The sequence below is a fragment of the Streptomyces sp. NPDC057877 genome (assembly GCF_042796855.1).
GTDB lineage: Bacteria > Actinomycetota > Actinomycetes > Streptomycetales > Streptomycetaceae > Streptomyces.
Genome location: NZ_JBHVMS010000020.1, coordinates 1 through 49,676, shown reverse-complemented (window position 1 = coordinate 49,676; position 49,676 = coordinate 1). Strand labels below are relative to the sequence as shown.

The 49,676-nt window shown below is 70.9% G+C and carries 58 protein-coding genes; 40 read left to right on the top strand and 18 right to left on the bottom strand.

Annotated elements, in window-relative coordinates:
* The 4 genes from ACFVQG_RS38175 to ACFVQG_RS38160 form a co-directional block, all read left to right on the top strand.
* Positions 1-319 (top strand): nucleic acid-binding protein (locus tag ACFVQG_RS38175; RefSeq protein ID WP_383393180.1); only part of this gene is annotated, 319 nt, incomplete at its 5' end.
* A 2-nt stretch (positions 320-321) separates the two neighbouring features.
* A complete protein-coding gene (locus ACFVQG_RS38170) occupies positions 322-846 on the top strand; it encodes a DUF6233 domain-containing protein (RefSeq protein ID WP_383393177.1) in 525 nt (174 codons plus the stop codon).
* An 89-nt stretch (positions 847-935) separates the two neighbouring features.
* The gene (locus tag ACFVQG_RS38165; RefSeq protein WP_383393174.1) at positions 936-1,448 is read left to right on the top strand and encodes a hypothetical protein; all 513 of its coding nucleotides are present in this window, start codon (positions 936-938) and stop codon (positions 1,446-1,448) included.
* A gap of 217 nt (positions 1,449-1,665) precedes the next feature.
* Positions 1,666-2,268: a hypothetical protein gene (locus tag ACFVQG_RS38160; RefSeq protein WP_383393172.1), complete on the top strand. Its 603-nt coding sequence runs from the start codon at positions 1,666-1,668 to the stop codon at positions 2,266-2,268.
* A gap of 60 nt (positions 2,269-2,328) precedes the next feature.
* On the opposite strand, the gene tpg is transcribed toward ACFVQG_RS38160, so the two are convergent.
* Both tpg and tap read right to left on the bottom strand, forming a co-directional pair.
* Positions 2,329-2,886: a telomere-protecting terminal protein Tpg gene (gene tpg, locus ACFVQG_RS38155; protein ID WP_383393169.1), complete on the bottom strand. Its 558-nt coding sequence runs from the start codon at positions 2,884-2,886 to the stop codon at positions 2,329-2,331.
* A gap of 6 nt (positions 2,887-2,892) precedes the next feature.
* Positions 2,893-5,082, bottom strand: a complete 2,190-nt coding sequence (gene tap / locus ACFVQG_RS38150; RefSeq protein WP_383393167.1) for a telomere-associated protein Tap — start codon at positions 5,080-5,082, stop codon at positions 2,893-2,895.
* Positions 5,083-5,258: 176 nt separating this feature from the next.
* Between tap and ACFVQG_RS38145 the strand changes: the two genes are divergently transcribed.
* Entirely contained in the window at positions 5,259-5,696 is a 438-nt protein-coding gene (locus ACFVQG_RS38145; RefSeq protein WP_383393164.1) for a hypothetical protein, read from the top strand.
* 21 nt (positions 5,697-5,717) lie between these two features.
* Here ACFVQG_RS38145 and ACFVQG_RS38140 read toward each other — a convergent pair whose 3' ends face one another.
* The 8 genes from ACFVQG_RS38140 to ACFVQG_RS38105 form a co-directional block, all read right to left on the bottom strand.
* Positions 5,718-6,794 carry a hypothetical protein gene (locus ACFVQG_RS38140; protein ID WP_383393160.1) on the bottom strand — a complete coding sequence of 359 codons (1,077 nt, stop codon included), beginning with the start codon at positions 6,792-6,794 and terminating at the stop codon, positions 5,718-5,720.
* A 71-nt stretch (positions 6,795-6,865) separates the two neighbouring features.
* Complete coding sequence (locus ACFVQG_RS38135; protein WP_383393156.1) at positions 6,866-7,030, bottom strand: hypothetical protein; 165 nt, start codon at positions 7,028-7,030, stop codon at positions 6,866-6,868.
* 731 nt (positions 7,031-7,761) lie between these two features.
* A complete protein-coding gene (locus tag ACFVQG_RS38130) occupies positions 7,762-8,640 on the bottom strand; it encodes a hypothetical protein (RefSeq protein ID WP_383393155.1) in 879 nt (292 codons plus the stop codon).
* A gap of 106 nt (positions 8,641-8,746) precedes the next feature.
* A complete protein-coding gene (locus ACFVQG_RS38125; RefSeq protein ID WP_383393153.1) occupies positions 8,747-9,577 on the bottom strand; it encodes a DUF721 domain-containing protein in 831 nt (276 codons plus the stop codon).
* Positions 9,574-11,811: a hypothetical protein gene (locus tag ACFVQG_RS38120; protein ID WP_383393150.1), complete on the bottom strand. Its 2,238-nt coding sequence runs from the start codon at positions 11,809-11,811 to the stop codon at positions 9,574-9,576. The genes ACFVQG_RS38125 and ACFVQG_RS38120 overlap by 4 nt, the downstream gene beginning before the upstream one ends.
* A gap of 849 nt (positions 11,812-12,660) precedes the next feature.
* Entirely contained in the window at positions 12,661-12,960 is a 300-nt protein-coding gene (locus ACFVQG_RS38115) for a helix-turn-helix transcriptional regulator (protein ID WP_037680687.1), read from the bottom strand.
* A gap of 143 nt (positions 12,961-13,103) precedes the next feature.
* Positions 13,104-13,646, bottom strand: a complete 543-nt coding sequence (locus ACFVQG_RS38110) for a GNAT family N-acetyltransferase (RefSeq protein ID WP_383393147.1) — start codon at positions 13,644-13,646, stop codon at positions 13,104-13,106.
* 8 nt (positions 13,647-13,654) lie between these two features.
* Positions 13,655-14,977 (bottom strand): transcriptional regulator, encoded by a 1,323-nt coding sequence (locus ACFVQG_RS38105; RefSeq protein ID WP_075694092.1) that lies wholly within the window; start codon positions 14,975-14,977, stop codon positions 13,655-13,657.
* A 221-nt stretch (positions 14,978-15,198) separates the two neighbouring features.
* Between ACFVQG_RS38105 and ACFVQG_RS38100 the strand changes: the two genes are divergently transcribed.
* The gene (locus ACFVQG_RS38100; RefSeq protein WP_143576803.1) at positions 15,199-15,483 is read left to right on the top strand and encodes a hypothetical protein; all 285 of its coding nucleotides are present in this window, start codon (positions 15,199-15,201) and stop codon (positions 15,481-15,483) included.
* Between the two features lie 41 nt (positions 15,484-15,524).
* Here ACFVQG_RS38100 and ACFVQG_RS38095 read toward each other — a convergent pair whose 3' ends face one another.
* Positions 15,525-16,787, bottom strand: a complete 1,263-nt coding sequence (locus tag ACFVQG_RS38095) for a helix-turn-helix domain-containing protein (protein WP_383393143.1) — start codon at positions 16,785-16,787, stop codon at positions 15,525-15,527.
* A complete protein-coding gene (locus ACFVQG_RS38090; protein ID WP_383393140.1) occupies positions 16,784-17,143 on the bottom strand; it encodes a putative quinol monooxygenase in 360 nt (119 codons plus the stop codon). Before ACFVQG_RS38090 ends, ACFVQG_RS38095 begins: the two co-directional genes overlap by 4 nt.
* A 138-nt stretch (positions 17,144-17,281) precedes the next feature.
* Here ACFVQG_RS38090 and ACFVQG_RS38085 point away from each other — a divergent pair, with 138 nt between their 5' ends.
* The 30 genes from ACFVQG_RS38085 to ACFVQG_RS37940 all read left to right on the top strand — a co-directional run bounded on the left by ACFVQG_RS38085 (position 17,282) and on the right by ACFVQG_RS37940 (position 38,736).
* A complete protein-coding gene (locus ACFVQG_RS38085; RefSeq protein WP_383393137.1) occupies positions 17,282-17,737 on the top strand; it encodes a hypothetical protein in 456 nt (151 codons plus the stop codon).
* A gap of 676 nt (positions 17,738-18,413) precedes the next feature.
* On the top strand, positions 18,414-18,617 hold the full coding sequence (locus ACFVQG_RS38080; protein WP_234312051.1) for a DUF5999 family protein: 204 nt from the start codon (positions 18,414-18,416) through the stop codon (positions 18,615-18,617).
* A gap of 147 nt (positions 18,618-18,764) precedes the next feature.
* Complete coding sequence (locus ACFVQG_RS38075; RefSeq protein ID WP_383393135.1) at positions 18,765-18,977, top strand: hypothetical protein; 213 nt, start codon at positions 18,765-18,767, stop codon at positions 18,975-18,977.
* Positions 18,978-19,085: 108 nt separating this feature from the next.
* Positions 19,086-19,553 (top strand): hypothetical protein, encoded by a 468-nt coding sequence (locus tag ACFVQG_RS38070; protein WP_383393132.1) that lies wholly within the window; start codon positions 19,086-19,088, stop codon positions 19,551-19,553.
* Positions 19,554-21,704, top strand: a complete 2,151-nt coding sequence (locus ACFVQG_RS38065) for a hypothetical protein (RefSeq protein ID WP_383393129.1) — start codon at positions 19,554-19,556, stop codon at positions 21,702-21,704. It begins immediately after the preceding gene.
* A gap of 164 nt (positions 21,705-21,868) precedes the next feature.
* The gene (locus tag ACFVQG_RS38060) at positions 21,869-23,245 is read left to right on the top strand and encodes a DUF2637 domain-containing protein (protein ID WP_383393127.1); all 1,377 of its coding nucleotides are present in this window, start codon (positions 21,869-21,871) and stop codon (positions 23,243-23,245) included.
* A gap of 9 nt (positions 23,246-23,254) precedes the next feature.
* Complete coding sequence (locus ACFVQG_RS38055) at positions 23,255-23,419, top strand: hypothetical protein (RefSeq protein WP_158973288.1); 165 nt, start codon at positions 23,255-23,257, stop codon at positions 23,417-23,419.
* A 224-nt stretch (positions 23,420-23,643) separates the two neighbouring features.
* Positions 23,644-24,150, top strand: a complete 507-nt coding sequence (locus ACFVQG_RS38050) for a hypothetical protein (protein WP_383393124.1) — start codon at positions 23,644-23,646, stop codon at positions 24,148-24,150.
* Entirely contained in the window at positions 24,134-24,628 is a 495-nt protein-coding gene (locus ACFVQG_RS38045; protein ID WP_383393121.1) for an RRQRL motif-containing zinc-binding protein, read from the top strand. Before ACFVQG_RS38050 ends, ACFVQG_RS38045 begins: the two co-directional genes overlap by 17 nt.
* A 117-nt stretch (positions 24,629-24,745) precedes the next feature.
* Positions 24,746-25,354, top strand: a complete 609-nt coding sequence (locus ACFVQG_RS38040; RefSeq protein ID WP_383393119.1) for a hypothetical protein — start codon at positions 24,746-24,748, stop codon at positions 25,352-25,354.
* Positions 25,355-25,439: 85 nt separating this feature from the next.
* Entirely contained in the window at positions 25,440-25,832 is a 393-nt protein-coding gene (locus ACFVQG_RS38035) for a hypothetical protein (RefSeq protein WP_383393116.1), read from the top strand.
* A 102-nt stretch (positions 25,833-25,934) separates the two neighbouring features.
* The gene (locus tag ACFVQG_RS38030) at positions 25,935-26,423 is read left to right on the top strand and encodes a Pycsar system effector family protein (protein WP_383393114.1); all 489 of its coding nucleotides are present in this window, start codon (positions 25,935-25,937) and stop codon (positions 26,421-26,423) included.
* A 99-nt stretch (positions 26,424-26,522) separates the two neighbouring features.
* Positions 26,523-27,104 carry a hypothetical protein gene (locus ACFVQG_RS38025; protein WP_383393112.1) on the top strand — a complete coding sequence of 194 codons (582 nt, stop codon included), beginning with the start codon at positions 26,523-26,525 and terminating at the stop codon, positions 27,102-27,104.
* A gap of 107 nt (positions 27,105-27,211) precedes the next feature.
* Positions 27,212-27,595 carry a hypothetical protein gene (locus tag ACFVQG_RS38020; RefSeq protein ID WP_383393109.1) on the top strand — a complete coding sequence of 128 codons (384 nt, stop codon included), beginning with the start codon at positions 27,212-27,214 and terminating at the stop codon, positions 27,593-27,595.
* A 100-nt stretch (positions 27,596-27,695) separates the two neighbouring features.
* The gene (locus ACFVQG_RS38015) at positions 27,696-28,403 is read left to right on the top strand and encodes a hypothetical protein (RefSeq protein ID WP_383393106.1); all 708 of its coding nucleotides are present in this window, start codon (positions 27,696-27,698) and stop codon (positions 28,401-28,403) included.
* Positions 28,404-28,492: 89 nt separating this feature from the next.
* The gene (locus ACFVQG_RS38010) at positions 28,493-29,134 is read left to right on the top strand and encodes a hypothetical protein (protein WP_383393103.1); all 642 of its coding nucleotides are present in this window, start codon (positions 28,493-28,495) and stop codon (positions 29,132-29,134) included.
* 78 nt (positions 29,135-29,212) lie between these two features.
* Positions 29,213-29,785: a hypothetical protein gene (locus ACFVQG_RS38005; RefSeq protein WP_383393101.1), complete on the top strand. Its 573-nt coding sequence runs from the start codon at positions 29,213-29,215 to the stop codon at positions 29,783-29,785.
* A gap of 44 nt (positions 29,786-29,829) precedes the next feature.
* Complete coding sequence (locus ACFVQG_RS38000) at positions 29,830-30,627, top strand: hypothetical protein (protein ID WP_383393098.1); 798 nt, start codon at positions 29,830-29,832, stop codon at positions 30,625-30,627.
* A gap of 14 nt (positions 30,628-30,641) precedes the next feature.
* Positions 30,642-31,076, top strand: a complete 435-nt coding sequence (locus tag ACFVQG_RS37995; RefSeq protein WP_383393095.1) for an NUDIX domain-containing protein — start codon at positions 30,642-30,644, stop codon at positions 31,074-31,076.
* 110 nt (positions 31,077-31,186) lie between these two features.
* Positions 31,187-31,480 carry a hypothetical protein gene (locus ACFVQG_RS37990; protein WP_037680781.1) on the top strand — a complete coding sequence of 98 codons (294 nt, stop codon included), beginning with the start codon at positions 31,187-31,189 and terminating at the stop codon, positions 31,478-31,480.
* 89 nt (positions 31,481-31,569) lie between these two features.
* Positions 31,570-32,250, top strand: coding sequence for a GGDEF domain-containing protein (locus ACFVQG_RS37985; RefSeq protein WP_383393092.1), 681 nt, complete (start codon positions 31,570-31,572; stop codon positions 32,248-32,250).
* Complete coding sequence (locus ACFVQG_RS37980) at positions 32,247-32,708, top strand: hypothetical protein (RefSeq protein ID WP_383393090.1); 462 nt, start codon at positions 32,247-32,249, stop codon at positions 32,706-32,708. The genes ACFVQG_RS37985 and ACFVQG_RS37980 overlap by 4 nt, the downstream gene beginning before the upstream one ends.
* Positions 32,705-33,238 carry a WhiB family transcriptional regulator gene (locus ACFVQG_RS37975; protein ID WP_383393088.1) on the top strand — a complete coding sequence of 178 codons (534 nt, stop codon included), beginning with the start codon at positions 32,705-32,707 and terminating at the stop codon, positions 33,236-33,238. Before ACFVQG_RS37980 ends, ACFVQG_RS37975 begins: the two co-directional genes overlap by 4 nt.
* A 9-nt stretch (positions 33,239-33,247) precedes the next feature.
* Positions 33,248-34,117, top strand: a complete 870-nt coding sequence (locus tag ACFVQG_RS37970; RefSeq protein ID WP_383393085.1) for a histone-like nucleoid-structuring protein Lsr2 — start codon at positions 33,248-33,250, stop codon at positions 34,115-34,117.
* 3 nt (positions 34,118-34,120) lie between these two features.
* The gene (locus tag ACFVQG_RS37965; protein WP_383393084.1) at positions 34,121-34,672 is read left to right on the top strand and encodes a hypothetical protein; all 552 of its coding nucleotides are present in this window, start codon (positions 34,121-34,123) and stop codon (positions 34,670-34,672) included.
* 11 nt (positions 34,673-34,683) lie between these two features.
* A complete protein-coding gene (locus ACFVQG_RS37960) occupies positions 34,684-35,157 on the top strand; it encodes a hypothetical protein (protein ID WP_383393081.1) in 474 nt (157 codons plus the stop codon).
* The gene (gene dnaN, locus ACFVQG_RS37955) at positions 35,154-36,272 is read left to right on the top strand and encodes a DNA polymerase III subunit beta (protein ID WP_383393078.1); all 1,119 of its coding nucleotides are present in this window, start codon (positions 35,154-35,156) and stop codon (positions 36,270-36,272) included. The genes ACFVQG_RS37960 and dnaN overlap by 4 nt, the downstream gene beginning before the upstream one ends.
* 323 nt (positions 36,273-36,595) lie before the next feature.
* On the top strand, positions 36,596-36,970 hold the full coding sequence (locus tag ACFVQG_RS37950; protein ID WP_383393075.1) for a hypothetical protein: 375 nt from the start codon (positions 36,596-36,598) through the stop codon (positions 36,968-36,970).
* Between the two features lie 159 nt (positions 36,971-37,129).
* Positions 37,130-37,768 (top strand): plasmid partition protein, encoded by a 639-nt coding sequence (locus ACFVQG_RS37945; RefSeq protein ID WP_383393073.1) that lies wholly within the window; start codon positions 37,130-37,132, stop codon positions 37,766-37,768.
* Positions 37,765-38,736 (top strand): hypothetical protein, encoded by a 972-nt coding sequence (locus ACFVQG_RS37940; protein WP_383393070.1) that lies wholly within the window; start codon positions 37,765-37,767, stop codon positions 38,734-38,736. Before ACFVQG_RS37945 ends, ACFVQG_RS37940 begins: the two co-directional genes overlap by 4 nt.
* Before the next feature lie 80 nt (positions 38,737-38,816).
* Here ACFVQG_RS37940 and ACFVQG_RS37935 read toward each other — a convergent pair whose 3' ends face one another.
* Both ACFVQG_RS37935 and ACFVQG_RS37930 read right to left on the bottom strand, forming a co-directional pair.
* Positions 38,817-39,038 (bottom strand): hypothetical protein, encoded by a 222-nt coding sequence (locus tag ACFVQG_RS37935; RefSeq protein ID WP_383393068.1) that lies wholly within the window; start codon positions 39,036-39,038, stop codon positions 38,817-38,819.
* A gap of 29 nt (positions 39,039-39,067) precedes the next feature.
* On the bottom strand, positions 39,068-39,409 hold the full coding sequence (locus ACFVQG_RS37930; protein WP_383393065.1) for a hypothetical protein: 342 nt from the start codon (positions 39,407-39,409) through the stop codon (positions 39,068-39,070).
* A gap of 293 nt (positions 39,410-39,702) precedes the next feature.
* Between ACFVQG_RS37930 and mobF the strand changes: the two genes are divergently transcribed.
* Positions 39,703-41,670 (top strand): MobF family relaxase, encoded by a 1,968-nt coding sequence (mobF, locus tag ACFVQG_RS37925; RefSeq protein ID WP_383393062.1) that lies wholly within the window; start codon positions 39,703-39,705, stop codon positions 41,668-41,670.
* A 424-nt stretch (positions 41,671-42,094) separates the two neighbouring features.
* On the opposite strand, the gene ACFVQG_RS37920 is transcribed toward mobF, so the two are convergent.
* Positions 42,095-42,529, bottom strand: a complete 435-nt coding sequence (locus ACFVQG_RS37920) for a hypothetical protein (protein WP_383393059.1) — start codon at positions 42,527-42,529, stop codon at positions 42,095-42,097.
* Between the two features lie 832 nt (positions 42,530-43,361).
* Between ACFVQG_RS37920 and ACFVQG_RS37915 the strand changes: the two genes are divergently transcribed.
* The 3 genes from ACFVQG_RS37915 (at position 43,362) to ACFVQG_RS37905 (ending at position 45,374) form a co-directional block, all read left to right on the top strand.
* Positions 43,362-44,729 carry a replication-relaxation family protein gene (locus ACFVQG_RS37915; protein WP_383393057.1) on the top strand — a complete coding sequence of 456 codons (1,368 nt, stop codon included), beginning with the start codon at positions 43,362-43,364 and terminating at the stop codon, positions 44,727-44,729.
* A 76-nt stretch (positions 44,730-44,805) separates the two neighbouring features.
* On the top strand, positions 44,806-45,078 hold the full coding sequence (locus ACFVQG_RS37910) for a hypothetical protein (protein WP_383393054.1): 273 nt from the start codon (positions 44,806-44,808) through the stop codon (positions 45,076-45,078).
* Between the two features lie 74 nt (positions 45,079-45,152).
* The gene (locus ACFVQG_RS37905) at positions 45,153-45,374 is read left to right on the top strand and encodes a DUF6207 family protein (RefSeq protein WP_383393051.1); all 222 of its coding nucleotides are present in this window, start codon (positions 45,153-45,155) and stop codon (positions 45,372-45,374) included.
* Positions 45,375-45,595: 221 nt separating this feature from the next.
* On the opposite strand, the gene ACFVQG_RS37900 is transcribed toward ACFVQG_RS37905, so the two are convergent.
* The 3 genes from ACFVQG_RS37900 to ACFVQG_RS37890 are packed head-to-tail and all read right to left on the bottom strand — an operon-like array spanning position 45,596 to position 49,126.
* On the bottom strand, positions 45,596-45,724 hold the full coding sequence (locus ACFVQG_RS37900) for a hypothetical protein (protein WP_383393049.1): 129 nt from the start codon (positions 45,722-45,724) through the stop codon (positions 45,596-45,598).
* Positions 45,721-48,222, bottom strand: a complete 2,502-nt coding sequence (locus ACFVQG_RS37895; RefSeq protein ID WP_383393047.1) for a Helicase associated domain protein — start codon at positions 48,220-48,222, stop codon at positions 45,721-45,723. The genes ACFVQG_RS37900 and ACFVQG_RS37895 overlap by 4 nt, the downstream gene beginning before the upstream one ends.
* Positions 48,212-49,126 (bottom strand): hypothetical protein, encoded by a 915-nt coding sequence (locus tag ACFVQG_RS37890; protein ID WP_383393044.1) that lies wholly within the window; start codon positions 49,124-49,126, stop codon positions 48,212-48,214. Before ACFVQG_RS37890 ends, ACFVQG_RS37895 begins: the two co-directional genes overlap by 11 nt.
* Positions 49,127-49,676 lie beyond the last annotated feature (550 nt).

Sequence of the window (49,676 nt, the reverse complement as noted above, 5' to 3'; positions counted from 1 at the left end):
GCGGGACCTCAACCAGGTGCGGGCCGACCTCGCGGCCTTGTACGAGCGGCTGCCGTACTCGGTGGAGCCAATGGAGGCCTGGCAGCGTCCCGAGGGCTACTGGCTCGCCACGTCCCGCGCGTATCCGGACTCGCCGGGCTGGTCGGAGCAGGAGCAGCGGGAGGTTGCCGCGCTGCGGGAGCGGGAACGCGACCTGACCGCCGTGATCCTCACGCATGCCTTCTGGAACGACGTGGCCGGCCCCGAGCGTCCCGACGCCCGCAGCAAGCTCAGGCACGCCCTCGAGGCGGCCGCGGACCGCCAGGAGCAGGAGGCGTAGCAGTGGCGGACACGCCGTCCGAGCCGCCGCCCATCACGGTGGTCCTCCCGGACGGCCAGGAGGTCACAGGACGCCTCCACGAGCGCCAGCAGACGCCCGAGGGCTGGCTGTTCCGCGTCTCGGTCCCGGCCTGGCAGAACACCGCTGAGGGGACCGTAGAGGCAGCCTGGTACACGGTGTGGGTGCAGGCCCCCGCCCACGTCAAGCGCGTTGCGGGAGCCTCGTACGACGACGTGCCCACGGCGTATCTGAAGGCGCCGCCGTCGCGGTCGGTGCGGGAGGTCCTCGGGTCGCGCCGGCCGACGGGCTGGGTGCTGCAGAAGCTGGACGCCCCCGGGCCCGACCGCGGCGTCCTGCACGCCCCGGACTGTGACGAGGCCCCGGAAGGCGCACCGGTGCTCGAGCTGGAGCGCGCCCTGGACGCTGCCGAGAAGGCAGGCGTGAGGCTGTGCTCGCTGTGCGGTGCGGCCGCCGAACTGGACCCCGTGCTGCGGGGCTTCGACCACGGCTTCGACTCCGGACGCTGACCGCCTGCCGCAGGCCGGAGCGGGCGGGCGCCGATTGCACCAGGCGGCGGCCGACGGGCATCCTGCGCGTCCGGAGAGAAGGGGAGAGCGTGTCCGAATTCGACGAAGACGCGGCAGGGGAATCACTCAGGAAGGCCGCAGAGCTGCTGCCGGACGACGACGCAGACGACGGAGCCGGGGCCGCTCAACAGGCCGTCCAGGAGGCACTCCAGGCGCTCCCGGGCACGCCGGAGCCGGGATGGACACCCGAGCAGGAGAAGCAGATCCAGGCGATGGTGACCGAGCTGCGCACGGTTCGGAAGCTGGCCGGGCCGGACGCGGGCTGGCTGCGCCGGAAACGGCAGATGCGGGCGCGAAACCGCTACGTCGACCTGGCCATGTTCAGCGACCCGGCACTGGTGGACGAGGCCGAACTGCGCATGTGGAAGCACCACATGACGGTGGCGCTCCTGCTGGAGTTTGCGGTCGGCCCGATGCAGCGTGACGACGTACAGGCGGCAGTGAACCGTCTGGCGATCGTGAACGCCGCCACCTACGAGGACATCAAGAAGGTCAAGCAGAAGATGGCCGACGGGGAGCAGGACGACCCCGGCAGCCCGTGACGTACAGCGGTGCGCCGCGTTGGGCACGGCAGCGCGTGCATGAACATCCGACCCCCCCCCCGCGGATACGCGTGTGAGGCCCCGCCGGCGCAGCAGCACGGTGCGGGGCCTCATGGCTGTTCTGGCGCGGTGACCAGGGGCAACAGCTGCGTACGGGTTGTGCGTCAGATACGCAACGAGCCGCACGCGGGGGCAGGCGCACCATCAGCCTGCGGGGATGGACAAGTTGATCGAGTTGGTCAGCACGCTCGTGTCGGGGGCGTTCATCGCCGTCCTCGCGGCGTGGCTGACCAACCGCTCCCGCAACCGCCAGGAGCAACAGGCCGAGATTGGTGCCCTGCGCGTGCAGGCCGACGCGCTGACGGTGGCGGTGGCGGAACTGCAGGGCGCGGCCGCCGCCAACCGCCAGTTGTGGGAAGGCCCGGCTGAACGGGCGCGGTCGTTCCTGCTGGCCGTATTCGCCTTCGCCGGGGGTGCTGCCCGGGCCCGGATCGCCGGTGGCTCGGACAACTTGAGCGGCCTGGTGGGGCTCGGGCAGGCGGCGGAACTGCTGAGCTGGGACCGGCGGGCGACCAAGCAGAACGTGGCCGCCGTACGGGAGCCGCTTGCCCGGGCCGCCGCAGCAGCTGCCCCGCTGATGCGCTCCACCGACGCGGACGTCGCCGCCACCACCGAGCAGCTGCTCAACGCCTGCTCGGACATTGAGAACACCGAGCGCCTCGAGGCGGCCCTGGAGGCGTTCGGCCAGGCCGTCCGCGCGGCCACCGCACCGCGCCTGTCCTGGTGGGCGCGGCGCCGCGCGGCCCGGGCGTCCTCGTAGGATGCGAAAGCGCCCTGTCCCTGGCAGCTGCAATGCCAGGGACAGGGCGCTCGCGTGTGTTCAGAGCTGGATGTCGATGTCCTCCACGTCGGTGAACTCCACGCCCAGGCCTCCGGCCCGGGTGTTGTTCGCGCGGAAGTACATCTCCGCCAGGCCCTCGGCTGCGATGCGCTGGAGCTGCTGCTCGTTGGCGCCACCGTCGCGGGCCTCGAACAACCGGTCCGCCCAGCGCGGCGGCAGGGCCTGGGTGATGTCTCGGATCCGGGCGTCGTCGGTCGTGCCCGGCGCGGCGGTGAACCCGAACCGTGCGCGGGTGCGGACGACCAGGCCGCCCGTGGACGCGGCCCGCTTCTTCGCCTTCGCGCGGATCTGCGGCTGCCACCGCCGCTTGACCTCACGCTCTATGCGGTCGCGCAGGTCGCGGCGGGGCCGCTTGAACTTGCCCGCGACGTACCGCTCCACGGTGCGCTGGGACACTCCGAGGGCGTCCGCGGCCGCCTTGGTGCCCTTGAGCTGCTTGACCAGGTACTTCATCTGCGCCTGGGCGCTCTGCGGGATGCGGCGGGTGAACGCCCCCTCCAGCGCGGCGTCCAGGCTGTCCCCGATCGAGTCGGCCATCGTCGGCTACTCCCCTTCTCCGGCGCTCTGGTCGGTCTTGATGAGGTTGGCGAGGTTGAACACGGCGCCCGCCTCTTCGAACTGGGCTTCCGCCCACAGCACGGTCTGGGTGCCCTGGTGCTTGACCATCCCCGGCGAGACACCGAGCCGGAACGTGCCCGGCACCGGCTTGCCCTCGTCCGTGTACGGCAGGACGTCCAGCGGGGACGGCCCGGAGGAGGGGTAGACGATGCAGTCCGTGCCGATCGCTACCGGGTAGCGGCCGGTCGCCGCGGCAGTCTTGAGGATCTTGCGGTGCATCCCGATCCGGACGGTGGCCAGCACGGCGGCCCGGATGTCGGGGCGCCACGTCTCCCGCTTCAGCGCCGGCCATTCCTCGTAGTACGGCACCGCTCCCCGGCTGCGCTGCCGCAGCTTGCCGATGCCGCCCTTCGCCGTGGACTTGATGGCGTTCAGCAGCAGGGCCATGGTCGGGTCGACCTGCTTGTGCACGGTCATCGCGTCCAGGAACTCCTGGCCGCCCATCTTCGTGGTGACACCGAGGTCGGCCATCGTGGCCACGTAGGCGTCGCGCAGCCGGTTGTACCAGGGGTCCAGGTAGCGGCCGGACTCCAGACGCACCCACGCCTCGATCGGCGCGACCTCGAACCCGAGCTCCTGCGCGTACGCGACGGTGGGGGTGGCGTACCAGGCCGGGCCGGTCGGGCGGTCGCCCTTCGGCGTGAACGGCGAGGGCAGCAGGTCGCCGTCGACGGTGCGCCCGTCGATCTGCACGCGGGACAGGTCGACGTGGCTCAGGTCGACCAGCCACGAGCCGGGCACCTTCGGGTCGAACGCCGGGCGCTCGAGGCGGGTAGGGGCGCCCAGGCCGACGGTGAGGCCGTTGGTGGCCGCCGCGAACGCCATGTTGACGTCGATCGCGACCAGGTACGGCAGCATGCACTCGTCATCGGTCAGCGCCCGGCACCAGTCGTACGGCTCCTCCATCAGCATTTCTGCCGGGGTCCGCAGGTGGTGGCGCTCGAACTTCCCCTTCAGGAGCGGATGCTCGTCCGGCACCTCGCACTCCACGTGCTCGTACACCGCCGTCAGGGCGTCGGCGTTGAACGCCCGCTCGAACGCGCCGGTGGCCTCGTTCTTCTCCGCACGGGTCGGCGGCCGCAGCGCACTCATCAGCTCCAGGCCGGTCGTCGACGTGGTGCCGCGCGGCGTCATCACCCGCTGCGCGTACGTGCCGAGATACCGGGCGAGGTCGGCCGGGTGCATGCCCGGCAGCTGCGGGTCGTCCTTCTTGTCCCACTCCCGCGCGTCCAGCGCGTTCCACGCTGGGATGCACAGCTGTACGCAGCGCCGGCGGGAGCCCTCCGGGTCGCGGAACACGCGCGCCCACGGCCCCAGCCCGCGCTGGGTGAGCTGCAGTTCGGCGCGCTGGAGCTGCTTGACCACCTTGTGGCTGTCCTTGAGCCGGCCCGCGCGCCGTTCCTCGTCTGACAGGGCGGCGGGCAGGCCGTAGCGCTCCAGGGCGGCGGGGGTGAGGACCAGGATCGGGTCGGCGTCGCGGCCGTTGCGGTGCAGCCGGGGCTGCCCCAGCTTCGCCTCGGTGATGGTCCAGTCGACCAGCGCGGGCAGCGACTTGGCGGGCACGTCCAGGACCAGGCCGCCGACGCAGTACGCCGACACCTGCCCGTCCTCGCAGTCGACCACGGCGAGCGGGCCGTTCTCGAAACGCGGGTCGACCGCGGCCGCCGACGGGGCGGCGTCCTTCCTCACCGCCTTCTTCGCGGCCGGGCGCCGCGACGTCGACGACGGCCTGGTGGTGCTCGCCGCCGCACGGGCGGGCGGCTTCGCGGCAGCCGGCGCCGACGGAGCCTCAGCCGCCGGGGCGGGCGCGGCGGCGAACGTATCCGGCACCTCCGGCTCGGGGACCACCTCGGTGGCGGGGGCGGGGAAGCGCGCGGCGAGGCCTTCGAGCAGCCGGGCGTACGCGGTGCGCTGCGGCGGCCGCGGTTCGTTCTTGCCTGCCTCCCAGCTCGCCACGGCCTCCCGGCGGGTGCCGAGCGCCTTCGCGATGTCGGTCTGGGTCAGATCGGCGGCCTCGCGCAGACGCCGACGTTCGGCGGGCGGCGGCAGGTCGTTCTGGTCGACCTGGTTCAGCAGCGCATCGACAGCGCTGAGCAGCTCGTTCTCAGTGGGCACAGAGCTCACCTCCACTAGACACCCTACACCAATCGCTCATTGGATCGCTTATTGATTCGCGCATTGGATCGCCCTTCTTTCTTGAGTGGCACTCGGGACGGCATGGCTCCCGTCCTGGCCATCAGCCGGATGCCAGGCTGAGCCGGTCACGTCCCGGGGGTGAATGGGAGGCCGCGTTGTCCGTCGCGTTCCGCATCAGCTGCTGCCTGTGCCGCAAGAACATCCCGCTCGCCGGGGACGTCATCGCCCTCGATGCCGAGTGGCAGCGCCGCTACCCGGACATGCGCGGCACCCTCGCCTGCGAGCGGTGCGTCATCGACTACGGATGGGCGTGCTGCACAACGGCCAAGGGCGCCTTCGTCGACGGACACATCGCTGCGCCCGAGGACCAGGTCGACGTCGACTCCTGGAGTCACCACCTCGAGCGCGGCACCCACCGCGCCCTGGTGCTGACCTATCCCCGCTCCGGCCTCCTCCAGGGGGCGGAGCCTTACCTGCGCTGGCGCGCCGGCCACAAGGGCACCGCCCCCGAGATCGCCGCCATGCTGCGCACGGTGATCCAGGAATGGGACGAGCAGCACAGCGCCGTCGGCGCCGCGCAGGCCCCCGGCTGAGACCGCGGCTGCCCTCTCCGGCTACGAGGCGGTTGGCGCGGCGCGCTGGACGTGCAGGGGCGGCGGTAGCGGAAGCCGGAGCTCTGCCACCCCCCGGATGTTCAGTTCGCCGGCCTCTGCCCGGCGCAGGAGTTCGCCCGCGTTCTTCAGCGCCATGACGACCCGGGTGCGCAGGCGGGGATGGAACGGCATGGCGAGCGGGACGAGGGCGTCGATGGCGGCCGGGTTCGGGAACGAGTTGTTGCGCAGCTCGCCGACGACCCGGTTGAAGGCGGAACCGAGCTTGGGAGGCAGCTGAATGTGGGAGCGCTGCAGCGAGGACAGCAGCAGCGCCAGCATGTCCTCGTACGCGGTGCGCAGGGCGTTGATGCTGTCGTACGACACGATGTCGGCGGCGAACAGCCCGCGGCTGCGCTCGAGACGTTCGAGGATGGACTTGAGCATCTTCAGGTCGATGTCGCCGGCATACCGAAGGGGCCGGTCCACCCGGGCCAGCAGCTTGCCGCCTTCCACGCCTTCCCTCCAGGAGAAGCTGCTCAGGAGGTGGAACCACGCCTCCTGACTCCGCAGGGAGTAGACGCCGCAGCCGATGAGGATCTGGTAGAGGATCTTCGCCTTCAGCGGGCGCGCGCCGCGCAGGACGGCCCCGTACGTGACATGGGAGTAGCCGGGCGCCTGTTGGGCGAGGGTGCGGTGGCTGAGCCCGTTGAAGTCCAGCAGGGTCTTCAGGAGCTCGCGCAGCTCGGCTTCGTCGACGGCGTGCGGTGGGGTGAGGTGACCGGTGCGCTCCCAGCGGCTCAGTGCCTCGCGGCACAGGTCACCGGAGAATCCGGCGGCGGCCAGGCGCAGGCTTTCCCAGCGCGCGCTCCAGCTCTCGGGGTCGCCGCCGCAGGCCAGGACGTAGCCGTTGACGGTCGCCCAGGTGGGCAGTTTCTTGCCCGCGTGGGCATTCGACAGCGTCGCGGTGGACAGCCCGCTGTGTTCGGCCATCAGCGACAGCGGCGGGTTGCCGGCCTGCTTGCGCAGCGCCTGGAGGTCGCGGGCGAAGGCCACCAGCGGGTCGTTGCTGGGGGGCAGTTTCTTCATGGGACGGGCCACGGCGTCCATCTCCTTTTCGAGCCCGGAACGGGGCCGGGGCCCGTCGGTGAGACGGGCCCCGGGGGATCGGGTCAGAGCAGACGCTGGCGCAGTTCGGCGGCCAGCAGGCCGCCGGCCCCCAGGATGGCGAGGGCTTCCTCGAGCTTCATCCCGCGGGCGAGCAGGACGAACAGCGCGGCCAGGAGTATGACCAGCAGGAGTAAGGAAGCCAGCGGCGAGGCCTTGGCAGCGCTCACCGGGGTGTTCGCGCACGGCCCGTTCTGCTCAGCAGGAACGGGCTCAGGAAGCAGGTACGACAAGGAAGTTGACTCCCAACAGGAGGCGGATGGTCAGCAAGCGGTCCGGAACTTGGTGCTCAAGTGCCTTGCAGGGCACGGGACTTCACGCCGGTGGTTGCAGCCACAGGCGCCAGCGAAACCCACGTTACCCACGCTTACGCGCGAGAATGCCGATTCAGTTCCCATTGGAGGCAAGCCGTAAATAAAGCGCCGACCTGTTATTTAACGACCGGAACGAAATTGTTCAAAGATTGGCTCGCCTCCGCATTTAACAACCCGCGAATCTGCCTCATAAGCGCAGGTCAGGCGGCGTGTGGATCGGGTACGGGGATCTGTCTGCCTACAGTCCTTGTGGAGGTTAATTATCCCCCTCATTCTTGAACTCGTTCCCACGTGCGCGTACGTACGCGCACTAGAGAGGCGCAGGTCCAACGGTCCGGACACGCACCGCAGAACGCAGGAGGCCCCGTTGCAGCGGGGCACCTCCGCAAGGTGGCACGGCCGACAGGTCAGCCACTGGACTTCCTTCCGCCCGACGATGACGACTCTCGCGGGCCGAAGGGCGTACGGCAAGAGGGCAGGGCCCGGCGGGATCCGCCGGGCCCTGCTGCCATTGGCCCGTTCCGCACCCCTTCAGGTCGGCCTCATGCCCTCCAGGGCGGCCGTTCCTGCAACCGGCTGGGGCTTGCTCAGCTGGGTCGATGCGGGGTGCCGAACTCCTGGTCGGTAAGAGTCCCGAGCACGGGCTGCGGAGCGACGGGAGCGGCGTAGGGGTCTCCGCAGAAGGGGCCGGCATCTATGTCAGGCGTGATCCAGGTACCGGTCCACCGCGGGTGGCGGTCGGTGATGGGGCTGCCGCACTGCGCGCAGAGCACCGCTGGGACGTCGTGTTGGCGCAGTAGGCGGGCGAGTTCGGCCCGCTGGAGCTCGGGGACGTGGTCGTAGTAGTCGAGCACGCCGGACATGGCCTGGGAGGTGTTCCAGGTAGCGGTGTCGACGGTGTCCTCCCAGGTGGTGTCCGGGCCGACCTCGTGGAGGAGACGCCATCCGAACACCGGCATGCCGGGCCCGTGCAATTCCGGCTCCTCGTGGAATGCCTGCGGAACAGAGGCGGTGTAGTCGGGGCGGACCTTGCGGATCTCGGCCTCCAGGACCGGCCGGAGCGCACTGTGAAGGTCGTCCAGGGCGGCGAGCACTCCGGCTACCATCCGGTCCCGGCCCTGCTCACTCGCCTGGTGCCAGGCACACAGCAGAATTCCCTCAAGAGGGCCGCCGACGACGACGGCCTGTTCGACGACTGCGGTGCCATCGTCAGCCAGGAGGACACGGTGGCGCATCGTCGACCCGTCGACGCTGCCCGTCCACTCCACGCGCTCGCCGGCCTGCACGGCCTTCACCGCGTCCACGGGAGCGGGAAACCGTTCGCCGAGATCATCGAGCAAGTCGATGTCCCTCTGCGGGGCGTCGTCCCAATCCACCAGCTCCAAACGTGCGGGCTGGGCTGGAGCGGTCCGCACCGAGGCCCGTTTCTGGGGCGCCTTGCGGTCCTTCTTGCGCTTCTTCGGCATCCTCGTCAGACTCCTTCACCGTCACGTGGCCTTCGATCCTTGCAGTCGACGGCGGCCCTCAAGGCCCCGATCACCCGACCCGGCGACAACAGCCCGCCGCTTCTGGTCACGCCGTACGCTCCAACGCGACTGCCGGGCCCTCGGGTTGTCCCGCAGCGGTGCTGTCCTGCCGGGCTGCTCGCTCGGTACGGGCCCGGCGCAGCGCAAGGGCGCGGGTGGCCTCGGCTTCACGGCGGCGCTGGATGCGGCCCGCTTCAATCGGGGCCGGTTGCGCCTCCGAGGACACCTCCGGCTCCGGGAACGCGCGGCGGCTCAGCTCACGCATCGCCCTGGTCTGCCGCTCCACGGCTTCCGCGATCCCAGGGTCCACCCGCCGCGCGGGCGCGACGGACTGGTGCGCGGCGAGCGCCTGGCGGTAGCCCTCGGACGCCGACTCGCGGGTTTTCACCGGACCGTTGGGTGCGGTCGCCGGGGCGACAGTGTCCGGTTCGGACACAGGCACCGACCCGGGTGCGAGGATCCGCAGGCCACGCACGACCGTACGGCCCGCCGACTCGTTCGCCGCCTGGACGACGCGGGCCTGCTCCAGGCGCAGCTTCGTCGCCCAGGCCGCCGACTCCGGGCACACGGTGAGCCGGCCGGAGTCGGCGTCGTACCCGACCGCGGCGATGTGCCCGGCGAACTCGGGGGCGATGGCCTCCCACCGCTCCCGCAGCGAAGCGCCGGCGGCCGGGAGCTCCCACGCCCGCTCGTTCACCAGCATGCCGATCGCGGCACCGAGCCCCAGCGGTTCCCGCCCGCCGTGCCGCACCGACGGCGTCATGCGCGGCTTCGCCTTCGCCGGACGGCCGTTGCCGCCGTTTTTCCGCGCCGTCTCCAGTGCGGCCCGCAACGCGACCCGCGCCAGGTCGACCCCCGACAGCTCGCCGCCGCTCATGACTGCTGCCAGGTGGTGTAGCCGAGGTTCAGGTGCCCGAGGCGGGACATCCGGGTCACCTGCGACACGAACGCCCTCGTGAACAGCCGTTGCGCCGACACCTCGCCGTACCGGTCGATGTGGTCGAAGACGACCTGGTGGTCCTTCGCCGCGCGGTTGCGCCAGTCCAGGACCTGCTCGCGGGTCAGTTCCTCGAGGACCAGCGGCGCCTGGTCGACGCCGTCGTCCTGCGGCTCCAGTGCGACGGCGGGTGCCGGGCGGGGAGCGGGCAGCACGACCGGGGCCGACGGCGCGGCCGGCTCATCGATGGCGGGGCGCACGGCCGCGGCTTCGGCACGGGCCTTGGCGGCCGCCGCCTTCCGGGCCCGGATCTGCTCGAAGCGGTGCTCGCGGGCCCACGCCTGGGCGGTCACGGTCTCGTGCAGCTGCCGCTCGGTCGCCGTACGGCGCTCCTCCGGCGAGGCGTACGGCATCGCGGCGTCGACGGCGGCCGCGACCGCCTGGCGCCGGTCACGGCTGTCGAACCGCCGGTCCTCGCACCGCGGGCACTCACGGCCCGAGTCGAGCAGCACGCCCTCGTCGCACAGCTTTTCGCCGCACTCCTGACGCTGGGGCAGAGCACGGCTGACCAGCCAGCCCACCGGGCTCGTGATCGGCGCGCCCAGACGCATCTGCTCCTCCAGGCGCCGGGTGAGGCGGTCGGCGAGGATCTGCGGCGCGTCGACGCGGCCCGCGAACCCCTCCACCCGGAGTAGCTCGGTGCGAGTCGCGGACTCCACCAGTTTCCGGGCGCCCCGACGCTCCAGGCGCTCCCACACCAGCCGGACCGGCTCCAAGATCACCCGCAGGTCTTCCGGCGGCAGCGGCACCCTCCCCCGCTGCTGCCTGCCCTGACCCGCACCGTCCACGGCCCGCACCGAAGCGCCGACCACCGACCCGCAGTCGCCGTTCTCGCTGCTCATCGACGGGGACTTCTCGCGCTGTTCCCCGCGAAGCGGGCCGCCCTCGCCGTCGACCAGGCGCAGCTTGTCAGCGGCATCAGCGTCCGGGGCCTGGTCCTCGCACGTACCCGCGCGCTCCGGCCGACCACCGGTCCCACCACGGCCTTCGCCGGAAAACCCACAAGAGAGCTCAAGAGACCCACCAGGAGTAACCCCAGAAGCGTGAGAGGCGTGAAGGTGTGCAGCAACGGCGAGGTCTGCCGTATCGGCCTCCTGGCCCTGCCCGGCACCCGACACCCCAGTAACCGCAAGGGTCCCAGAGTCCTCGCCAGTCTCAAGATCTCCGGATGCAGTAACAGCAAGGTCTGAAAACACGGCGTCGGCGGACTCGCGGGCCTCCCGTACGAGCAGACCGTGCGCCTGGGCGACCGGCAGCAGCCGCACGCGGCTGCGGGCGTTCATCTGGGACGCCGTCTCGCGCCGGTCCACCGTCACCGTGCCCCGCTCCTCGAGCCGAGCCAGGACCTTCGCCCCGCCCGACGGCGAGCAGCCCAGCAGTCGGCCGACCGTCGCCGCCGGACGGCCCCGCTCGGTGTCCACCGACCCCGGGCACAGCTTCAGCCAGCCCTTGGAGTTCGTCGACAGCACCATCAGCAGCAGCCCGAGCCGGTCCGTGGCCGCCCCGCGCCCCGTACGGTCCGCGAGCATCCCGGCCGGGGTCACCCGCCCGTCCTTGTGCGTCCAGCCCGGCGCGAACAAGACCTCGATCAGCTTGAGCAGCACCGCCAGCTCCACCCGCGACAGCGCCAGGACGTGCCGCCGGTCCCCGGCCTGCTGCGCCCGGTACATCGGGATCACCCAGCACTCCAGGCCCGTCGCCCGCCCGGCCGCGCTGTTCGTCTCGTTCGACCCGAGCACGCCGCGGTCGCGCAGCTCCGGCAGCACCGTGTGCGCGACCCGGGACTTCCCCAGCCCGAGCCACCGGCCCAGCTCCGCAGTAGTGATCTCCGTGCTGTAGTCGGCAGCGACCCGGGCCTTCGCCAGCAGCACCACCGACGCCAGCCGTGTGGCGTCACACGCCCCGTCCAGCGCCGGGGCCGACACCAGCGCACGCACCGCCGCGAGCAGCCGCGTGCGCATCGTCTCCGTCAACTGGAGCGGGTTGCCCAGCTCCAGCGGAACGACCGGACCGGCCTGAGCCGGAACCGACCGCAGCCGAGAGCGCGGCGCCCCGCCGATGAACTCCGAGCGAGGGGGCACGAGCGGGGCGGCCCACGCCGCGACCGCGCTCACTGGACACCCCGCAGAGACGTCAGAACATGATCCATCCAGCGACCATGGACCAGATCACCTGTGGATAGATTCTGGTCAGCCGCAGAGACCCCCGGCACTCCCGCACGGCGGGCAACAATCTTGGAACCCGTCCCGTCACGCGGGACGACACCCTCCCGGGCGCTGCCGTCGACGCAGTTGTCGACGACCTCCGAGAGCGGGTGCACGAGCGGGGCGGCAGACACCGCGACCACGCTCATCGAGCAGACCCCGAAAGAGCTGCTCTTGGAGCTTCCTACTGGAAGACCCTCTTCCTGTACGAAGCGGGTAAAGCCGAATGAACCGGACGCCGATTCCGTCACGCGGGAAGATCGCCGCGCCTGAACCGGGGTGAAACGGACATGCTCAAGCTGACAGGGGACACCACTCTCGGGCACTATGAGAAACGACCTGCCTTCCATATGCGTGGACCGACCAAGCCCCTCGGGGCCGGCCGAGCCGGGTGTGCGGATGGGTTGGGTACGCCCCCTCCGTGAGGAGCGGGCGACGCCGATGGGTGGGGGAGATTTCTCCTCTCGTTTCGGTGGTGGTTGATCGCAGAAGCCCCTGTGGTGGGGGCCCTGCGAGCGGACTGCTGTCGATAGGTGTCCTTTCGGTTGGTACTGCTGCGGCTGTGGTGGCCGTGGTTAGTGCAGTGGCCCTGATGAGGGGCCGATTGGGAAATGTGCGGCTCGATGAGCCGCAGCTCAGGACCGGTGACAGCCGGGACCTGAGCGGCCGACGCGGGTGGTTAATCCGGTCGGTAGACGGGCCGCGCGAGGCCAGCGGGTGGTAAGTCCGCTCCTTGGCGCGCGCGGCCGATGACCTAGGTCATCCCGACCCCCTTGATTCCGAGGCCGGCGTCGGCATGCCCTCATCCAGTTCCGCAGCTTGCGGGAACCGTTCGGCAAGCCGCTTGAGCAGGTGCATGTAGACCGCGCGGTGAGGACGACGCGGATGGGTCTGCCCCAACTCCCAGCGAGCCACGGCGAGGCGCTTCACGCCCACAGCGTCCGCAACCTCCTGCTGGGTGAGGCCCGCAGCGAGACGCAGCTGCTGCCGCACGCGTGGCGGCGGCAAGACGTCATCGAGTAGGGCGTCCACCCGCTCCAAGGGGTTCGCGTCGGACATGACCCAGCCTTTCAAGATCGATGATCTCCTGAAAGATACACGACGGGAGTGATCTTTGCCATCGCCGAACGATGCGCCGACAGTGTCGTGTTCAGACCGGACCCGCTTCGTCCTCCCGGCGCAGTGCACGAACCGTGTCGCCATCACCAGCTCCACTCGTGGGCCAGGACGGAGAACAGCACGCTGTCGCGCCACTGCCCGTTGGTGAAGACGTGGTCCCGCAGCGCGCCTTCGCGGGTGAACCCAAGCTGCTGCACGACGGCGATCGAGGCGGTGTTGTCCGGGCCGATCGCTGCGGTGATTCGGTGGAGACCGAGGTCCTTGAACGCGTATGTGACCAGAGCGCGGGCCGCGTCCTTGGCGTAGCCGCGGCCCCACTCCTTCGCTGCGATGGCGTAGCCCAACTTCCCGGCCTGGACACCACTGAGCCCGATCCGGGCGAACCCGATCACGCGGTCGTCGTCGCGCTTGGTCACCCCGAGGTAGAACTCCGTCCGCGGTTCCTGCCGAGCGCGCTCGAGCGTGCCCTCGATCATGGCGACGGCCTGGTCGCGATCACGGCTGTCGAAGCTGAGCCACGTCGTGACCTTGTCGTCACCGATGATCGCCAGGACGTCGTCGACGTCCTCCATGCAGAACTCCCGCAGCACGACGGTGCTGCCGGTGACGCGGATCGGATACGGCAACGGAACTCCTAACGGGGCAGGGACTTCAGAGGCGTACGAGTGAAGACCTCGATCTGCTCCTGCAGATCGGCGCCGGCATCGGCGAGCGGCGAGTCCCGCAGCGCGCGGTGCACCCGCTGCGTGCAGGTGATGATCCCGTTGATGCGCTGCTCGGGAACGAGCCCGAGGACCGGTGCAACGGCCTCTTCGGCGCCTTCCAGCTCGCCAGCCTGGATGCGCGCGATGGCCAAAGCGCTGTGGGAACCGGCCTGATCGCCGAAGGCCCACTCGGGAGACGAGTTGTCCGCGTAGGCCTCCACGGCCCGCGTGGCGTAGTCGCCTGCGGCGTCAGCCTGCGACGGCAGCCACGACAGGGCTTCCGCCGCGTAGTAGATCTGCCGGGTACGGCCGAAGCTGCACAGGCCACCGAGCTCGTCGACCTCGTCCTCCTGGACGAGGTCCCACGCGCTCTCCGCTCGCTCGATGGCGGCCCGGGCCGCGTTCGCGTTGCCGAGGGCCGCCCAGGCGCGGGCCTCGTTCATCGGCAGCCACACGCTGGAGGTGTTGGTCGCGGCGAATTCTGCGCCGGACTGGGCGTACTTGACGGACTCTCGCGTGCGGCCAGCCCAGTACGAGACCAGGGACTGGATGCCGCGGATCCACGCGCGCAGGCCGTTATGGTCGGCGTTGTCCGCGCAGACGAACGCCGTCCGCGCCTGGGTCAGGGCCGCGTGCGGGTCGGCGAGGTCGTGCGAGGCCTTCGCGAGCAGACCCCCGGTGACCCCGGCGAGGAAGTACAGCTGGCGCGCCTGAGAGGGGCGGCGCTGCTGTTCCAGCAGGGTGAAGACGGTGTCCTGCGTCGTGATCAGATCGGGCAGCAGCTCCGACAGGGGCATCTGCGGGTAGTCCGTCGCCAGACGCTGGACGTCCGCGTGTACCTGCTCCATGACGTCGGATGTCAGCTCCGTCTGACCTGCTGCAAGGGCGAAACTCTTAGCGCGTCGTGCTGCCATTTCAATCAACTCCCGGTCCGCAGTCGGCTGCCCTGTGGCCAGGACCAGCCCCGTGGATTCGTCCACCGCCGGTAAGGCTTCGCCGCCCCAAGGGGCGAGAAGCGCATCGATCGGCTTGCCGAACATCTGTTGCAGAACACGGCGCATGACTGGGGTGGTGCTGGCCCGCTCTCCACTGGCCAGCCGCCGCAGGTGCCGAGTGCTGAGGGTGACGTCCTCACCCAGCTCATCGGCGAGACGCCCGAAGTCACGGACGATCTCTTCATACGTGCGCGGCTGCTGGCGCAGCAGGAACTCCAACGTGGTGCGTGGATCCCCCTTGCGTGCGTTGCCGGCCACCAGTCCTCCCGAGTCACGAATACGTGCTCTGCAGCGCCAGTGTCGTGCCGCGACGACGGCTAGTCAGCAGAGCGAGAGCCCTGGTCCGTCAGCGGTCCTCTTCATGTCCCGGACTGGTCCGGTACGGGGCCGCTGCCGGACCTCGTTTGGTCATGCTCCCCCATCAGACGGTTGTGATCAGCAAATTCATGCGATCCAGCGGCGAGTTGAGGAGGGACACCATGACCGACGACCGGCACCTGGTGACCGACGCGCACGGCCGCTCCACTGACCTCACATCCAACGCCCCCGGCATCGGCTGCCGTTGCGGTGAGCGCGCACCGCTGCCGAGGACACGGCACTGGGCCCGAGCCGCTGTAGCCATCACGGCGATCCTGACCGTTGGCCTGGTTGTCTTGGTCGTGCTCCTGGTGGTCCGCGACGTTCTCGTGGCGGTAGCCGGAAGCAGTGTCACTGGCTTCCTCCTCAAGGTCCTGTTCGCGTCGTCCGACAGGCGCGACCGGTGAGCGCCGTGAGTGGGGTAGAGCTGCTGGAGCTCGGAGCCGAGCTAGTCCAGGGCATCAGCCCGTTCGGCGAGCTCCAGCAGCTCTCGCGGAGCATTCGGCCCGGCAACCAGCACCAGCTCGCGGATTGCTGCTCGGGCAGCTTGGTGCGTCTGGATGATCTCCGGTGCGATGGCCTCCGCGCGCAGCAGGCAGTCGAGCGCCTCTCCCCCGTGACGCCTCTGCGCGTGGGCGCGTCCGAGGTCCATCAGGAGCCGGCCCTGCCGTTCGGACGAGAGGCCATCAGCGTTGATGCCCAGGCCGATGTCCAGGGCTTCGCCCGCATCACCCAGGTCGACGGCAGTGCTGACCGCCTGAATTTCGACGTTGACCGGACCGAACTCGAGGTTGAAGTCGTTGCGGTTCTCCCCGAGTTGCTCCGCGATGGCGCGTGCCTTGGCGATCTCCTCCTTCGCCTCAGCGCGAGCGCTGGCGCGGGCACGGACGAGTGCGAGCGCCAGGTGGAGAGCACCGAGGACCGACAGACCCTCGGGGGAACGTGCGTCCCGCTCTTCCAAGGCGTTGATGGCGGTCTGCGCGGCATGTTCCGCCTGGCCAAGGGCTTTCAGACGAACGAAGGCGTGGACCATGCGGTACACGCTGGCGCATACGTGGAGCGGGTCACCGGACTGCTCAGCTGCGAAGATCGCACGGTCTGCGGCCACCCACGCAGCGTCGGCTTCGTCCTGCCGGACGAAGGCGGCCGAAAGCGCCTGATAGGCCCTGGACAACAGCAGGTACAGCTGCGCCTGGCCCTCGCTGTCGGCCGTGCGGACTCCCCGTTCAAGTTCGGGGAGAAGGTCCACGGACAGGGTGCTGACCTGCGCCAGCTGTCCCGCGTGCGTGAGCTCCCACAGGTCGTCGACGTCACTGCAGAGATCGCTGTTCGGTCTCACGTGCAGGGAAGTGTCCTGACCGCCGGCCAGCACGGTGTCGAGCGCCGGGTGCCCCGAGAGCACGCGGCGAGTTTCGTCCAGGTCGTTGGAGAGCGACAGCGGGGCGGGGGTCTCTGATGGCCCACCAACCTCAGCCAGTGCGTTGGGACGCAGCTGCTGTACCGACACGCCCAGTTCGTCAGCGATCTGCTGAAGGAGATCCATCCGCTGGACGGGTTGTACCCCCCGCTCCACTTGGGACAGCCAGCTGCTGGTTCTACCAAGAGCGGCCGCGAGTTCGGCCTGAGTCCGACGGCGTTCCTTGCGGAACTTCTGGACACGCTGGCCGAAGGCCCGGTCCTGCGGGTCGACGTCCTTGCCAGTCGGCTTCACGGGCGCTCCGTCCCTGGGCGCTTGCTCAGCTCCTCCAGCTCGTTCAGGAACACAACGTCGACACCACTCAGGAACTCCTCCCGCGCCGCGAGGAAACGCTTGGTGTGCTCCTGTTCCTCGTGAGCCGCGAACGCGTCGCGGTCCGCGTACAGCTCATAGAAGACCCGCACCAGCGGCTCGTCCTCGGGGGCGTGCACCACGTAGGCCAGCGTGCCCGGCTCGGTGCGGATGCCCGGGATGGTTTGGGCGACCAGCTGGTCGAACTGCTCGGCAGCCTGCGCATCTCGCAGGGTGAATCGCACTGTCAGTGCATATCCGCTGGGCACGAGGTCTTCCTCTCCATGTCGCGTAGGCATACACACATTCTCACACCAAAAGCGATAGTGCTAGCTCGCACTCTTGCTGTTGACTCGCACTCGCAGTGCTACTACTGTCCAAAGTGTTCCGCCCCGGAAGGGACGAGACGCCGGAAGGCGCCTATTTGGCCTGCCCGAATGCACCTCATCGACGTGTCCCGCCTGTCGGCGGACCTCACCGAAGGGATCAACCCCATGAACGTCACCAGCCGCCCCGCCGCCAGCCTCGCCACCGAGGGCTTCGACATGGAGACCCAGGAGCTGCTGGACGCGATCGAGGTGGAGCTGCCGGAGTTCGGCGACGTCGACCTGGACGTCGCGTTCGGTACGCCGCTGGAGATGCACGAGTTCGTGACCCCGTGCGAGCTGGCCCGCTGGGACGCCGCCTCCAGCCTCAAGAAGGGCCGGAAGGCCGCGCTGGCGAAGGTCGCCCACGACTTCGCGGCGCGCAGGGCCGCAGCCGAGGACATCCTCGCGGCGGACCCCTCGATCACCGAGCTGGTCCGCGACCGCTTGGTCGACGCGCTCATCCCCTACGCCGCGCAGCTGCGCATCGCGCCGCCGGCCGCCGCGCTTCTGCCCGTCGCGGCCTAGCTCCAGCCGGGTCCTCACGGACCCGGCTCCCCCACCCGGAACCGCCCACGAGGGCGGCGCCGGATGAGGGAGCCGGACTCGGATCCCGACAGCACCAGACGCCCAAGGTGAGGCCCGCCATCGCGGTGGGTGGATCTGCGGAGTGGCCGTTCCTTCTCAACTCCATATCGAACATCCGGCGCTACGACTAGCCGGCACCTCCGAGCAAGAGATCTGCGGAGTGGTGCCACCAGGTGAGTCCTCTGGTTGAACCGGCCCAGTCCGCAGGGGATGCGGACCGCCAGCCCGCAGGCGAGATGCGGGACAGGCAACAGCGACAAGCCAGCCCTGCCGCGTGCGCAGCATCGACTGCAGTTAGCCAGCACCTTTTCCCATGCCGCCCTCACGGGTGGACAAGTGATCCGACCGCGCGGTGACACAAGGGCGAAGATCGCGGGCCCCGTTGGAAGTACGACGACCGGTTCGAGTCCGGTCCGGGGCACTGCGGCCATGCGCCGCTCGGAGCAGGGCATCCCGCCCGCCCGAAACGACGACAACCCCCAAGGGATGAGGCCCCACGGGGGTTGTCCAGGACCTTGCTGGAGGCCCTGATGCTGATCAGCATCGCACGCCCGCTCGGCAACACCGACTCCGACCCGGACATGGACGAGGCCCTGCGCCGCGCCCGAGGCGGGAAGTGATCGCCGTGAACTGCCGCCACCAGACCCCGTGTCCGCCGGCGAACAGCTCGGACCGCGAGGCCGCGCACATCGTCTCCCACCACCCCGAGCAGGGCTGGTCGCTGCTGTGCAACGGCGTCCTGGTCTTCGACGACACCGGCGAGCTGCTGCCGGACGGCAGCGTCATCGCCCCGCACCGGCCGCTCGCCATCGCGGCCTGAACCCCCGGCGTTGCCCAGTCGCCACCGGCCCGCCCTGCGGCCCGGTGGCGGTGGAGAGCGACGGAAGCCCCCTTCCCCGCTCGTTCGGCCCTCCCCGCGATGGCTGAGGAGCACATCCCCAACTCCCCTGTCCCCAGGAGGTACTTGATGATCACTATCCCCGTTGCGCTGCTCGCGGGCGGCGCGGTCTGGCTGTTCTGGAAGGCCGACCTGGCCATGGGCGCCGTGATCGCGGCGCTGGTCTGCGGCTACGCCCTGGCGACCTCGCCGATCGCCAACGCGATCGACGGCATCGGATCCGGCATCGCCACGGCGGTGCAGAACGCCGGCGACGACAGCACGGCCAGCAGCAGCCGGTGAACCTGCCGTCTGCCCGTGGCTCCGGGCCCCGGTCCGGAACCGCGGGGAGGTGACAGAGCCCCCGCCCGCACAACCCCCTGATCCCTCTCCGGAAGGACTCCCACCCACATGAGCGACGACACCGGTAGCTCCGAGGTCAAGGTCGGCTCGGACCTCCACAAGATGATCCAGCAGCTCGAGAAGATCGAGTTCAAGACCGACCGCGACCTCTACAACTACGCGAAGCTCCTGCGCGCGATCGGCTTCGAGCTGTACACGCGCGTGGCGTTCGACGCCGACATGATCACGGCGATCCTCAGCCAGTACAAGGGCAAGTGGTACACCTTCGGCCTCCAGTCGAAGATCCGCGCGAAGCTGGTCGGCGCCCACCTCAAGGCGGGTGCGTCGGCGGCGAAGGTGCTCGGACTGGCGGGCGTGAAGATGTACGCGAGCTTCGTCAAACACTTCATCCGGCCCGAGCAGGAAGCCGAGGCCGAGGCCCGCAAGGGCAAGGGCTCGAAGAAGCCCGGGTTCTCCATCGGTGACAAGCCGTCAGACACCGCCGGGAAGCCCGGCGAAGCAGGAAAGGCCGCCTAAATGGCACGCCGCGCATCTCGTTCGAAGAAGTTCGACCCCCGCAGCGACGAAGAGATCCAGGAGAGCCGCGGTGCCCGGCTCACCTACGGCGGGCCCTGGGCGGTCACCGTCCTCGGTCCGCTCCCCGTGGAGCTCGCGCACGTCGCGCTCACCGGCAACCCCACCGCCCTGGCGCTCGCCTCGCTGGGGCTGGCCGGCACCGGCGCGGCCGTGTGCCGCCTGATGTCCCACATCGACGCCAAGGCCAAGCGGCCCAAGGACCAGCGGATCTGGCACCAGGTCAACACCGGTGTCGTCACCGCCGCTGCCACCCTGGGCACGGTCGTGGGCGTCGACACCCCGGCGACGGCTGCGGCCTGGTTCCTCGGGGGCGTCGGGATGGCGGCCGCGAACAACCTCTGGTCGAAGTTCTACAAGGCGGGCTCGGAGAAGAGCGCCAGCCGGTGGGAGAAGCTCGAGTCGGAGATCGGCCTGGCCAAGCACGAGCTGAAGGAGGCCGCCTCCAACGGCAAGGGCACCGTGATCGCCACGGTGGAGGCCAAGGACGGCGCGACCGCCGACGACCTCGCGCGCAGGATCCCCGCGATGGCTTCGGCCCTGAAGCTGGGCAAGGGACGCATCACCCACACCGTGGACGATGACGACTCCTCCCAGGTCACCCTGCGCGTGCAGGTCGCCGACCTGCTCAAGGAGGGCTTCCCCTGGCGCGGCCCGTCCGCGTTCGGCGCGTCCATCGGCGACGTTCCGATCCGCACCGGCCGCTACGAGGACGGCGAGGACGTCCTGCTCAACCTCACCGGCATGCTGCGCGACCCGGGCCCGCTGTCCAACGGCAACGTTGAGCACTGCATCGCCATGGGCGTGAACGGTGCCGGTAAGACGCAGGGCAACCAGCTCATCATCACCGAGGTCGGCACCCGCACCGAGGCCTCTGTGATCGTGATCGACTGCTCGAAGTTCCAGCAGGACTTCGGGCACGTCCGGCACGGCATCGAGTGGCCGATCGACAAGAAGGACGCCGCCCGGCGCTTCTTCAAGATCCTGCCCAACGCGATCGAGAAGCGCACCGACTTCCTCGCCGCGAAGGGCATGTCGAAGTGGGAGCCCGGCTGCGGCCTCAACTTCCTCGTGATCATCGGTGAGGAAGCCGCGGACTTCGCCGCCGACAACGAGCACTACCAGAAGATCCTGCGCACGGCGCGCGCCGCCGGCATCTGGATCCTGACGTCCATCCAGCGTGCGACGCACAACAACATGGACACCGACTCGCGCGCCAACTCGCCCGCTGGCCTGTGCTTCGGCCTGCGGGACGGCGCCGACTCCCAGTACTGCCTGCCGGACGAGGCAGTGGAGGCCGGCGCCTGGCCGCAGTGGGGCAACCGCAAGCCGGGTTACCACTACGCGGCGGGCCTGGGCATCCCGGAGGAGCGGTGGCACGTCACCGCCCGCACCGAGCTGGCCAGCAAGCGCGACCAGGCCGACGCCATCACCGCGGGCGCGGCGATCCGCACTCCGCTGGACGCGATCACCGCTGAGGCGTTCGGCGACCTGTACACCAACCGCACCACGTACGACACCCCCCTGCTGCCCAAGGAGGAGGGAGAGGAGAACAACCCCCAGCAGCAGGCGACTCCGGCCCCGGCCCCCACCGCCCCCGCGGCCTCCCCGGCCCCGGCGGCGCCAGCCTACTCCGGACCGCCCGAAGAGGAGATGGACGACGTGGACGAGGACACCATCGCGCGCGAAGTCGAGGAGCTCAACGAGATGCTGCAGAACGTGCTGGACGAGGACCCCGAGCCCGGCGAGTACGACCACCTGCGCATCGAGGACGAGATCGAGGCCCCGGCCGACGACGCCCCCGTCCTCTCGCTGGGCGGCGACGACGACACCGACAAGCTCACCAGCGAGCAGGGCCGCCAGGAGCTCTACAAGCGGCTCGACACGTGGGTGCGCGAAGGCAAACTCTCGTTTGCTCCCCGCGAGGTCACCGACATCCTCCTGCGGGTCGGCCTGGCCGACACCAAGCGCTGGTTCTACCGCGAGCGCGACCGCCTCATCGAGCGCAAGGTGATCTCCGAGGACGAGTCCGAGGAGGGCTTCGGCCACTACGACATCCTCCGCTCCCCCCTCTCCAGCGACAACGGAGAGTAGTCAAAACCGGGTACGCACGGTGCGCAGCGTCGCGCACCGTGCGCACCCGTCCCCGCCCCAGGTAGGGACCCCGCACCCTGGCCGCGCACCACCCGATGCGTACCGGTTTGTCCCGCGCGCACGGTGCGCGCCAACGCCGTGCGCACCTTACGGAAGGTAATCGAATGGCAGACCGCCCCGAGGCGCCACCGCCCTTCACCAAGGCCCAGAAGTGGGCCATCGGCATCGCCGGAATCTTCTTCGCAGGCCTCGCCGGACTCGGTGGATACGGATCCTTCGCCGCCGTCGAAGACGTCGCCCGCACCTACGGCTTCGGATCCCACTCCTGGATCGTCCCAATCGGCGTTGACCTGGGCATTCTCGCCCTCCTGGTCGTCGACCTGGTCCTGGAGCAGCTCGACATGCCCCTCGCCCCCCTCCGGTGGCTCGCCTGGGCATTCACGGCTGCAACAATCTGGTTCAACATGGCGGCAGTTGATACCGATTTGCCCTGGCACGAGCGCGTCACCGGCCAGGGCATGCACGCCGCCATGCCGGTGCTGTTCGTCGCGTTCATGGAGGGCGTCCGGCACGCCGTACGGCGGCGCACCGGGATGACCTCCGAGCGCCGCATGGACGGCATCCGGCTCAGCCGCTGGTTCCTGGACCCCGTCGGCACGTTCGGCATCTGGCGCCGGATGGTCCTCTGGGAGGTCCGCTCCTACCGGATCGGCCTGATCCTGGAGCGGCACCGCCGCAAGGTGATCGGGGACCTCCGGTCCCGGTACGGGCGCCGCTGGCGCAGCAAGGCCCCCGCAGAGAAGCTGTGGCCCCTTCGCGGCGGCATGCTGGACCTCGCCCTGGAGCTGACGGGGACCACAGCGGGGACCAACCCCGCCGTCGACGGGGACCACCCCGCCCTCCCGGCCCCCACCACGGACACGACGGCCCCCGCCCTGGCCCCCAGTTCGGGGGCCACGGTCCCCGAACTGGCCCCCGCACCGGCTCACCCGGTCCCCGCCCCGGCAGGGACCACCGCACCGGCAGGGACCACCACCAGCGAAGAGACCGGCCCCCGCACATCCGGGACCGCCGCCGCACACACCCACACGGCGGGGACCATCACCGTGAAGGTCCCCAACGACAGCCACACCGACGGGGACCACGCCGCTCCGGCGGGGACCACCGACGGGGACCACACCGGCACCGAGGGGACCACCCCGGCCAACGCGGCCCCCGCCAACGGCCCCCGCCCCCAGCACCCGGGAGCCACTGGCCCCGTCGCTGAGGGCCGCTACCCGGAGATGGACCTCTCCCAGGGGGCCAACTCCCGCGCCCGCGAGTACAGCGCGGCCCCCGCGCGGCCCGACATCGACGACGTCAAGCTCGCCGAAGCCCGGGACCTCGCGCGCGGCATCATTCGCGCCGGATCCAGCAAGGTCTCGCGCCGCTCGCTCAAGGCCGCCGGCCTCACCGGCAAGACGGAGACGGTCCAGGCGCTCGCCGATCTCCTCAACGAGGAAATCGCCAACGGCGAGCTCGTCCTGGACGAGACCGCGTAACGCCCCGGCATGAACCACGAACCGGAGGAAGACACCGTGGACTTCACGTTCGACTTCACCGAGCAGCGGGACGAACCGATCGAGCTGCCGCTCGCGGACGGCCCCACCCACCCGCCGACGATCCTGCTGCGGGGCCAGGTCATGGCCTCGCGCTGGCACACGCTGACCGACTGACCCGAGCCGAGCTGTTGAAGCCAGCTCGGCTCGATCGGCTGCACAGCAGGAGGCCCACACCGACAACGCCGGTACGGGCCTCCTGCTGTCCGCAGATGTTCCGACAGCTCCAAGGGCTCCGAGGTGTTGAAGCCACCCCGGAGCCCCTGAAGAGGCCGGAGCCTCCCCGGGCGATCTCACGCCAAATGACCCGCCCGAGCTCCCCATCTGAGGAGGACACCATCATGCCGTCCTACGGCGAGCAGCCCCAGACCACATACCTGCCGACTCCACTGCCGCCCCAGTACGGGCAGGCACCCGCCCCCGCGTACGGCCAGCACGTCGTCCCGCTCCCCCAGGGCACGGTCGTCTACCCGCCGACCGCCGGCCTGGACGGCGTGGTCGTCGTCCCCGGCCCGTACGGCCAGCAGACGGCCTACTACACGCCGCCGCCCGCCCCGGCGCCGCAGCCGCTCGTCTCCCCGCTCCTGATCAAAGCCGCCCTGGTGGCCTTCATCGTCGGCATCGGCGGGGTCGGCGTCTTCTTCCTGATCCACGCAATCGTGGAACTGGTCAACGCGATCGTCACCCTCGGGCTCATCGGCCTCGCAGGCCTGGGCGGCTGGATCCTGCTGAAGCTGTTCACCACCACGGGCACCGGACGCGGCGACACCATCAACGTCAGCGCCAAGGGCCGCTCCCGCGTCCAGGTCCACACCGGCCGCGGACACAACCGTGGCCGCCGCCGCTGACCCCAAGTCCCCGGCCGATGAGCCGGTCGTCCGGGACATCGACCTGTACGGCGACGGCGACAACTTCCCCACCTACGGCTACCTCAAGGTGCCCGGCGCGGCAGAGATCCGCAAAGCCGCCCGGGGCGAGGGCCCCGTCCCCGCAACCGGGTTAGCCACCCGCCGCCAGTTACGCGCGATGGGCCTGTGCCCCGGCGGCCACGAGCCCGTCGCCCAGATGGTCTGGCGAACCGGCAAGCGCATGGCGTGGCTGTACAGCCTCGAGCTCGCAAAGCCCAAACGCGTGCCGACGCTCGCTCAGGAAGCCGCGCTCGACAAGGCCATGGCCCGACGCCAGACCTGCCCGAAGTGCCGCCGAAGGTACTTCCGGTGCCTCCCGCTCAAAACGCTCGGCATGTGCCTGGAGTGCCACGACGGCACCCCCGCCGACCCAGCCGACTACGTCTCCGCTGCCACGCAGTGGCTGACGGCTGCCTGATCCACCCGGCCCGCCGCACGGCGGCCCGGGTGGTGAGGGGGAGCCGGACAGCCCGGCCATTCGACCCCGCACAACCCCGCCCGTGTCGCAGTCGACCACCGCGAAGGAGAAGACCCGGTGACTGACCCCACCGAGCCCCGCGAACCCGAACCCACCGTCCCGCCGATGGAGACGATCGCCGACAGCGACCGCCAGCCGCCCCGCCGCAGCCCCGCCCACACCACCACCGTCCCGAGGCCGGCGCCCATACGGACCCGCGACGACATCCCGCCCGGCGCCCTCGCCGTCGGCGCGATCCTCGGCACCGCCACCCTGATCCTCATCCTCAAGTGGGGCATCCCGAAGGCGATCGACTGGTACCACCACCAGGACTGGGCGTGGTTCACCCAGTGGACCGCCACAGTGAGCGATCCCGTCCACGCCTACCTGAGCGCGCACACCGCCGGCCTTCCGCTGACGGCCTCCAGCGCGGTCAACATCTGGCTGGGCGTCGGCGCTGTCTCCCTCGTGCTGGCCTGGTTCACCGGCGCGGTCGGCGCTCGCCTGACGTACACCGCGCACGGCGCGGCCACCGTGTACATGGTGTGGGCGTCCTCGCCCCCTGCCGGCCGCACCGTCGCCGCCGCGCTGGCCGTACTCGCCTGGACGATCGGCTCGCTCTTCGCGCTGCGCGGCCTGTCCCTGCGCCCCGTGATCGTCCTGCCCGGTTGCGACCGCCGGTCCTGACGGCTGCCTGAGCCACCCGTACCGCCCACGGCGGACCGGGTGGCGACGGGGAGCCGGACAGCCCGGCAGATACGGGAGGGAACACATGCTCAGCACCGAGATGCACGAAGAGGCCGCGATGCTCCTCCAGGCCGTCCGTACCGAGACGGGCCAGCGGCGCGAGCACATGCTGGAGGAAGCGCGGCTGTGGATCGACCTTGCCACGATCGCCGCCTCCGACGACCCGGACGTGCCCGTCCCGGACGGCACGGTGATGCGGATCCGCACCCGCGGTGGCTCGCTCACCGTCGTCATGGAAGCCAGGGAAGAAGGAGTCCGCGTCTACCCGTGGACCTGCCTCGGCTGCGGCGGCAGCCGCGACTTCGGCACCTCGAGCCGGAAGGACGCCCGGGAGGAAGCCACCCGGCACGCCCGCGGCTGCTGGGTATTGCCCGAGCCCGCCGACGACGCTCAGGCCAAGACCCTGTCCGCGGCCTGAATCCCCTCGCTGACCTGACGGTTGCCTGATCCACCCGTACCGCCCACGGCGGGCCGGGTGGTGACGGGGAGCCGGACAGCCCGGCCGGAAGGGAACTCGCCCATGACCGCCGCCCCCGACATCGCGCTCCCGGCCGCGCACGGCCTGAGCAAGAACCTGGACGACGCGTGCCACGACGTCGAAGCGAAGATCACGCGGACCGACTCGAAGGCCTCGTTACTACTGGCCTTCGACGGAGCGGTCCTCGCCGGGCTCGCCAGCGTCGCCGACAAGGACCTGCCGCTGTCCGCCCAGGTCGCCGGAGGCCTCGCCGTCCTCGCGCTCGCGGCCGCCGCCGTGCTGCTCCTCCTGGTCGTGCGCCCCAACCTCGGAGGCCGGGGCCGCGTCATCCGCGAAGGCTTCCCCCGCTGGGCGCAGTTGAGCGAAGACGACCTGATCACCGCGATGAGCGCGGACACCCGTGCCACCCGGGTCAAGTCGCTGTCCCTCATCGCGGTCGCCAAGTTCGAACGCCTCACCCGCGCGGTCGACACGATCCTCGCCGCGCTCGCCCTGCTCCTGGCCGCCGCCGTCCTCGCGGTCGCCGGATGAGCAGCTGGCCGTACGCGCTCGTCCTAGTCCTCATCGCCGTCGCGGCCACCGCCGCCGCCCGGCGCACCCACCAAGTCGACACCGACAAGGAGTAGCCCCGTGGCCCTCACCCTGTTCGCCCGCCGCCCCGCCCCCGTCGAACCGCCGGCGCCCGAGCCCGCGCCGTGGCCGGAGATCGGCGAGACCTGGAAGCCCGAGGGCGTCAACATCGTCCAGCGGTACTACAACCAGGCCCACGCGGTCGTCCTCGTCTACACCGCCGACGACGGGAAGGCCGGCACCTACTACGCGGTCGCCTGCCTGGGCTGCCACTTCGCCTCCGCGCGGGACGGGCGGCGCAGCTACAACACGCGCTACAGCCTCGCGGACGCCGCGAAGACGGCCAACGAGCACGCCACGACCTGCCGCGCGCTGCCCCGCGACCTCCCCGCCCGCCCGGACGACGACACCGCGCGCGAGCAGCTGCACGCCTGGGTGCGCGGCGCCCGCCGCCGCAAGGAAGACCTCCAGGTGTGGATCTCCGACCTGGACCTGATCCGCCTCACGCTCCAGCGCACCAACGACTGGATCGTGGGCGTGCTCCAGCAGCTGGCCGTCGACCAGCCGGAGATCCTGCGCATCGAGCGCAGCCAGTACAGCGACTACGTCTCCTACTACGCACGCCACCTCCCGGAGGACTGACCGGCGCTCTCCGTACGGCCCCGCCCGCCGCGCGTCGGCGGCCGGGGCGGTGCGGTGTCCGCCCGGTCAGCAGAGACCAGGCGACCGGCCCTCCCCTGGAGGTCACCGTGCCCCTCGCCCGCCGCTCCCTGATGGACATCGCCGCCGAACGCTTCGGCTGGCGCCGCGCCTACGGCACCACCACCCAGGTCGACGAACTGCTCACCGAGCAGACCGAGGCCGCCTACCGCGCGGCCGCCGGCCACACGGCCCTGGCCACCGCGAAGAACACCGACGTCCTCGCCGTGCAGCCCGGCGTCGTCGACGCCCGCGGCCGCGTCCTGGCCGACGTCCTTTTCCTCGAGGGACTGCTCGCCGGGGCCCGCAACAACGGCCTGGCCCCCGAGCTCATCGAGCGCCTGGAGGACGTCGTCGATCACGGCCACGAGCTGACCGTGCTGCTCGCCGACACGATCCGCACCACCGCCGCCGCCCACACGGACGGCCGCTGAGACGCCCGGGGCGGCCGCAGGCCTCCAGACCCGGCCGCCCCGGAGCAACACCCCTCCTCCCACCAGAGCGCAATCCGACAGAAGAAGGAGCACCCCAATCATGAACCGAGCCGTACGCCGCGCCGCCATCACCGTCGCCAGTGCCGTGACCGAGGGACTGGACATGACGACGGTTCTGATCGGCGGCGCCATCGGCGCCTGGGCGGGCTACACCTACTACCCGGAGACCTGGTCCGGCGACTGGCGCCTCGCGGCCACCGGAGCCGTCGCGGTCGTCGCCGCCGTCGCCATCAACGGCATGGCGGAACTGTTCATCACCCCGCTGCGCCGCCTGGTCACCAAGTCCCGCCACAACCGGCCCCAGGGCAGCGGCCACACCGCGCCCGACGCCCCGGCCACCCTGAACGAGGGCCTCGCCCAGGTCACCGCCGCCACCGAGGACGACGCCGCCAACCGTGCCGCGTCGGCCGCGTGGCGGATCGACCAGGGCGAGAGCTTCCTGCGGGACGAGGACCGGTGGCGCGGCTACGAGGACGGCGAGGCGTCCTTCTTCCTCGCCCCGGGCGTCTGGCTCCACTACCGCCGCGACGAGAACAAGTACGGGAACACCGAGCCCCTCTTCACGCTGCTGACCGGCGACGGAGACGAGCCGGTGACCATCACCGGCATCGACCAGATCCGCCACCACCTCACCGCCCGCGCCGCCGGCCTCCCGGCCGCACCGGCCACGGCGGCCGACACCAGTGAGGACCGCGACGAGCACGACGTCCTGCTCGAGGACCTCACGGCCAGCCTGCACGCGAACTGACGGACTGCCCGTTCCGCCCCGACCCGCGCTGTGCGGGCCGGGGCGGTGCGGTAGCCCCTCAGCCCGCCCGCCCCCGGAAGGACACCCACGTGCAGTTCTTCAAGAACAAGCAGCCGGACCAGATGACCATCCGGCGCTCCGGCCTGTTCGTCTCCAAGAAGCTCACCGCCGACATCGAGGCCGCCGCGCCCATTGCCCAGCGCCTGGTCCGCGAGCACTACGGCCGCCGCCCGGTCGTCCCCGTCGAACTCGTGGTCACCAAGACCAACAAGCTCTCCGGCCTGGTCGCTCAGTCGCTGGGCGTCGCCGCCGGCATCAAGTACGAGGTGTGGCGCGACAAGGTGCTGTCCCTGACCGCTCGTCCCGGCGACATCTACGCCGTCACCGTGGCCGGTCCCCAGAACTCGATCCGGATCTTCCTCAACGCCCAGCGGCTGCGCCGCCGCAAGGGCCAGGAGGTCGGCCCCACGCTCGTCTACGCGATGGTCGAAGTCGACCAGCTGTGCCGCAAGGGCGGCCCCGACGCGCAGATCGCCCTCGCCCGCCACGAGATGGGCACGCACGTGCTCAACAAGGCCGCCCTCAAGAAGCTCTACAAGGAGCTGGTGGCGCGCGAGGACGAAGCGGAGAAGGCCACCCAGAAGATCATGGGCAAGGTCGTGCGCAACCACCGCCGCCAGGAGGCCGAAGCCCAGCGGCAGGTGCCCGCCGCGGCCGCCGGACGGTCCTGACCCTTCACCGTGCTGCCCCGGCTCCGACACCGGTCGGGGCGGCGCGGTGCCCGGTCAGCCCGCTCCCAGGAGGATCCGTTGCCCCGCACCATCACCAAGGCGGCCCCCGACCGCCTCACCGCCGTCCTCGCCGACATCCTCGGCACCGACTGGACGCTGCCCACCGTGCCGGAGTGGCCCGCCGTCTTCACCAGCGAGACCGCCGACCGTGACCTGACGTGCTACCCCGACTGGAAGAACGGCCGGATCATCTTCGAGCTGTCCCCGGCCGGGGCCGCCTCTGGCGACTTTGACCGCCGCTTGTTCGCGAAGTACACCCCCGACCTGACCGGCCACGAGCACATCCACGCCTGGCTCGCCGACGGCGACCTGGACGCCGTCGCCGACGCCCTGGCCGTGATCCTGGAGCGGCTGATCGAACTGCCCCTCCCCGAGCGCGTCCCCCTCGCCGACCCGCTGCAGACCGAGCGCGAGCGCCTGGCAGAGCAGGCCAGGGAACTGGCCGCGAACGCCTCGTACTTCGCCGCCGGCCTCATCTGGTCCCAGCCCGTCGGCGACGACGCGCAGCGGCTCGCCACCCTCGCTCGCGACCTCGCGCACACTGCGACCCGCGTGGACGAGCTGCGCGGCCACAAGAACCCGCGCCGCTGACCAACCCGCCCGTCACCAGCACGTTCCCGACTACGGAGGAACTCATGGCACGCAGCGCCCGGCCCCCCGTCCACTACATGGCGACCCGGCCCGACGGCACCGTCCCGCCCACCGACAACCACCTCGCCCGCTACTACAGCGGCCTGGGCGAGACGATCCCGACCGTCAACCTCGCTGACCACATCGGCCAGGTCATCGACCACCCCAGCCCCGGCCAGAAGTGGTACACCGACAAGCCGTTCTCGTACTTCCACATGTACACGCGGCCCGGCGAGATCCTGGAGCGCATCGAGGAGGGCTGGCCGATCCGGCTGTTCGTCGTGGAGCCGCTCGGTGAGACCGGCAACTGGGGCGGCCGCTACTACCCGTACTGGTTGATGTCCCAGCAGATCCGCGTCGTGGAGGAGACCGGTGCGTGGCAGGCGTTCGGGCACCGCGGCGAGCAGGTCCTGGCCGTCCTCGCGCAGCTGCCCGACCTCGCCCGGCAGTGGGCCGCTGAGTGGGCCGCCGACCCCGAGGGCACGCGCCGGACGTACCAGGCGTGGGAGCAGCGGGTGGACGACACCCACGCGCTGACGCAGTGGGCGTACTGGCGGGCGCAGTCCTCCCGCCGCGCGGCCGGCCTCGCCACGGCCAACCAGCTCGCCGGGGACGCCGCCGCCCAGGCCGCCACCGACGCCGGCGCCGACCCCCGCACCGTCGCCCTGATCCAGCTGCGGGCCCGCTGCCTGGTCGCCGGTCAGCTCATGCACGACCGCATCCGCAACGGCGAGTACGAGCAGTCGATCCGCGCCCTGCTGCTCGGTGCCGCACTCGACACCCCCGCCCCCGTCCCGGCCTGAGCAGGAGTCACCAGATGAGCACCGCCACCACTGACGAGACCGCCACCACTGACGAGACGATCCGCTACACCGCTGACGTCGTCCTGCTTGCCGCCGGGCACGTCCTGCTGATCGAGCGGGGCTGGGACCCGTTCAAGGGCCGGTGGGCTCTGCCCGGCGGTCACGTGGACGCGGGGGAGACCAGCCTGGCGGCTGCGGCCCGCGAGCTGGAGGAGGAGACCGGCATCACGGTCCCGGCCGTCGGCCTGCGGCAGGTGGGCGCCTTCGATGCCCCCGGCCGCGACCCGCGCGGCCGGTACGTCAGCGTCGCCTACACGGCCACCCTGCCGATACCGGTCAGGCCGAAGGCCGGGGACGACGCCACAGCCGCCCGCTGGTGGCCCCTGAACGCGCTCCCGGATCTCGCGTTCGACCACGCCGACATCCTGGCGAGGGCCACGGCCGGCTGAACCTTCCTCGAGGGACGCGGCGTTCCTCCGTGCCGCCCCGGCCTCACCTGGCCGGGGCGGTTGCGGTGTTCCGCCACGACCAGGACCAGGACCGGAAGGAGGGGAGGGGCATGCCTCAGTCGTACTGGGAGGTTGACGTCCCGACCAAGAACAACGACCAGGGGCGGCGTCTCCACGTCTTCGTCGGCCTGGCCGACAGCCCCGTCACCGCCCGCGAGGCAGCGCACGACGCGTACGACAAGGCGCTGCTGCTGCACCAGGCCGGGCAGGAGATCCCGTTCGAGTTCGTCAGCGGTTGGGGTGCCCGGGGGCTGCGGCCCGACTGGGACCTCGACTGGAACAAGGCGACGGCCGCTCCGTGGGTGAACCCCCACGGCCTGCTCGGCACACGCCGCACGTTTTGAATCCGCCCCGGGACAGGCGTCAAAGGCGTCCAAACCAGCCGCCTGCCCCGGGCCACCCATCCCGTACGAAACGAGAGGGAGACACCAGTATGGCCTCCACCGTGCGCGTACACGGCTCGTCCGGACAACGCGCCCTGATCATCACCTCTCTCGCGGTGCCGCTGACCGGCTGGACCGTCCACGCCGTCACCCTGCACCGCAAGCTCGCTGCCGCCCGGCGCGACCCGCTCACCGGACTGCTCGGACGCGACGGCTACACCGCCAAGGCCCGGCAGATCACCGGCCGCTACGGCGACAGCTCCCTGGTGGTCATCGTGGACCTGGACCACTTCAAGGAGATCAACGACGGCCCCGGCGGGCACGGCGCTGGCGACCGCGTCCTGGCCGTCACCGCGCAGCGCCTCACCGCCTGGGCGGGCAGCCGCGGGGCGGTCGGCAGGCTCGGAGGGGACGAGTTCGCCGTCACGGTGCGGATCGGAGCCGCCCGCCGCGAGCTCCGTCTCGCGCAGCTCACCACTCTGCTCGCGCAGCCCGTGGACGTCGGCGGCGGCGACCTGGTCGACGTCGCTGCGTCGATCGGCGCGGCCTCCCCCGACGTCCTCGGCACGACGGACCTGGCGCAGTTGCAGCGGGCCGCCGACGCCGCCATGTACGCGGGCAAGCACACCGGCCGCGCCGTGCTCGCCGATCGCTCCCACGCCACCGTGCCGTCCATCAACGGCCGGCGCGACGGACGGCCGGGCACCGCGAGCCTCGGGGCGGCCGCATGAAAGCCCCCACCCTGTACGCCCCGGACTTCATCCGCGGCATCACCATCAAGCAGCCCTGGACCGCGTGCATCGTCCACGGCGACAAGCGCGTGGAGAACCGGCCGAAGCCGTGGGCGCCGGGCTGGCGCCTGCTGCACGCCGGTGCGCACAAGACCATGGACCGGGCCGCCCTGCGCGACCCGCTCGTGGCCCACACGATCCGCGGCCACGAGCTGCACTACAGCGCGGTCATCGGTGTCGCCCGGATCACCGGCTCCCACACCGACGACGGCGACCCGTGCAGCCCGTGGGCACAGACCGGCTGCTCCCACCTGGACCTGGACGACGTCCACGCCCTCCCGCTGCCCGTGCCCTGCACCGGGGCGCTCGGGCCCTGGCGCGTCCCGCTGCCCGTGTTCGAGCAGGTCCTCCTCCAACTCCCCCACCTGAACGAGCTGTTCCCGGAGGCCATGTCATGAGCCGTCCCGGCGTCGCCCATCCGACCTCGGGCGCCGACCCCGACCCGCGTTTCCCCTTCCCCCACAGCCCGACCCCGACCCGCTGCCAGCTGGAGCCGACGCTGTTCGACTTCACCAACGGCGACCGCACCACCGACCGGGCGGCGACGGACAAGCGCCTGGAGCAGGCCCGCAAGGCCTGTTCCGGCTGCCCCATCGTCAACTCCTGCCTGCGGTGGGCCCTGGTCAACAAGCCGGTCACGCGGTTCGGCATCTGGGCGGCCACCACCCCCGGCCAGCGCACCGCCCTGCGCAAGCGCATGGTCGACCGGCTCGGGCCGGACTGGATCGACGTCCTCGCCCGCCAGGACCAGGCCCGCCGTGAGCAGGCCGCCGCCGCCCGGCACACCCCGCTGACCGTGGACCAGGCGCGCATCGTCCGGCTGGACCGCCAGGTGAACGGGCCGATGCCGACGCACCGGCTGGTCACCCCCGAGCTCCAGCAGCGCAACCGCACCCGGCTCATGGCCGGCCTCAAGGCCGCGTCGTAGGGGGCCGCGATGTTCACCGACTGGACGGAGGCCCTCGAAGCCGAGGGCCTGCCCATCGACCCGACCACGACCGAGCAGGAAGCCGCCGCGGCCCGGGTCACCGCCCGCAACGCGGACAGCAAGGAGGACCTGGTCCTCCTCCTGGACGTCCTTGGCCTGCCCGGCGACGACGACACCCTCACCCCCCTGCTCCCCCTCCTCCCCAGCTCCGAAGGAGACCCCGACATGCCGCAGACGCAGACCTCGAAGACCCCCAACGCGTTCGAGGCAACCGCGCTGTCCATGTACTACGCCGACGCCACCACCGCTGAGATCACCGAGGCCACCGGCCTGACCGAGGACGAGATCACCGCCCTCGTCAGCGCCCAGGAGGAGAAGACCGAGGCGATGCTCGAAGCGGAGGAGAAGGGGGCGGCGGTCACCGCCGAACCGGCGGCCACGGACACTGCGTCCGGCGACTCCGTGGAGCAGCTGCTCGCGTGGGCCGAAGCGCACCCGGTGGCCAGTATCCGCAACAAGGCCGCCCGGGTCCGCGGCGACCTCGCCGAACTGACCGCCCGGCACACCATCGACGACGCGCAGCGCAAGGCCGAAGAGCGTGTCGCCACGCTCAAGGCCGAACTGGACAAGGCACAGGACGAGCTCCGGGCCATCAAGACCGGCACCCTGCCCAGCCCCACCGCCACGGCGGTGGCGGTGCCCGCGCCCACCCCGATCCGGTCGGGCCTGGGCAGCGGCCGCACCAAGGAGGAGCTCGCCGACATCCGCACCTGGGCGCGCGCCAACGGCCACAAGGTCGCGGACGCGGGCATCGTCGCGAAGAAGATCCTGGACGCGTACGACGCCGCCCACCCGGCCCCGGCCGCGAAGGCGAGCTGACCCATGGGAGCCGACGCGATAGCCCTGGACGGCTTCCTGGACGAAGAGAGGGTGCCCGGCCACGGGTCGACAGCACGCTTCAGGATCGTCGTCAGCCCGACGGACGAGCGCGCGGACGAGATGGTCATGCCCTGCACGGTGACCGACCCGGCCATCGCGGCCGCCGTGCTGCAGGACCTGGTCCCCGGCGACCTGCTGCGCGTCACCGGCTACGTCCGGGCGCCCCGAACCCCGGACGAGCCGATGTGGCTGGACGTCACCACGCTCGAATTCCTGCGGGAGGCACCCGCCCAGTCACCGGAAGGCGTCGACGACGGGGAGCTCGACTTCCTCACCGCCGACGCCGGGGACATCTACCAGCGGACCGGAATCAGCGTCCACGTCGCCGACTGCGGGCTGTTCGAACGCCACGGCACGTATCTCCTCTGGCACGACGGCGACGTGGCGGTCACGAGCGTGTGGGCCCACACCGGTGCCTGGGTCGGTGAGACCGACGACGCGGACCGGATCGGCGACCTGATCGCCGACTACGAGCGTCGCCCGGCCGACGGCTGACCGGAGACGCCGTGCCGATCCGGCCCGAGAACGTCCTCCGCTACCCGCCCGACTGGCCAGAGATCAGCCTGGCCATCAAGGAACGGGCCGGGTGGCGGTGCGAGTGCGAGGGCGAATGCGGCCGGGGCACCCACCCCGGCCGCTGCCCCAACGTCCACGAGGGCGATGCGTACGGCACCGGCAGCATCGTCATCCTCACCACCGCCCACCTCGACCACACCCCCGAGAACGTGGACCCCGCGAATCTGCGCGCGATGTGCCAGGGCTGCCACCTGCATTACGACGCTGGCCACCACGCAGTCACCCGCGCCCAGACCCGCGCCCGGGCCCTCGCGGATGCCGGCCAGCTCGCCGTCGACGTCGGCGTGGCCGCCACCCCGGTCATGCCACCCACCCGGCCGCAGGCCCTGGCCACCGTCCCGGCCCCCGCCACCGAACAGCTCCTTCTGGACCTCCCCGAACCCCTCGAAGGGACCCGCCCGTGAAGCTCACCGTCGAACAGGGCCACCTCGCGGCCGCCGTCGGCTACGCCGCCCGTAGCCTTCCGGCCCGCCCCCCGATTCCCGTCCTCGCCGGTCTCCTCCTGGACGCCACCGACGACCGGCTGCGCATCAGCGCCTTCGACTACGAGGTCAGCGCGGACACCACCTGCCCCGCCACCGTCACCGAGAACGGCCGCGCCCTGATCTCCGGACGGCTGCTGTCCGACATCATCGGCACCGTCCGCGGCGACGTGCACCTGGAACTCACCGGCACCCGCATGCTGCTGCGTGCCGGGGCCGCCCGCTTCACCCTGCCCACCCTGCCTCTGGAGGAGTACCCGGCCCTGCCCGACCCGGGCGCCACCGCCGGCACCCTCGCCGGGCCCGCCCTCGCCGAAGCCGTCGCCCAGGTCGCGTGCGCGGTCAGCAAGGACGAGGCCCTGCCCATCCTCACCGGCATCGGCCTGCGCCACGACAGCAAGGCCAGCACCCTCACCCTCTACTCCACCGACCGCTACCGGTTCGCCGTCCGTGTCCTCCCGTGGAAGGACGCCGACCTGCCCGACTGCACCGCCGTGATCCCGGCCAAGGCCCTCACCGACGCCACCAAGGCCACCGCCGACGACACCACCGTCGACCTCGCCCTGCCCACCGGTAGCTCGGGCCTGTTCGTCGTGCGCAGCGAGAACCACACCACCACCATCCGCGCCCTCGAGGGCGAGCTCCCCAAGTACGAGTCGCTGTTCCCCACCGAGTTCGCGGCCACCGCCACCGTGGAGATCGCCGCCCTCAAGGCCGCCGCCCAGCGCGTCGCCCTGGTCTCCACCAAGAGGGAATCCCCGATCAAGCTCACGTTCTCCGCTGACGGCCCCCTCGTCCTGGAGGGCGGCACCAGCGACGACGCCCAGGCCGTCGACAACGTCGACGTCGACCTCGACGGCGGCGAGCTGAGCATCGCCTTCAACCCCACCTTCCTCATCGACGGCCTCAATGCCCTGAACGCTGAGTCCGTCCAGTTCCAGTTCGTCTCTGCCACCAAGCCCGCCGTCATGCGCGGCGCCGGCACCGACGACCAGGCGCTGCGCTACCTCCTCATGCCGATCCGGCTCACCGGCTGACCCCGCCCCGTCAACGTGCCGCGCCCGTCCACAGCGGGCGCGGCCCCCTCCGGTCCCCACCACCCGAGCAGGAAGGCTCACCATGGCCCGCATTCGTATCTGGATCGCCCCCAGCACCGTGACGGCACCGTCTGCGAGCACAAGATCAAGCCGTCCGGAAAGCCCCGCGATCCGGAATCCGGCTGCACCGGACGCGCCAACTATCAGGTGATGTGCAGCGAGCACGGCAAGGTCGGCGAGCCGCACGGCCTGCGCGTCCTCGCTGAGCCCGCCCAGTCCGCGCACCGCGACAGCCACAAGGCCGTCCCGGCCTCCACCGCCGCGTGACCGCCCGGTTCCGACGCTGCGGCCACGGCACCGGCCCTCTCCACCCCGGCGACCAGAAGGCCGTCGCGGAGTTCACCGCGATGCTCACCGCCCGGAAGAGACCGGCCCCCTGGACCGGACAGGGCGACGTCGCTGTACGGATCGCCGCCGACGGTCGCGCCCTGGAGCGCGGCCGCCCCGCCGACGGACAGCCGGCCGACGCCGATCCCGTCGCCCTGGTCCTCATCCACCCCGACACCGAAGCCGCCCTCACCAGCACACTCCACTGCGCCAGGAGCCGAATCCACGGAGCCTGGACCACGCCGTACCGGCTCCTCACCCACGCCCTTGCCGGGCACGACCTCCCGCCCGGTATCGACCTGAGTACCTGATCCGGCACCACTGCTTCGCTCGTCCGTGTGAGCGGCCCTCGCCTTCCGGACCTTGGTCCGGGCGGTGGGGGCCGCTTTTTTGCGTTCCGGGGAGCTTCTGAGGCAATTCGAGCCGGTCAGTGGTGCTCGGGATGGGTGCCGGGTCGGTACCCTCACGCCATGTTCTACATCGCCAATGTCAGCCCTCGCAGTACGGGCAAGACCACGAATTCCGCGTGGATGTGCCACGCCCTGCACGAGCGCGGACGGAAGGTGATCGGCTTCGACGCGGACGACTCCCGGCAGTTCAGCCGGTGGCAGGCCAACGGGTCGTACCCGTTCGTCGTCCAGCAGGCGGCAACCCCCGCCTTCCACCTCAACGTCCCACAGATGATCCCGGGCGGGTTCGAGGACGGCGTCGGAGTCGTGGACGTCGGGCACCTCGAAGACCACAAGGCGGTGGGCACGTCCGTGCTGCGCCTCGCCGACCTGGCCGTCATCAACCTCCCGCCGTCGATGAACGATGTCGAACGGATGGAAGAGCTCCCGACCAAGGAGTTCATCGACGACGTTGCGCCGCTCCGGGTGGACAGCCGGCCGCCTGCTGCCTGGATCCTGCTGTGCAAGGCGCCTACCGGCGTGAGCGAGATCAAGCAGGTCCGGGAGTACCTGGTGGACGAGGGTTACAACGTGTTCACCACGGTGGTGCCGTCCGTCGTGAAGTACATGCGCACCCACGAGGGCAGCGACATCCAGGCCAAGGGGTCGGTGTTCGACGAACTGGTCACCGAGATGGAAGAGCGGGGCCTGCTGCCGTGACCAAGCCCAACCCCTTCAAGGACCGCCAGGCACGCAAGGCCGCAGGCAAGGTCGCGGTCCCCGGCCAGCAGGGGACTCTCCCCGCCGCGCCTTCTGGCACAGGATCCGGTTCGGCCCCCGTCCCCTTCGCCCAGGGACGGCCGGAAAAGATGCTGACGCTCGCCGACCTGCCGGAACCCATTGAGACGCCCGACGCGACGGGCGACCTCAGCGACGAAGAGGAGCAGATCCTCGCGCTCTGCATGCGCGGCGTCCAGCAGTTCGAGGACGCCTGGTGGGTCATGGGCAAGGCCATGGCCAACATCAACAACCGCCGTCTGTACCGCAAGACGCACGCCAACTTCGAGGACTTCGCCCGGGACATCTTCAAGAAGTCCCGCCCCCTGGCCTACGAAGAGATGACCTCGTACGCGATCGGCGAGCTTCTGTCTGCACGTGCAGACAAAGCGTTCGAAGAGAATTCGAACGATGTGTCTGCACGTGCAGACATCCCGAGCATCGGGAAGAAGGCGGCCGGCGCCCTCAACCCGATCACCAAGGACTACGGCGCTGAAGCCTCGGTCGCCGTCCACGAGACCATCAAGGACGCCACCGGGAAGACCACCGTCAAGGCGATCACCGGCATCGTGCAGCAGCTCCCCCGCAAGGAGGAGAAGGAGCTGACACAGGAAGAGCTGACGGCCTTGGCCCGAGAGCTCGCAGCCGCCCAGTCCCAGACTGCCGGATCCACGAGCAGTCAGAACGGCCAGCTGGGGCAGACAGGCAGCCTCAGCCAGACCCCAGCACTAGATGCCCTCCGTGGGGCTGTGTCGCAGCTTGAGTCTGCGCACCGCGCGCTCGCCCCGGCCCACATCAAGAAGGCCCTCGAAGAGTCCCCAGACGAGACGGCGAAGATCTTGACCTCAGCCAAGACGACCGCGGAGAAGGCCGCCGCCAGGGCCAGCGCCCATCTCCCCCGAGCGACCTGAACAGACTGAGAGCGCAAGCAGAGGGCCGGTTTCCCAAACTTGGGAAACCGGCCCTCCGGCCTTCGCGTACGCCTGCCCGGCTACTCCTGGAACTCTCTGCTCTTCACGCCGTAGAACGACGGCTTCGCGGGGCGGGCCTTGGACTCCTCCATGCTGTCGGCGAGCGGGGCGAAGGTCTCGCTGCGCCGGACGACGTCAAGGAACTTGCCCAGCGCGTCCTTGTCCTCCCACAGCGCCGACGCGGTGCTGATGATCAGACTCTTCAGGTGCTCCGACTCGGTCCCGGCCTCGGTTGCTGCCACGCTGTGTCCCCTCCTGGTCATCGGAACGATCAGCCAACCAACCGGCGGCCCGCGCCCGCAAGATGGCCTTCGGCCAGGGGCCGGTCCAGGATGCTGTGGGTCCCGATCCGGTGCCACACGATGTGACGGGCCCCGGCAACTACCTCCCGGCCGTAAGACCACGTCGCGCGCCCGTCCGGAGCCCAGGTGAGTTCGTAGACGCCCGGGGCACAGCGCACTCCCTTGATCCGTAAGCCGGGGCGGAACTGGCGGCCGGGACGCAGGTCGGGCACGAACGCGTCCAGGACGACACGGCGGAAGCGCCGGCGCTGGGCGGGGGTGAGGTGCTGGAGGTCGGCGGTGAAGCGGGGGAGGGTCTCGAAGGTGGGCACGGTGGTCTCCTCCGGGCAGCACGACGAAGCCCCCGGCGGGTGCCGGGGGCTGCTGTAGGCGGTGCTCGTTGGTGGTGGCGTCCTTGGTGCTCGGTACTGCTCAGTGGTGCGTGTTGGTGTCGTCCGGGTCGTGATGAGTGGGCTGCCGGAGAGCGATGACATTCGCTTCCGGCCCGGGGCCGCGTCCCGCCTGACGGGCGCCTGAGAAGAAAGTTCGGCCGCTGCTCCCGCCTGGCGGGACGTACCGCTGATCGGCCTTTTCTCGCAGGTCAGAGCCGTGTGGCGTGGTCTGCATGACAGTTGATATCCGGGTCATCCGGGCCGGTCAGATGTACCGCTACTACCTGCGCCAGACCGTTGTCGGCGACGGCCGCCGCCCCGCACGCACGCCGCTGCGCGCCGCCCAGGAGCAAGCCGGCGTCCCGGCCGGACGATGGATGGGCCGGGGACTTGCCGCGCTCGGACTCGCGCCGGGTGAGGAGGTCACCGAGGCGCAGCTGCGGAACCTGTTCGGCGAGCGAGGCCGCCACCCGTACGCGGACCGGATCGAGGCCGACCGGCTCGCCAAGGGCGACTCCCCGAAGAAGGCGTTCAAGGCCGGCGCCCTCGGACGCCGGGTGATGGTCACCGGGGTCGACTTCGTCTTCCGGCCGCAGCCGACGATCTACCTCCTGTGGGCGCTGGGAGATGAGGAGACCCGGCGGGTGATCGAGGCCGCGCACGAGCGCGCGATCGAGCGGGTGCTGGAGTGGATCGAGGACGAGGTGGCCGTGATCCGGTACGGCAAGGACGGCATCTACCGGGTGCGGCCGCCCGGCGGTCTGGTCGCCGCGCGCTTCCGCCACTACGAGGCGCGCTCCGGGATGCCGCTGCTCCATGACCATCTGCTGCTGTCCGCGAAGGGGCAGCGCCTGGACGGGAAGTGGGGCTCGATCCACACCCTGGCCCTGCACGAGAACACCGTGGCCGCCTCAGCGCTCTACAACGAGCTCGTGGCCGCTGAGGTCTGCGATGCGCTGGGGCTGGCGACCGAGCCGCGCACCGTCACCCCGGGACGCCGGCCGGTGATGGAGATTGCCGGGGTGCCGCACGAGCTGATCCGCTGGACCTCCCGGCGCAGCGACCAGATCGCCGCCTGCCTCGAGGACCTGGAGCACGAGTACGTCACCGCCGTCGACGACGACGGCGAGCTGAAGTTCCTGCCCGTGGTCTCCGAGCAGGCCCGCGCCAAGCTGAACCGGATCGCCGCCCGCAAGACCCGCCCGCCCAAGCAGAAAACCCAGCCGCTCGCGCAGCTGCGCAAGGAGTGGAAGGAGAGCGCGATCCGCACCTCCGGGGTGGCCGTCGACATCATCAACTCCCTCCTCGAGTACGCCCGCGCCGCCGCCGCGGCGATCCGGGCCCGGGTCGCCGCCGTGGTCGACGTCGCCCTGGCGGCCGTCGACGTCACCGCGACCGTGTTCGTGATGAACGACGGCGGCCGCTTCCACCGTCGGCACCTGCTCGCCGAAGCCCGCCGCCACCTCGCCCTCGTCCTGCGCGGCCGCCGCCGCGACCCCGGCCTGGACGACCAAATCGTGGCCGCCGCCATCTCCACCCACTGCCTGGACATCAGCGAGCCGAAGACCGTGCGCGGCCTCGAGGCCGGCTACCGCCTCTACACCGCCCGGTGGGCCCTGTCCGACCTCCCCGCCCGGCGCCGCCCACCGACCCCCGCGCCCGACCCGGACCGGCGACCCCCGGCCGATCCCGATGCGCCGCCCGGGCGCCCGGACCAGAGGGCGGGGAAGTGGGAGATACCCCGCGTCCAGCTCAACTACGACCGGGCCGTCCTCGCCCGCGCGGTGGTCCGGGAGAAGCTGCGCACCACCACCACAACCACCGCCGTGCGGGGCCGGGCGTACGACGTCGTCGCCCACCAGCAGGCGGCGATGCCCGAGCAGCTGCTCGCACCCCAGCCGGCCGACCCCGAGCACGACGACCAGGAGCAGGAGCCCGGCCGCCGCGAGGCGATGGACCTGACGGCGCTGAGGGCCCTGCGAGAATCCCGCACGGACGTGGAAGCCCTCGATCTCACCGCCGAACGCCTGCGCCACCTCGGGGAGGCATTCACCGCGGCGGCCGACCGGGCACGCACCACGATGAACCGCTACGCGCGCCGCGACGACGCCGATACGACGCACCCGGTGCACGAGGACGACCAGCAGGCGCACCACCCACAGCAACCCGGACCGCACCGCGGCCGGGAAGCCGGCCACTGAACGCACCCGATGGCGCGCACCCGGTGCGGTGGTGCGCACCGAAGATGCCCCGCTTCCACTGCACCGAGTGGAGTCCACCGCCTGGGAGTGGACGCCACCGCGCTCGGCATCCACTCCACTGAGTGGAGCCCACCGGGTGGAAGTGGACGACACCGACGGGAGTGGGGCCGTGTATCCACCCGGTGCGTTTCTCCTTGACCTCAGCTCAGGTCAAGGAGAAACGCACCGCCTCCACCCGCGCCCACTCCACCGCACCGCTGTCCACCCGGTGCGCACCACTCCCGCGCGCCGGCCGCACCGGTGCGCACCGCCCACCGAGTGGATGCGCACTGGTGCGCATCGTGGTGCGCACCGGATGGACGCGATGCGCACTGGATGGGCGCACCACCGCACCAGTGCGCACCCACCCGGTGCGGTGGTGCGATCAGTGGTGCAGAGCCACCACGTTCTCCACCACCGCGCAGGCCCGTGCCACCTGTTCATCGCGCAGCGCCCGTAGAGCCGGGACGACGTCCTTCGGTGCGTCGGCGAGGACCTGGCCGACGAAGTGCGCGATGGTGCGGGCGATCCCCGGCGCGGCAGCCGCGGGGGCGTGCGTGGCCCACTCCCTGATCGCCATCAGGTAGATGACGCCGACCTCGTCCAGGACGAAGGAGTCGGCGCAGGGCTCGGTGTCGTCGGACAGCGCGGTCACGGGGAAGACGATGAGTTCTGCGATGGCCGGCAGCAGCCCCGGGAGCTGCTCCACCTCGGGCGCGAGCCGCGCCGCCGTGGCGTCGTCGCCGGTCGCCACGGCCAGGACGTAGTCGAAGCCGAGCTGGACCAGGTGCGGGGGCAGTGAGGGAACGATCGGGGACATGAGCAGCTCCTGACGTACGGTCGCCGTGCCGATCACGGCGACTGACCCGAATGCTCACGCCGGGCCCCTGTGGATAAAGGCCGGAGATCTCTCCCCCTCTCCAAACCGGGGTGAACTGGTGCGTCAAGGGTCGAAGCGGGCCCCCTTGTCGAGCATGGTCGGGCCGACCATGACCCCTTGTCGAGTCGTGGTCGGCCCGACCACGGACCCCATGTCCGATGCGGCGCGGGCCGCCAGGAGCGCACGTTTCTCCTTGACCGACTCCGCTACCGGCCGCCGTCAGGTCGCGGACAAGGGGTGGGCGCTCACGATGGCCGCCACGCGCCCGCAGGAGGGGCAAGCAGCAGCCACCGAGCCATCGGGGCGGCTCACCCTCACGCGGGCGCGCCACCGGCCCTCACAGGGCCGGTGGAGGACGCCAACGCACAAGGGAGAGACCCGGGATGATGACCCAACACAGGCGCCCGCCGTACCCTGACCACGCCGCCGACCGGCGAGCCGCGCACCTCGCGACGGGAGGGCTGGTCGGCCGGGCAAGCCGCCGCAGTCTCCTGCCGCCGGCGCTTGCGATCCCACTGCCGTACCCACTGCCGTGCCCGGCACGAGCGCGGACCGTATTTCCCCTGGCCACCACGGCTTTCCGGGGCCGTAGCGCGTCGTCACAACCCTCTTCTCTCCTCCTCTCACTGACCAAGCCCTGGGAAATAGGTGGGGGTGGGGTGTCAGTGGTGGAGGCGATCATCGGGTTCAGGGCGCGCCTGGTGCCCTCTGCGGCCGGGCGGGGCCGGCGCCCGGCCGGTGGCCGGACGCGGACGACGGGAGGGCGGGGCTGATGGCGAAGCGCAAGGAGAACGAGGCGGGATCGTCGACCGGGCACCGCGCCGATGCGCTGCGCGCGCTTGGGGTGCTCAAGGCCGCGACAGCGGACCAGATACAGCGCCTGTCTTCACCGCACCTGACGTACCGGCACACCACGAAGGAGACGGCGGCCAAGCGGAAGGAGGCGCGCACCGCCTCCCACCGCGGCGCGCTCAACGATCTGCGACGGCACGGCCTGTCCGTCGACGGCGGCCGCACCCGAGGCGGGGAGGAGGTGCGCCTGCTCACCAAGGACGGGCTGGCCGCCGCCGGCCTCGAGTTGGACCGGGGGCCGGAGGAGATGGGCGGCATGCCCAAGAGCGCGGGCCGCTCGGGTGCCTCGCACGCGATGACGGTCAACGAGACGGTCATCGCGATGATCCGCCCGAAGCCCGACCTGGATCTGGTGGCCGGTGAGCCGGCCGAAGCTATCGCGGCCGCCCAGGCCTGGGTCGACGCGCCCGACGGGATCGGCAGTATTACCTCCTACGCCACCGAGGTCGCCCTCCCGGCGACCGGCACCTGGAGGAATCCCGGCGTGGGATGTGCGTGGGCCGACATCGTCCTCACCGCTCCGGAGGTGGGGCTGCCGCTGTTGTTCATCGAGGCCGACAACTGCACCGAAGAAGCCCCGATCATCGCGGCCAAGTTCGACAAGTACATGCGCCACTTCCACCGGAAGGTGAAGGACACCGACGGCAAGGACAAGCCGATGTGGCGCACCCGCTGGTCCGCACCCGCTCCCCAGTGGGGCGACGCGACGCACCCGCCGGTCCTGCTCGTCTTCCACCAGGTCGGCAAGCGGACCGCGCGGACGCAGATGGAGCGGGTCGCCGAACTCACCCGCGAGCACTGGCAGGGCCAGTGGGCCGAAGGCGGCTTCCGCATCTACAACGGGAAGATGCCGATCGTGGCGACCACGCTGGAGCTGCTGCGCGAGCACGGCCCGGCCGGGCCCGCGTTCCGGCGCTTCGGCCGCGACGTCGACCAGAACCTCTGGGATGCGATCGGCAACCCTCGCCGGGATGCCGGCCTCGCCCGCCGTGCCGAAGAGGGGCGGCGCCGTCTCGCGCAGGAAGCCGCCGAACGCGAGGCGCAGCGCCCGGTGTGCGGGGACTGCGGGACCAAGTTCACCGACGACCGGTGGAAGGCCAGCAGCGCGGTCGACTGGGGCCGCGGGGACAGCCACCCGCACCTGTGCGACGACTGCAAGGCGCGCGTGCTCGAGGCGGAGCGGCAGGCGGAACAGGCCGAACGTGAGCGCCAGGAGCAGGAGCACCAGGAGGCGGAAGCGGCACAGGACTCGAAGGCCGGCGGCTGGCTCGGACGCTGGCGCAGCTGACCCGGCAGCGCGGGGGCTTGCCCAGGACCACCTGGGCAAGCCCCCGTTGTCGGTGGCGACTGCGAGGCTGAAGGGCATGGACAGCGACGATGAGCAGCTGCTGCGCGGCCGGATCTACGGAGCCGACCACGACCACCCGGGCCCGAAGCCGGGACGCAGCTACGCCGAACTGGTGGGCGGACCCTTGGACGGGCTGCTGCTCGACATCACCGGCTGGAGGCCGGAGGAGATCAACGACGGTGTCTCCCTCCTCACCGAGCTCGGGCAGTTCGGCCCCGGCGGCCGGGCGCTGTACGACCCGCGCCCCGGCGACCCGGCCCGCTGGGACTGGGGCGGCGACAGCCCCTGACTGCCCGCCACTCGGTCGGGTGAAGACACGGCAGCGGCGGAACTCTCCCCCGGCGCCCGGGCGTAGTGCCGTACATGAACCCGATCAACGAGGCACACGTGAGTGAGCCGGGCCTGGTCGTCGTCGACGTCGCGGCCGCCGACGACGCCACCGCCCTGGCCTTCCAGCAGCTGCTCGCCGATCGGTGGGCGACGTCGCCCGCACAGCACACGACGCGGGACGCGGGGGAGCCCGGCGTTCGGCTGCGCTGCTACCTGGACCTGCGCCAGCCGGTCAGCCCCGCCGCACCTCGTTGACGAGCCTGCGCCCGACGGACACCGGCCGCCTGCTGGCTACTCCCGCGCTGCCAGCAGGCGGCCCGGGCGGCGCGACCGTTGCGGTACAGCCGCGCCGCCGCACGGCGCGAGCCCGGCCGCGCTGAGCGACCGGGCCCTGAAGTGGTCTGTGGTTTCCGAACTTTCTGCTGAGCGTCTCGCCGAACCGCCCGCCTGTCATCACCCACACGGGTGGCGCCCGCTCACACCGCGGCGGCCTCCTTCGCCTGCTGCCTGGCCTTCACCAGAGCGGCGAGCGGGGAGCGCCGGTAGCCCGACACCAGCGCCACGGCGGCCCTCACGCCCAGCACGGCGAATCCGTCCAGCCTCATGACCACCGCATCCCGATCTTCGACAACTGCTCCATCCGCTCCTTCGGCAGCGACGCCGCGCGGGAACGCTGGTTCCCGATCCAGGCACCAAGGCGGAACTGCAGTTCCCAGCCCTCTTCGGAGAGCACCGTCTCCACGTGCTTGCGCGGGACGCTCAGATGACCCTCACGCTCGTAGAACTGGGTGGCGGCGGCGAGGTTGGCGGCCCACTTGTCGGCCTGCGTCTGGCGCTTGGGCTTCTCGTCCTCAGTCGCGGGGGTGATCCCGAGGACCTGCTCACACATCCACTGCTGCACGGCGGTGAGCTTGTCGAAGCCGAGCCGCTGAACACGCACCCACCGCCCGAGGTCCTCGCCCTGGCGCACGACCACGCCGGGCTCGATCGGCAGCGCACCGCCCTCGTCCAGGTGCAGCCGGGTGAGGTGGAACGCTCGCTGCCACTCCACGGGCCACGTCGGGCACCACGACGCGTCGATCTCCTCCAGCTGCTCGCGCCGGTCGTCGGACAGAGCGCCGGCCACCGACCCGACCGGCAGACCCTCGGCACGCCGCTGCTCGATCTCGGCAGCCTTCCGGGCGGCGGCCCGCGCGTTCTTCAGGAAGATCCCCACCTTCGCCCCCTGATAGGTGGCGTCCAGCGGGGCCAGGAGGTGCCCGTTCTCGGCAGCCCAACCGCGGGCGGCGGACAGGCCCTCCTCCCACGCGACGTCGAAGTGCGACCACACCATGCCCAGCTTCTCCAGCTGCTCGACACGGTCGCCGTCCATGTCCCCACGGGCGTAGAAGCGCCGGGCGTCGGCGATCCACTGCCCCAGCGGGAAGTTCGCGAGCGAGGCCGGCCACCCCTCGGCTTCCGCCTCCTGGTCGTCGACGACGGGCACGCGGAACGTGAACGGGACCTTGAGATCGCCGTGCTCGCGGGCGTAGATGACGGCGGCCTCCACGCCGCGCCGCCAGTGCTCGTGCTCGGGGTTGAGGACCCGCAGGTTGATGAACGCGGCCAGCTGCGCCGGGTCACGCGGCGTGGAGAACTTCAGCAGCCGCCGGGCAGACGCCGACGGACCGCCGGACGCCTTCCCCGCGCCCCTCTCCTGGCCCTGCCCGGCCTTCTGGACGGGCTTGTAGGCGCTGGCAGCCTGCTGCTGCGCCAGCTGCTCCACCACCCGGGCGTCGTGCGCCCTGAGCGCCTCCAGCAGCTTCGCCAGCCCGCCGAACGCCCGGGAGGTCAGCATGTTGTCCGCAGTCTCGCCCGGCCCCAGCAGGACCGGCACCACCAACGAGGCGACCTTGCCCTCACCCGGCTGCATCCGCAGCGCACGGCCCACCGCCTGGACGAGGTCGGGCATGGAACCCCGGACGTCAGCCCAGTAGACGGAGTCGCAGTGCTTGGTGTCGACGCCCTCGCCCAGCACCTTCACCGAGCACAGGAAGCACTTCTCCACGACCGTGCCGTCCGCGGCGATCCCGGCGGCGAACTCGCCCAGCCGACGCCGACGGTGGAGCGGCTTGTGCTCACCGCACAGCCAGTCCGCCCAGATCACCTTCGGGTACAGCTCGGGGTCGGCGGCGTGGAGCTGCGCGGCGACGTGGGGGAGGCCGGCCGCGAAGGCCTCGGCTTCCTTGACCACGTGGTGGAAGACCAGGGTGCGCTTGAAGTTCTCCTCCGAGGACGCCTTCAGCAGCGCGGTCTGGAGCGCGGCGAGCCGGGCCCCGCGGACCTCGTCCGAGCGGCCCTCAGCGCCCAGGAGCTGGGCGGCCTGGAGCTGGATGTCGGTGATGTCCACGCACACCACCTGGTACGGCGCGCAGATCCCCCGGTCGATCGCCTCGGACAGCGTCAGCGTGTAGCAGCGGGCGCCGAACTGGCCCTCGGGATCGTCCTCCATGCTCGCCACCAGCTCGCCCGGCGCGCCCTCGGAGTCCTCGTCCAGCTGCCACACCCGGGGCGTGGCCGTCATGTACAGACGGCGCAGGGACGGGATGCGGGCGTTGTCGTGGACGACTGCCCACGGCTTTCCGATCCGGCCGGAAACCCTGTGGGCCTCGTCCACGACGATCAGGTCCCAGCCCGGAAGGCCGGCCTTGTGGGCGCGCTCCAGCGTGCCCAGCCCGAGCGAGGCGTACGTGGCGAACACCGTGACCTTGTCCAACGGGCGTACCCAGTCGACCAGTTCGTCCACGTCCGTGGTGTTGGGGAAGGGGGCTTCCTCACCCCGCAAGGACGAGACACCGATCATCGGGCCCCGGCGGCCGGCCTCCCGCCACGCCGACTCGGTCTGGACGAGCAGATCCAGCGAGGGCACGAGCACCAGCACACGGCCCGCGTGGAGCTCCTCCGAGCTGCGCGCCGCGACCCGCGTCTTGCCGGACCCGGTCGCCATGATCACCTGAGTCCGGAGACCCCGCTCCGGCACAAGAGATCTTGCAGGCAATTCCAGAGCCCGGAGAACAGCGTCAATAGCCTCCCGCTGAGCTGCCTCGCGCTGATTAGCGGTCATTCTCGCCGTCCTCATCGCTCGTGTCGTACGCGGCTTCTTCCTGGCCTTCCTGCGTACTGGTGCGGACGGCTTCCACGTTCAGGCCGTAGTGGTCCAGGTAGGCCAGGAGGAACAGGGCCAGGGCGCGGCCGGGGTCGCTGGCGTGCTCGATGTAGGGCTGCTCGCTGGTCCAGCCGAACGTGGCCTGGTGGGGCCGGGGATGCACGCCGGGGGTGTGCGGGTCGGGGAAGGTGACGGCGCGGGTGAAGAAGTCGTCCAGGCGGCTGACCAGGTCCGCGTCCGGGTCTTCCAGCTCACGGCCGCGCACGGTGGTGGTGGCGTTCTCCAGGATCGTGGTCAGGTACCGCCGGCGGGCTTCCTCCCGCTGCCTGAGCTCGCTGTCCGGGCTCTCCTCGACTACCTCCACCACGCGGTACAGGCCCTGATCCCCGTACACCCCGCCCGGCTTCTCATGAGCCTTACGCACCTTGGCGACGGCCTCCTCAACCGACAGTCCGTAGGCGTAGTGCGTCAGCGTGGACGCGCCCGGGTGCCCCGGATCGGTGCGCTGCGCCACGATCCGGTAGCGGATCTGCGCAGGGGCCGGCCCCGCCGTACCGCTCTCGCGCTCCTGACGCTCTTGCAGCGCCTGGCGCCAGCGGTGCACCTCCGGGTCACTCTCGGGGGAGTAGCCCTCCCACCCCGTACGGGCCATCAGGTTCGAGATGCGCAGCAGCTCGTTCCGGCGGACCGCCGCAAGCCGGTCTTCCGTGCTGAACGGACGCGGCTTGTCCTCGTGATTCTCCAGTCCACCCGCAGCCACATACAGTTCGTGGATTTGCTGCGCCGTCAATCCGGTAACCTCGCGGTGGATTTCCTCGCGCGCTTTGAAACGCGTTTCGAAGCCCAACGAATTCGAATTCATTGCGTCTTCCTCGCTTTCCGGCGGAGCCGGTGCAGCGCCCTCGGTGCTGCTGTGTGAGTCCAGAGTCTATCTCGTGCTTCAAAGTGAAGCACCCAGAACGACAAAGGTCCCCCGAACGTGGCTTGATCCTGTTACTGTTGCCCTATGGCCACCCCGGGAAGCAGCCCTGACAGCGGGTCACCAGCCGTTCAACCTCCCTGCTCACTGACCATCTGTCACCCCTCCGGCCGTGTCCCCGTTTTGGCCCGCACCCTGTTTCCCGACCTCCCCTCTCCTCCTTGCTGCTGCTTTTCCTTACGTTCACCCTTCACGGTCTGGGGGTTGGGGGCTGGAGCGCAGCGGAGGCCCCGATCCAGGCTCGGGCGGGATCGGCCGCAGAGCGGCCGTGGCGCGTGGCGCGGAGCGCGGCGCGCCCAACTCGCGGGCGCAGCCCGTGAGTTGACGCCGGGTCACGCAGTGACCCGGCTGGCGCTCACGCGGAGCGGGAGCGCAACGGTTGCGCGCAGCGCAACCGTTCGCTTGCTCCGGGCGAAGCCCGGAGGGACCCGCT

What these genes read in the sequence shown, in the direction of transcription:
- ACFVQG_RS38160 (WP_383393172.1), top strand. Translation starts at nt 1,666, where the DNA reads ATGGACAAGTTGATCGAGTTGGTCAGCACGCTCGTGTCGGGGGCGTTC.
- tpg (WP_383393169.1), bottom strand. Translation starts at nt 2,886, where the DNA reads ATGGCCGACTCGATCGGGGACAGCCTGGACGCCGCGCTGGAGGGGGCG.
- ACFVQG_RS38130 (WP_383393155.1), bottom strand. Translation starts at nt 8,640, where the DNA reads ATGCCGAAGAAGCGCAAGAAGGACCGCAAGGCGCCCCAGAAACGGGCC.
- ACFVQG_RS38125 (WP_383393153.1), bottom strand. Translation starts at nt 9,577, where the DNA reads ATGAGCGGCGGCGAGCTGTCGGGGGTCGACCTGGCGCGGGTCGCGTTG.
- ACFVQG_RS38115 (WP_037680687.1), bottom strand. Translation starts at nt 12,960, where the DNA reads ATGTCCGACGCGAACCCCTTGGAGCGGGTGGACGCCCTACTCGATGAC.
- ACFVQG_RS38100 (WP_143576803.1), top strand. Translation starts at nt 15,199, where the DNA reads ATGACCGACGACCGGCACCTGGTGACCGACGCGCACGGCCGCTCCACT.
- ACFVQG_RS38090 (WP_383393140.1), bottom strand. Translation starts at nt 17,143, where the DNA reads ATGCCTACGCGACATGGAGAGGAAGACCTCGTGCCCAGCGGATATGCA.
- ACFVQG_RS38085 (WP_383393137.1), top strand. Translation starts at nt 17,282, where the DNA reads ATGCACCTCATCGACGTGTCCCGCCTGTCGGCGGACCTCACCGAAGGG.
- ACFVQG_RS38075 (WP_383393135.1), top strand. Translation starts at nt 18,765, where the DNA reads ATGATCACTATCCCCGTTGCGCTGCTCGCGGGCGGCGCGGTCTGGCTG.
- ACFVQG_RS38070 (WP_383393132.1), top strand. Translation starts at nt 19,086, where the DNA reads ATGAGCGACGACACCGGTAGCTCCGAGGTCAAGGTCGGCTCGGACCTC.
- ACFVQG_RS38065 (WP_383393129.1), top strand. Translation starts at nt 19,554, where the DNA reads ATGGCACGCCGCGCATCTCGTTCGAAGAAGTTCGACCCCCGCAGCGAC.
- ACFVQG_RS38060 (WP_383393127.1), top strand. Translation starts at nt 21,869, where the DNA reads ATGGCAGACCGCCCCGAGGCGCCACCGCCCTTCACCAAGGCCCAGAAG.
- ACFVQG_RS38055 (WP_158973288.1), top strand. Translation starts at nt 23,255, where the DNA reads ATGAACCACGAACCGGAGGAAGACACCGTGGACTTCACGTTCGACTTC.
- ACFVQG_RS38050 (WP_383393124.1), top strand. Translation starts at nt 23,644, where the DNA reads ATGCCGTCCTACGGCGAGCAGCCCCAGACCACATACCTGCCGACTCCA.
- ACFVQG_RS38035 (WP_383393116.1), top strand. Translation starts at nt 25,440, where the DNA reads ATGCTCAGCACCGAGATGCACGAAGAGGCCGCGATGCTCCTCCAGGCC.
- ACFVQG_RS38030 (WP_383393114.1), top strand. Translation starts at nt 25,935, where the DNA reads ATGACCGCCGCCCCCGACATCGCGCTCCCGGCCGCGCACGGCCTGAGC.
- ACFVQG_RS38015 (WP_383393106.1), top strand. Translation starts at nt 27,696, where the DNA reads ATGAACCGAGCCGTACGCCGCGCCGCCATCACCGTCGCCAGTGCCGTG.
- ACFVQG_RS38000 (WP_383393098.1), top strand. Translation starts at nt 29,830, where the DNA reads ATGGCACGCAGCGCCCGGCCCCCCGTCCACTACATGGCGACCCGGCCC.
- ACFVQG_RS37995 (WP_383393095.1), top strand. Translation starts at nt 30,642, where the DNA reads ATGAGCACCGCCACCACTGACGAGACCGCCACCACTGACGAGACGATC.
- ACFVQG_RS37990 (WP_037680781.1), top strand. Translation starts at nt 31,187, where the DNA reads ATGCCTCAGTCGTACTGGGAGGTTGACGTCCCGACCAAGAACAACGAC.
- ACFVQG_RS37985 (WP_383393092.1), top strand. Translation starts at nt 31,570, where the DNA reads ATGGCCTCCACCGTGCGCGTACACGGCTCGTCCGGACAACGCGCCCTG.
- ACFVQG_RS37980 (WP_383393090.1), top strand. Translation starts at nt 32,247, where the DNA reads ATGAAAGCCCCCACCCTGTACGCCCCGGACTTCATCCGCGGCATCACC.
- ACFVQG_RS37975 (WP_383393088.1), top strand. Translation starts at nt 32,705, where the DNA reads ATGAGCCGTCCCGGCGTCGCCCATCCGACCTCGGGCGCCGACCCCGAC.
- ACFVQG_RS37970 (WP_383393085.1), top strand. Translation starts at nt 33,248, where the DNA reads ATGTTCACCGACTGGACGGAGGCCCTCGAAGCCGAGGGCCTGCCCATC.
- ACFVQG_RS37965 (WP_383393084.1), top strand. Translation starts at nt 34,121, where the DNA reads ATGGGAGCCGACGCGATAGCCCTGGACGGCTTCCTGGACGAAGAGAGG.
- ACFVQG_RS37945 (WP_383393073.1), top strand. Translation starts at nt 37,130, where the DNA reads ATGTTCTACATCGCCAATGTCAGCCCTCGCAGTACGGGCAAGACCACG.
- mobF (WP_383393062.1), top strand. Translation starts at nt 39,703, where the DNA reads ATGACAGTTGATATCCGGGTCATCCGGGCCGGTCAGATGTACCGCTAC.
- ACFVQG_RS37920 (WP_383393059.1), bottom strand. Translation starts at nt 42,529, where the DNA reads ATGTCCCCGATCGTTCCCTCACTGCCCCCGCACCTGGTCCAGCTCGGC.
- ACFVQG_RS37915 (WP_383393057.1), top strand. Translation starts at nt 43,362, where the DNA reads ATGGCGAAGCGCAAGGAGAACGAGGCGGGATCGTCGACCGGGCACCGC.
- ACFVQG_RS37910 (WP_383393054.1), top strand. Translation starts at nt 44,806, where the DNA reads ATGGACAGCGACGATGAGCAGCTGCTGCGCGGCCGGATCTACGGAGCC.
- ACFVQG_RS37905 (WP_383393051.1), top strand. Translation starts at nt 45,153, where the DNA reads ATGAACCCGATCAACGAGGCACACGTGAGTGAGCCGGGCCTGGTCGTC.
- ACFVQG_RS37900 (WP_383393049.1), bottom strand. Translation starts at nt 45,724, where the DNA reads ATGAGGCTGGACGGATTCGCCGTGCTGGGCGTGAGGGCCGCCGTGGCG.
- ACFVQG_RS37895 (WP_383393047.1), bottom strand. Translation starts at nt 48,222, where the DNA reads ATGACCGCTAATCAGCGCGAGGCAGCTCAGCGGGAGGCTATTGACGCT.
- ACFVQG_RS37890 (WP_383393044.1), bottom strand. Translation starts at nt 49,126, where the DNA reads ATGAATTCGAATTCGTTGGGCTTCGAAACGCGTTTCAAAGCGCGCGAG.